The organism is Streptomyces sp. NPDC002580, from assembly GCF_042889485.1.
Lineage (GTDB): Bacteria > Actinomycetota > Actinomycetes > Streptomycetales > Streptomycetaceae > Streptomyces.
The window spans coordinates 465,347-523,017 of record NZ_JBIAQZ010000006.1 but is presented as its reverse complement, the minus strand read 5'-3'; the positions used below and the strand labels follow the sequence as shown (position 1 = coordinate 523,017).

The 57,671-nt window shown below is 72.3% G+C and carries 42 protein-coding genes (2 of these 42 running past the window's edge); 24 read left to right on the top strand and 18 right to left on the bottom strand.

The window, feature by feature from the left end:
- Positions 1-678, bottom strand: partial view of an MFS transporter gene (locus tag ACFYW7_RS21570; RefSeq protein WP_389504617.1) — the 5' portion only. Its footprint begins 531 nt before the window's first position; the window shows 678 of its 1,209 coding nt (coding positions 1-678); the start codon lies at positions 676-678; the stop codon falls past the left edge of the window.
- A 111-nt stretch (positions 679-789) separates the two neighbouring features.
- Here ACFYW7_RS21570 and ACFYW7_RS21565 point away from each other — a divergent pair, with 111 nt between their 5' ends.
- Positions 790-2,109, top strand: a complete 1,320-nt coding sequence (locus ACFYW7_RS21565; RefSeq protein WP_389504615.1) for an aminotransferase class I/II-fold pyridoxal phosphate-dependent enzyme — start codon at positions 790-792, stop codon at positions 2,107-2,109.
- Here the strand turns inward: ACFYW7_RS21565 and ACFYW7_RS21560 are convergent, their stop codons facing one another.
- A complete protein-coding gene (locus ACFYW7_RS21560) occupies positions 2,110-4,077 on the bottom strand; it encodes an acetoacetate--CoA ligase (protein WP_389504613.1) in 1,968 nt (655 codons plus the stop codon).
- A gap of 213 nt (positions 4,078-4,290) precedes the next feature.
- On the opposite strand from ACFYW7_RS21560, the gene ACFYW7_RS21555 reads away from it, so the two are divergent.
- Positions 4,291-6,660, top strand: a complete 2,370-nt coding sequence (locus ACFYW7_RS21555) for a TIM-barrel domain-containing protein (RefSeq protein ID WP_389504611.1) — start codon at positions 4,291-4,293, stop codon at positions 6,658-6,660.
- Positions 6,661-6,663: 3 nt separating this feature from the next.
- Here ACFYW7_RS21555 and ACFYW7_RS21550 read toward each other — a convergent pair whose 3' ends face one another.
- Positions 6,664-7,200, bottom strand: a complete 537-nt coding sequence (locus ACFYW7_RS21550; protein WP_389504609.1) for an NUDIX domain-containing protein — start codon at positions 7,198-7,200, stop codon at positions 6,664-6,666.
- 209 nt (positions 7,201-7,409) lie between these two features.
- On the opposite strand from ACFYW7_RS21550, the gene ACFYW7_RS21545 reads away from it, so the two are divergent.
- The 5 genes from ACFYW7_RS21545 to glpK all read left to right on the top strand — a co-directional run bounded on the left by ACFYW7_RS21545 (position 7,410) and on the right by glpK (position 13,719).
- A complete protein-coding gene (locus tag ACFYW7_RS21545; RefSeq protein ID WP_389504607.1) occupies positions 7,410-7,856 on the top strand; it encodes a Zn-ribbon domain-containing OB-fold protein in 447 nt (148 codons plus the stop codon).
- 28 nt (positions 7,857-7,884) lie between these two features.
- Positions 7,885-9,075, top strand: a complete 1,191-nt coding sequence (locus tag ACFYW7_RS21540) for a lipid-transfer protein (protein ID WP_389504605.1) — start codon at positions 7,885-7,887, stop codon at positions 9,073-9,075.
- A 298-nt stretch (positions 9,076-9,373) separates the two neighbouring features.
- Positions 9,374-11,017, top strand: a complete 1,644-nt coding sequence (locus tag ACFYW7_RS21535) for an EAL domain-containing protein (RefSeq protein WP_389504603.1) — start codon at positions 9,374-9,376, stop codon at positions 11,015-11,017.
- A 344-nt stretch (positions 11,018-11,361) separates the two neighbouring features.
- Positions 11,362-12,102, top strand: a complete 741-nt coding sequence (locus ACFYW7_RS21530; protein ID WP_389504600.1) for an MIP/aquaporin family protein — start codon at positions 11,362-11,364, stop codon at positions 12,100-12,102.
- Positions 12,103-12,198: 96 nt separating this feature from the next.
- Positions 12,199-13,719: a glycerol kinase GlpK gene (glpK, locus tag ACFYW7_RS21525; RefSeq protein WP_389504597.1), complete on the top strand. Its 1,521-nt coding sequence runs from the start codon at positions 12,199-12,201 to the stop codon at positions 13,717-13,719.
- Between the two features lie 180 nt (positions 13,720-13,899).
- Here the strand turns inward: glpK and ACFYW7_RS21520 are convergent, their stop codons facing one another.
- Genes ACFYW7_RS21520 through ACFYW7_RS21500 form a run of 5 tightly spaced genes read right to left on the bottom strand, consistent with a single transcriptional unit; the run spans position 13,900 to position 21,963 of the window.
- Positions 13,900-14,505, bottom strand: coding sequence for an ATP/GTP-binding protein (locus ACFYW7_RS21520; protein WP_389504595.1), 606 nt, complete (start codon positions 14,503-14,505; stop codon positions 13,900-13,902).
- Positions 14,486-18,124: a hydantoinase B/oxoprolinase family protein gene (locus ACFYW7_RS21515; RefSeq protein ID WP_389504593.1), complete on the bottom strand. Its 3,639-nt coding sequence runs from the start codon at positions 18,122-18,124 to the stop codon at positions 14,486-14,488. Before ACFYW7_RS21515 ends, ACFYW7_RS21520 begins: the two co-directional genes overlap by 20 nt.
- A gap of 24 nt (positions 18,125-18,148) precedes the next feature.
- A complete protein-coding gene (locus ACFYW7_RS21510) occupies positions 18,149-18,544 on the bottom strand; it encodes a DUF742 domain-containing protein (RefSeq protein ID WP_389504591.1) in 396 nt (131 codons plus the stop codon).
- Positions 18,545-18,553: 9 nt separating this feature from the next.
- On the bottom strand, positions 18,554-18,994 hold the full coding sequence (locus ACFYW7_RS21505; protein ID WP_389504589.1) for a roadblock/LC7 domain-containing protein: 441 nt from the start codon (positions 18,992-18,994) through the stop codon (positions 18,554-18,556).
- Positions 18,991-21,963: a nitrate- and nitrite sensing domain-containing protein gene (locus ACFYW7_RS21500; RefSeq protein WP_389504587.1), complete on the bottom strand. Its 2,973-nt coding sequence runs from the start codon at positions 21,961-21,963 to the stop codon at positions 18,991-18,993. Before ACFYW7_RS21500 ends, ACFYW7_RS21505 begins: the two co-directional genes overlap by 4 nt.
- A 424-nt stretch (positions 21,964-22,387) precedes the next feature.
- Between ACFYW7_RS21500 and ACFYW7_RS21495 the strand changes: the two genes are divergently transcribed.
- The 9 genes from ACFYW7_RS21495 (at position 22,388) to ACFYW7_RS21455 (ending at position 35,005) form a co-directional block, all read left to right on the top strand.
- The gene (locus tag ACFYW7_RS21495; protein WP_389504585.1) at positions 22,388-23,044 is read left to right on the top strand and encodes a hypothetical protein; all 657 of its coding nucleotides are present in this window, start codon (positions 22,388-22,390) and stop codon (positions 23,042-23,044) included.
- 647 nt (positions 23,045-23,691) lie between these two features.
- On the top strand, positions 23,692-24,513 hold the full coding sequence (locus tag ACFYW7_RS21490) for an IclR family transcriptional regulator (RefSeq protein WP_389504583.1): 822 nt from the start codon (positions 23,692-23,694) through the stop codon (positions 24,511-24,513).
- A gap of 551 nt (positions 24,514-25,064) precedes the next feature.
- Positions 25,065-25,187, top strand: coding sequence for a hypothetical protein (locus ACFYW7_RS21485; RefSeq protein ID WP_389504580.1), 123 nt, complete (start codon positions 25,065-25,067; stop codon positions 25,185-25,187).
- 238 nt (positions 25,188-25,425) lie between these two features.
- Positions 25,426-27,888 (top strand): FAD-dependent oxidoreductase, encoded by a 2,463-nt coding sequence (locus ACFYW7_RS21480; protein WP_389504577.1) that lies wholly within the window; start codon positions 25,426-25,428, stop codon positions 27,886-27,888.
- A gap of 47 nt (positions 27,889-27,935) precedes the next feature.
- Positions 27,936-29,105, top strand: coding sequence for an N-methyl-L-tryptophan oxidase (solA, locus tag ACFYW7_RS21475; RefSeq protein WP_389504575.1), 1,170 nt, complete (start codon positions 27,936-27,938; stop codon positions 29,103-29,105).
- The gene (locus ACFYW7_RS21470; protein ID WP_389504573.1) at positions 29,102-30,244 is read left to right on the top strand and encodes an aromatic ring-hydroxylating dioxygenase subunit alpha; all 1,143 of its coding nucleotides are present in this window, start codon (positions 29,102-29,104) and stop codon (positions 30,242-30,244) included. The genes solA and ACFYW7_RS21470 overlap by 4 nt, the downstream gene beginning before the upstream one ends.
- A complete protein-coding gene (locus ACFYW7_RS21465) occupies positions 30,237-31,703 on the top strand; it encodes an aldehyde dehydrogenase family protein (RefSeq protein WP_389504571.1) in 1,467 nt (488 codons plus the stop codon). Before ACFYW7_RS21470 ends, ACFYW7_RS21465 begins: the two co-directional genes overlap by 8 nt.
- A 172-nt stretch (positions 31,704-31,875) precedes the next feature.
- Positions 31,876-33,438 carry an APC family permease gene (locus tag ACFYW7_RS21460; RefSeq protein WP_389504569.1) on the top strand — a complete coding sequence of 521 codons (1,563 nt, stop codon included), beginning with the start codon at positions 31,876-31,878 and terminating at the stop codon, positions 33,436-33,438.
- A gap of 16 nt (positions 33,439-33,454) precedes the next feature.
- Positions 33,455-35,005, top strand: coding sequence for a GMC family oxidoreductase (locus ACFYW7_RS21455; RefSeq protein ID WP_389504567.1), 1,551 nt, complete (start codon positions 33,455-33,457; stop codon positions 35,003-35,005).
- 128 nt (positions 35,006-35,133) lie between these two features.
- On the opposite strand, the gene ACFYW7_RS21450 is transcribed toward ACFYW7_RS21455, so the two are convergent.
- The 4 genes from ACFYW7_RS21450 to ACFYW7_RS21435 form a co-directional block, all read right to left on the bottom strand.
- Positions 35,134-39,744, bottom strand: coding sequence for a hypothetical protein (locus ACFYW7_RS21450; protein ID WP_389504565.1), 4,611 nt, complete (start codon positions 39,742-39,744; stop codon positions 35,134-35,136).
- A 69-nt stretch (positions 39,745-39,813) separates the two neighbouring features.
- Complete coding sequence (locus tag ACFYW7_RS21445) at positions 39,814-40,692, bottom strand: hypothetical protein (protein WP_389504563.1); 879 nt, start codon at positions 40,690-40,692, stop codon at positions 39,814-39,816.
- Between the two features lie 232 nt (positions 40,693-40,924).
- The gene (locus ACFYW7_RS21440) at positions 40,925-42,442 is read right to left on the bottom strand and encodes a hypothetical protein (RefSeq protein ID WP_389504561.1); all 1,518 of its coding nucleotides are present in this window, start codon (positions 42,440-42,442) and stop codon (positions 40,925-40,927) included.
- Between the two features lie 336 nt (positions 42,443-42,778).
- Positions 42,779-43,483 (bottom strand): GntR family transcriptional regulator, encoded by a 705-nt coding sequence (locus ACFYW7_RS21435; protein WP_389504559.1) that lies wholly within the window; start codon positions 43,481-43,483, stop codon positions 42,779-42,781.
- Between the two features lie 245 nt (positions 43,484-43,728).
- Here ACFYW7_RS21435 and ACFYW7_RS21430 point away from each other — a divergent pair, with 245 nt between their 5' ends.
- From ACFYW7_RS21430 to ACFYW7_RS21410, 5 genes are read left to right on the top strand one after another with little or no spacing between them, the layout of a single operon-like run.
- On the top strand, positions 43,729-45,048 hold the full coding sequence (locus ACFYW7_RS21430; RefSeq protein WP_389504557.1) for an MFS transporter: 1,320 nt from the start codon (positions 43,729-43,731) through the stop codon (positions 45,046-45,048).
- Entirely contained in the window at positions 45,045-45,905 is an 861-nt protein-coding gene (locus ACFYW7_RS21425) for a putative hydro-lyase (RefSeq protein WP_389504555.1), read from the top strand. Before ACFYW7_RS21430 ends, ACFYW7_RS21425 begins: the two co-directional genes overlap by 4 nt.
- A 29-nt stretch (positions 45,906-45,934) precedes the next feature.
- Positions 45,935-46,699, top strand: a complete 765-nt coding sequence (locus ACFYW7_RS21420; RefSeq protein WP_389504553.1) for a LamB/YcsF family protein — start codon at positions 45,935-45,937, stop codon at positions 46,697-46,699.
- 50 nt (positions 46,700-46,749) lie between these two features.
- Positions 46,750-47,367, top strand: a complete 618-nt coding sequence (locus ACFYW7_RS21415) for an allophanate hydrolase subunit 1 (RefSeq protein WP_389504672.1) — start codon at positions 46,750-46,752, stop codon at positions 47,365-47,367.
- Complete coding sequence (locus ACFYW7_RS21410) at positions 47,364-48,233, top strand: biotin-dependent carboxyltransferase family protein (protein WP_389504551.1); 870 nt, start codon at positions 47,364-47,366, stop codon at positions 48,231-48,233. The genes ACFYW7_RS21415 and ACFYW7_RS21410 overlap by 4 nt, the downstream gene beginning before the upstream one ends.
- Positions 48,234-48,308: 75 nt before the next feature.
- On the opposite strand, the gene ACFYW7_RS21405 is transcribed toward ACFYW7_RS21410, so the two are convergent.
- From ACFYW7_RS21405 to ACFYW7_RS21385, 5 genes are all read right to left on the bottom strand, one after another.
- Positions 48,309-49,163 (bottom strand): SGNH/GDSL hydrolase family protein, encoded by an 855-nt coding sequence (locus ACFYW7_RS21405; protein ID WP_389504549.1) that lies wholly within the window; start codon positions 49,161-49,163, stop codon positions 48,309-48,311.
- Complete coding sequence (locus tag ACFYW7_RS21400) at positions 49,160-50,314, bottom strand: glycosyltransferase (protein WP_389504547.1); 1,155 nt, start codon at positions 50,312-50,314, stop codon at positions 49,160-49,162. The genes ACFYW7_RS21405 and ACFYW7_RS21400 overlap by 4 nt, the downstream gene beginning before the upstream one ends.
- The gene (locus ACFYW7_RS21395; protein WP_389504545.1) at positions 50,311-51,474 is read right to left on the bottom strand and encodes a glycosyltransferase family 4 protein; all 1,164 of its coding nucleotides are present in this window, start codon (positions 51,472-51,474) and stop codon (positions 50,311-50,313) included. The genes ACFYW7_RS21400 and ACFYW7_RS21395 overlap by 4 nt, the downstream gene beginning before the upstream one ends.
- Before the next feature lie 139 nt (positions 51,475-51,613).
- On the bottom strand, positions 51,614-53,032 hold the full coding sequence (locus ACFYW7_RS21390; RefSeq protein WP_389504543.1) for a HEAT repeat domain-containing protein: 1,419 nt from the start codon (positions 53,030-53,032) through the stop codon (positions 51,614-51,616).
- A 300-nt stretch (positions 53,033-53,332) separates the two neighbouring features.
- Positions 53,333-53,725: an ankyrin repeat domain-containing protein gene (locus tag ACFYW7_RS21385; RefSeq protein WP_389504541.1), complete on the bottom strand. Its 393-nt coding sequence runs from the start codon at positions 53,723-53,725 to the stop codon at positions 53,333-53,335.
- A 260-nt stretch (positions 53,726-53,985) separates the two neighbouring features.
- On the opposite strand from ACFYW7_RS21385, the gene ACFYW7_RS21380 reads away from it, so the two are divergent.
- Both ACFYW7_RS21380 and ACFYW7_RS21375 read left to right on the top strand, forming a co-directional pair.
- Positions 53,986-54,180: a hypothetical protein gene (locus ACFYW7_RS21380; protein ID WP_037621052.1), complete on the top strand. Its 195-nt coding sequence runs from the start codon at positions 53,986-53,988 to the stop codon at positions 54,178-54,180.
- Between the two features lie 40 nt (positions 54,181-54,220).
- Positions 54,221-55,804, top strand: a complete 1,584-nt coding sequence (locus ACFYW7_RS21375) for a hypothetical protein (RefSeq protein WP_389504539.1) — start codon at positions 54,221-54,223, stop codon at positions 55,802-55,804.
- A gap of 79 nt (positions 55,805-55,883) precedes the next feature.
- Here ACFYW7_RS21375 and ACFYW7_RS21370 read toward each other — a convergent pair whose 3' ends face one another.
- The gene (locus ACFYW7_RS21370; RefSeq protein WP_389504537.1) at positions 55,884-57,383 is read right to left on the bottom strand and encodes a PLP-dependent aminotransferase family protein; all 1,500 of its coding nucleotides are present in this window, start codon (positions 57,381-57,383) and stop codon (positions 55,884-55,886) included.
- Between the two features lie 100 nt (positions 57,384-57,483).
- On the opposite strand from ACFYW7_RS21370, the gene ACFYW7_RS21365 reads away from it, so the two are divergent.
- A protein-coding gene (locus ACFYW7_RS21365) for a YitT family protein (RefSeq protein ID WP_389504535.1) crosses the window boundary here: on the top strand, positions 57,484-57,671 show its 5' end (the start). It continues 499 nt past the right edge of the window; the window shows 188 of its 687 coding nt (coding positions 1-188); the start codon lies at positions 57,484-57,486; its stop codon lies beyond the right edge, outside the window.

Genomic DNA, 57,671 nt, shown 5'->3' with positions numbered 1-57,671 from the left:
CGGCAGCCCGATCTTGAACACCGCGTCGTCGAGGAAGAGGACGGTTTCCGTGGCGACGTAGGCGAGGTAGGTGCGGTCGCGCCAGGGGCTGACCGCTCGGACGGGGAGGGCGGAGTCCTTCGAGGTGGTGATCGTGCGGGAGGCCGAGGGCGGTTCACCGCAGCGGGCGGTCGCGAGCGCGACCGCCGCGAACGAGAGGGCGTCGCCCGCGAGCAGCCAGGGGTACACGGCGGTGCTGCCGATGGTGAGAGCGGCCGCCGAGACGAGGCCGCCCAGGGCCCAGCCGGCGTTGGCGACCGTTCGGTTGACCGCTTGGTAGCGGACGCGGTCGGGTCCCGCGACGCGGGTGGCGTAGAGCTTGGTGAGGACGTTCGCGGCGCGGTCGCCGAAGCTGCCCGCGGCCGAGAACGTCAGGAGGAGGGCGTAGTTGTCCGTGGTCAGCAGCGCGCAGGAGGCGAGGGCGCGCAGCAGTTGGAGCGCGATCAGGACGTGGGTGAGCGGCAGACAGTCGGCGATGCGGCCGCCGAGGGGCGCGCCCGCGATGCCCACGGCTCCGGCCGCGGCCACGAGGGTGCCGATCTGTGCGACCGAGAGCCCGGTGACGTAGGTGAAGTACAGGACGGAGACGGATGCCCAGAGGCCGCTGCCTATGCGGTCGACGAGGGCGATCCAGAGCATTCTGCGGCCGTCGCGGCCTCCTGGAATACGTGTCGACCATGCGGCCGCGCGGCGCATCGGACCCACTGTTCCCCCTTGACCCCGATTATGTATTGATACATAATGAGTAACGTGGCAACACAATATGCGATCACAGGGACGACGGCCAAGGAAATTACGGCGTCCGTCGAACGGGGTGTGGCCGAAGGCGCTCTGGAGCCGGGCACGGCACTGCCTCCGGTACGTGGCCTCGCCGAGCGGCTCGGCGTGAGCCCGGGGACCGTCGCCACGGCGTACAAGGAACTACGGGGGCGCGCGATCGTGGTGACGCGCGGGCGTGGCGGGACCGTGGTCTCCGCGGCGCCCGCGGTGGCCTCACGGCGCCCGCCGCGCGTGCCCGCCGGGTTGCGCGACCTGGCGGGCGGGCATCCCGACCCCGAACTGCTTCCCCATCTGGTGCCGCCGTCGCTGCTCTCGCCCGGCGCCCGCTCGCATCGCGGTACACCGCGTCTGGCACGGCTGGAGAAGGTGGCGCGCGATTGGCTGGCGCCCGACGGCGTGCCTACGGAGCACCTGACGTTCGCCCACGGCGCGCTGGATCTGATCGGCCGACTACTGTCGGTGGAGCTTCGCCCCGGAGACGCGGTCGCGATGGAGGACCCCGGCTATCACCATCTGCTGGACCTGGTCACGGCACTGGGCCTGCGCACCGTCCCGGTAGCGGTGGACGACCGGGGCATCCGCCCGGAGGCCCTGCGCGTGGCCCTGCGTGCGGGCGTACGCGCGGTGGTGTGCAGTCCGCGGGCCCAGAACCCCTACGGCGGCAGCTTCTCGGAGGCGCGGAGGGACGCGCTCGTGGAGGAATTCCGGAAGGAGCCCGACGTGCTGGTCGTGGAGAACGATCACGCGTCGTCCGTGGCTGACGCGCCGTTGCACACCCTGACCACGGGGGGTCTGGCCCGTTGGGTTCATGTGCGGACGGTGAGCAAGTTCCTGGGCACCGATCTGCGATGGGCGGCCGCGGCGTGCGATCCGACGACGCTGGCCCGGCACGACGGTCGGCTGCTGCTGACGTCGGGCTGGGTCAGTCACCTGCTGCAGGAGACGGTGCACGGGCTGATGACGGACGCGGACACGCGCGCGTTGCTGGCGCGCGCCCAGGAGACATACGCGCTGCGCAGGAACACGCTCGTCCGTGAGCTGGCCGGACACGGCATGGAGGCCCACGGGGTGAGCGGGATGAACGTCTGGGTACCGGTGCGGGACGAGTCGGCCGTGGTGAACGGGCTGCGTTCGCATGGATGGTGGGTCGCGGCCGGCGCGCGCTTCCGTACCTCGGCCGCCCCGGGGGTACGCATCTCGGCCGCGGAGCTCACTCCCCCGGACGCCGTACGCCTGGCCTCGGACTTCGCCGCCGTGCTCGGCGAGTCCGAGGCGACCTACGGAGGCTGATCAGCCGCGCTCGCGGGCCAGGTGCTCGTAGAAGCGCAGGAGTTCGATGTCGTCCACGGATCCGATGTTGACGGCCTTCTCCAGGGGAGCGCCTTGGAGGAGGCGTTTGACGGGTACCTCGAGGCGCTTGCCGGTGAGGGTGTGGGGCACGCCCTGGACCTCGATGACCTCGTCGGGGACGTGGCGAGGGGACAGCTGTTCACGGATGGTCCGTTTGATGCGGTTCAGGAGATCCTCGTCCAGGACGGCTCCGGGGGCGAGGTGGACGAACAGGGGCATCCAGTAGCCGCCGTCGGGCTGTTCGACGCCGATGACGAGCGACTCCTTGATCTCGGGGAGCCGCTCGACGGCTTCGTAGATGTCGGCCGAGCCCATGCGCACGCCCTGCCGGTTGAGCGTCGAGTCGGAGCGGCCGTGGATGACGACCGAGCCTCGTGAGGTGACGGTGATCCAGTCGCCGTGTCGCCACACTCCGGGGTAGGTGTCGAAGTAGCTGTCGTGGTAGCGGCTGCCGTCGGGGTCGTTCCAGAAGCGGACGGGCATCGACGGCATCGGGTTGGTGACGACCAGCTCGCCGACCTCGTCGGTGAGGGGCTTCCCGCCGGCGTCCCAGGACTGGAGGTCGGTGCCGAGGCCGGCGGCCTGGAGTTCTCCGATGTATACCGGGAGCGTCGGTACCGCTCCCGCGAAACAGGAGCACACGTCGGTGCCGCCGCTGACGGAGGCGATCCACAGGTCGTCGCGGACCTCGTCGTGCAGCCAGCGGAATCCGTCCGGCGGCAGGGGCGAGCCGGTGGTGGCGACGCACCGCACGCGCGAGAGGTCGAAGTCCCGTGAGGGGTGGACACCCGCCTTGCGGCAGGCCATCACGTACGCGGCGGACGTCCCGAAGAGGGTGGCTCCCGTACGTTCGGCGATGCCCCACTGGGCGCCGGTGTCCGGATACCCGGGGCTGCCGTCGTACAGGACGATCGTGGTGCCCGTGAGCAGGCCGGAGACGAGGAAGTTCCACATCATCCAGCCGGTCGAGGTGTACCAGAAGAAGCGGTCCTCGGGTCCCAGGTCGCAGTGCAGGCCGAGCTGCTTGAGGTGCTCGACGAGGATGCCGCCCTGGGACTGGACGATGGCCTTGGGAAGGCCGGTCGTGCCGGAGGAGTAGAGCACCCACAGAGGGTGGTCGAAGGGGACCTGTTCGAAGACCGGCTCCACGTCGGAGGAGGTGAGGGCCGGCCACTCCAGGGCGCCTTCGGGCGTCTCGGTGCCCAGCAGCGGGATGTGCACGACGGCGCGCAGGGTGGGCAGTTCACGGCGCAGTTCGGCGACCTCGTCGCGCCGGTCGTGCTCCTTGCCGCCGTAGCGGTAGCCGTCGACGGCGAACAGGACCACGGGCTCGACCTGCTGGAAGCGGTCGAGGACGCTGCGGGCCCCGAAGTCGGGGGCGCAGGAGGTCCAGACGCCGCCCACGGCGGCTGTCGCGAGCAGGGCGATCACGGCCTGGGGGATGTTCGGGAGGTAGCCGCTGACGCGGTCGCCTGGGCGTACGCCGAGGACGCGCAGTTCGGCGGCGAGGGAGCCGACCTGGCGGCGCAGGTCGGACCACGTCACGGGGACGGACTCGTGGGTCTCGTCGACATACAGCAGGGCCGGTTCGTCCGCCCGGGTCCCCGCTGCGCGCAGGGCGTGCTCCGCGTAGTTGAGGGACCCTCCGGGGAACCACGAGGCGCCCGGCATCGAGCGGTCGCCCAGCACGCGCGCGTAGGGCGTCGAGAACCGCACGTCGAACCACTCGGTGACGGCTTTCCAGAAGGTCTCCAGCTCGTCGACCGACCAGCGGTGCAGCGCCGGATAGCCACCGTCGGACGGTGCTCCGTGCCGTTCGGCCGCCCAGGCCTGGAACTTCGTGATCTGCGCCTGGGCGATCACCTCGTCGGTGGGCTGCCAGAGCGGTGAGGGGTTCGGAGTGGACATGGAGCGGCTCCCGGGCTGTGCGCGTCGTGTGCGTCGGTCGCGCACGAGCGGGGGTGTGCGCGTCACGCGGCTGACACGGACGATGCCATGTGATCGACTTCTGCACCAGGGCACGCCACACATAGTCGGCGACATGAAGATGTGGCGTCGCTACAGGTGAACGGCAGTTGAACGACGCACTCATCGGGCGCGGGTAGTGGCAGGGTGAGCAGCATGAACGGTCGTGACCTGGTGCGTTCGGTGAAAGCGATCGGCTCGGGGGGTGGCACTCAAGGGTTGCTGACGGTGCGTGCCGCGTGGCGCAGGAGGCGCGCCGACGCCAGCGCCTTGCCCCAGCGCGGGGCCGAACGGGCACGGGTTCCCGGACCGGTGCTCGGTGTGGAACCGAGCCCGGGCGGCGGAGTCGTCCGGTTCACCCGGTCGGAACTGCGGATCACGGTCGCGGTGAGCGGAGCGGTGTTCTGGGGCTGGGACGCGGTCGCCCCGGAGCCCTCGTACGCCCTCGCGGGCCGGTGCCCGGAGCCGGACCCGCGGGCCGTCCTAGAACCGGACAAGGACGGCGGCTGGCGGGTCGTGGCGGAACGGGCGACGGTCGTGGTCTCGCGGCACGGCGCGGTCCAGGTGCTCACACCCGGCGGAGTGACCCTGCGCCGTGATCTGCCGCCCCGCTGGTGGGAGCCCGTCGCCGGTGGCGCGGCCCGCTGGATGCAGCGTTCCGAAGTCGCGGCCGACGCACGTTTCTTCGGTCTGGGCGGGCGGGCGTCGGGGGTGCGACTGCGCGACGGGACGTACCGACTGTGGAACGCGGACCCCGGACAGCCCTTCGGGCCCGGCGACGATCCGCTGTATCTCACGATGCCTGTGCAGATGGTGGTCGCCGACGCGGGCACACACCTGGTGTTCCACGACACGACGTGGGACGGCACCGTGAGGTTGCGCGAGGGCGAGGAGGGCGCGGGCTCCGCGCACGACCGCTCCGGATCGTGCGAGCTGCGCATGGACGGCGGCCCGCTGCGCTGCTGGGTGATGGTGGGGACTCCCGCGCGCGTGCTGCACGCCTGGGCCTCGCTGACCGGTGCGGCCGCCCTGCCGCCCGCCTGGGCACTGGGGCACCAGCACGCGCGGTGGGGCTTCGGAAGCGAACAGGAGGTGCGGCGGATCGTGGCGGGCTATCAGGAACACGCCCTGCCCCTCGACGCCGTGCACCTGGACATCGACCACTACGACGCCCATCAGGTGTTCACGGTCGATCAGGAGAACTTCCCCGAGCTTCCCGTGCTCGCCGAGGAGTTGCGCCGGGACGGGATCCGGCTCGTGTCGATCGTCGATCCCGCGGTCAAGGCCGAGCCGGGCAACGCCGTGTACGACAGCGGCCTCGCGGAAGACGCCTTCGTGCGGGACACCTCGGGGCAGCTCGTACGGGGAGTCGTGTGGCCCGGGGAGTCCGTCTACCCGGACTTCACGCACGCACGGGCGCGCGCGTGGTGGGGCGGCCTCTACAGGGAGCGGCTCGCGCAGGGATTCGCGGGGTTCTGGCACGACATGAACGAGCCGACGTCGTTCACCGCCTTCGGGGAGTCGACGCTGCCGCGCTCGGCCCGGCACTCCCTGGAGGGCCGGGGCGGCGATCATCGCGAGGCGCACAACGTGTACGCGCTGGGCATGGCCCGGGCCGCCTACGAGGGGTTGCGCGCGCTCGCGCCCCAGGAGCGGCCGTTCCTCTTCTCCCGCTCCGGATGGGCCGGACTGCAGCGCTACGGGGGGACCTGGTCCGGGGACGTGGCCACGGGCTGGCCGGGGTTGCGGGCGTCGTTGTCCCTGGTGTTGGGGTTGGGGCTGTGCGGGGTGCCCTACTCGGGACCCGACGTGGGCGGCTTCGACGGCAGCCCGTCGCCCGAGCTCTATCTGCGCTGGTTCCAGCTCGGGGCGTACCTCCCGTTGTTCCGCACCCACGCGAGCCTGCGGGCCGGACGCAGGGAGCCCTGGGAGTTCGGTGACGAGGTTCTGGAACACGCGCGCGCGGCGCTCGTGGAACGGCGGCGGCTGCTCCCGTACTTCATGACGTTGGCGCACCTGGCACGCCGCACGGGCGCCCCGTACGCCCGGCCGCTGTGGTGGGGTGCGCCGGAGGACCGGGCGCTGCGCGACTGCGAGGACGCCTTCCTTCTCGGCGAGAGCCTCCTCGTGGCGCCCGTACTGGACCACGGGAGGGACCGGAGGACGGTGCAACTGCCGGGCGGGCGCTGGTACGACACGGTCACCGAGAAGGCGTACGAGGGGCCGGCACAGGTTCTGGTCGACGCCCCGTTGTCGCGGATCCCGGTGCTCGCGCGGGCCGGTGCGGTCATACCCGTAAAAGGTGCCGACGGTGGTCCGGAGCTGGAGGTGTGGGCTCCCGCGCGTGGACGCGGTGGCGGCGGGCTCGTCGTGCCGGACGCGGGTGACGGGTGGGAGGAACCGGAGACCGAGCGTTACGTGACCCGCTGGGACGGCGACGAGGTCGTGGTGCGACATGTCGGCGGCGAGGGACGCTTCGAGGAGCCGTCGCGTCCTGTTCGGGTGCGGGGCCTCGGGGTCGGCTGACCGTCAGACGAACCGGCCCTCGAACCAGGCCCGGGCCGCCAGGGTGTGCAGCGGGAAGGCGAGTTCGGCCGGCCGGCGCAGCAGATGCCAGCCTTCCGTCTCGTCCGTGGCCACGGACGGCGGCAGTTCGGAGGCGGGACGTTCGGGGAGGAGCCCGAAGAGCAGCAGATGGCCCGCGGGAGAGCTCGCCGCGTCGACGAGCCGCACGTCCCTGCTCGCCACGTCGATGCCGGTCTCCTCCCTGAGTTCGCGCACGACGGCGTGCCGCCAGTCCTCCCGGTGGTCGATGAATCCGCCCGGCAGGGCCACGCCTCCGCGCGCCGGGGAGATGGTCCGGGTGATGACGACCAGGGAGGCGCCCCGGTCGTCGTAGACGGGCTGCAGGGCCACCGCGACCGGCAGCGGATTGCGGTAGGCCACCGTGCCACAGGCGGCGCAGGTGCGGGGCCAGCCGGAGACGCCCTCTCCGTAGGGGGCGCCACAACTCGAACAGTGCGAGTCGGCGGCGAAGTCGGCGGGCGGGTGCGGGGTTGCGGACACGCCGCGGACTGTAGCCGATCACCGGGCGGACGTCTCCCGGGTTGCGCGGACGGGCCGGCCGGGACCACCCCCGTGGGTCCCGGCCGGCCCCGCGGACACTCCGACGCCGGAGCGGTGTCGGTGGTTCACCCGGTGCCCTGCCCAATTCCCGTTGCCCGTGGCACACTTCTGACGTTCCGTCAGATCCGGCGCTCGCGCATGGAGGGATCTTGTCGCGCTCACGCACACCTGTCGTCGCGGGGTGGTTCACCGGGGAAGGCGACGACTTCCGTCTGCTCGGCACTCGTTGCTCGGCCTGCGCCTCGGTCTTCTTCCCCCGCGAGGACGCCTTCTGCCGCAATCCGGGGTGCGCGGGCGGCGAGCTGGCCGAGACGACGCTGTCGCCCCGTGGCCGCGTCTGGTCGTACACGGACAGCCGGTACCGGCCTCCGTCACCGTATGTAAGCGATCCGGAACTCTCGTGGAAGCCCTACGCGTTGATCGCTGTGGAGCTGAAATCCGAGCGCCTCGTGGTTCTCGGCCAGGCGGTTCCCGGGGTCACCGTCGCCGATCTGGCGGTGGGCATGGAGGTGGAGGTCGTCCCCGGTGTGCTGCACGAGGACGCGGAGACGGTCTGGACGACATGGCACTGGCGGCCGACACGAGTGACGGCATGAGGGGCGCGCGACGGACGGGGGTGACGGGATGACCGGTGATGTGGCGGTGCTCGGCGTGGGGATGCACCCCTGGGGCAAGTGGGGGCGGGGTTTCGTCGAGTACGGGGTCGTGGCCGCGCGCGCGGCGCTGGCCGACGCGGGGATCGACTGGCGGGACGTCGGCTCGATCGTGGGCGCGGACACCGTGCGCGGAGGCTATCCGGGGTACGTGGCGGGGGCGACGTTCGCAAAGGCGCTGGGGTGGCAGGGGGCGCGGGTGGCGAGCGTCTACGCGGCATGCGCGTCCGGCGCCCAGGCCCTCGCCACGGCACGCGCGCAGATCCTCGCGGGTCTCTCGGACGTCGTCCTCGTGGTGGGCGCGGACGCGGCGCCCAAGGGCTTCTTCCGCCCTGCCGGCGGGGACCGGCCGGACGATCCGGACTGGCTCCGCTTCCGTGCGCTCGGGGCGACGAATCCGACGTACTTCGGGCTGTACGCGCGACGCCGGATGGCCCTCCACGGCGACACTCCGGAGGATTTCGCCCAGGTCAAGGTGAAGAACGCGGCCATGGGCGCGCTCAACCCGAACGCCCGCTACCGCAAGCGGGTCACGGTCGAGGAGGTCGCCGGGTCGGCCGTGGTCGCCGATCCGCTGCGGCTGCTCGACATCTGCGCGACCTCCGACGGAGGCGCGGCCGTGGTGCTGGCCGGCATGGAGTTCGCACGTCGGCACGGGGTGCCGGAGCCGGTGCGGATCCGCGCGGTGTCGACCGTGACGCCGCGCTATCCCAACACCGTCCTGGATCTGCCGGACATCGCCACCGACTCCGCGGTGGCGGTGGAGCCCACGGCCGGAACCTTCCGGGAGTCGATCGCCCGGGCGGCGTACGAGGAGGCGGCTGTCGGGCCCGAGGACCTCTCGTTCGCCGAGGTGTACGACCTGTCGACCGCCCTCGAGCTGCAGTGGTACGAGGACCTCGGGCTCTGCGGCGAGGGCGAGGCGGCGAAGCTGTTGCGGGAGGGTGGCACGGCCCTCGGCGGCCGCATACCGGTGAACGTCAGCGGCGGGCTCGCTTCCTTCGGGGAGGCCGTTCCCGCGCAGGCCATCGCCCAGGTGTGCGAGCTGACGTGGCAGTTGCGGGGGCGCGCGGGTGACCGCCAGGTCGCAGGGGCCCGGGTGGGGATCACCGCGAACCAGGGACTGTTCGGACATGGCTCTTCGGTGGTGGCGGTGCGGTAGTCCCGTGGCGTGGTGGGGGCCACGGTGCTCCGCGCCGGGGACGGGTCCGGCGGAGCCGGATGCCAGGCCCGGGATCCAGCGGGCGGAGCCACAGTCCGCCCCTGCCGGGACCAGCCCCGCGCGCCCCCGCCACCGCGTCGCCCTTCCCCCAGCGGATCCGCGCTCGCGCCCCTCGGGGCCGGCGCCGTACGCGGCGCGCCCGGACGCTTGTCCGCATCTGTTGCGACGACCTCAAAAACCTGCGTGAACACCGTATGAATCGCGCACCGGAGTCCGTCGGCGGCGGCACCATGCAGGTGTGCCCTCCTGGACGGATACTGTCCGATTCGCCTTCCAGCCGGTCGTCAATCTGACGACCGGAGGGGTGGCGGCGCTGGAGATACTCGCCCGTCCGGAGTCCGGCGACATCCTGGCGCAGGCCCGGCGCGATCCCGGACTCGACGGCCGGCTCGCCGCGTTGGCGATCCGGTCCGCCGCCCGCAAGGAGACGCTGCTGCCCCTGCACGTCAACGTGTTCGCCGGGACCCTGGCCGACCTGGGGAGGCTCACGGCACTGCGGAACGAGGTGCGAGAGGCCGGTCGGCTGCCCTGGGAGGTCACCGTCGACATCGGCCCGCCGTACACCCATGTACCGCAGCACGCCCTGCTGGAGGCGGTGTCCGTGCTGCGCGGCGAGGGGTTCCGGATCTGCGCGGACGGGATCGGCGACGGCGACGTCCCGCTGCGGCTGCTGACAGACCTCGCACCCGAGTTGATGAAGCTCGACGTTTCCCTGCTGTCGCGGCCCGCCGCGGTACGCGCCATGCGGACCCTGTGCGAGCAGTTGGGCGCGCTGCTGTCCGTCGAAGGGGTCGAGACGGAACTGCAGTGCGCCGCCGCGGTGTCGGCGGGCGCGCAACTCGCCCAGGGGGAACTGTTCGCGCCGCCCGCCCGGCTGCCTTCGGCGGACGTATACGTTCCGGCGCTGCCGACCGGCGGGGGTACCGCGCCCCGATCCGGGCCGTCCGTACGACAGTTCGTACGCCCGGCCGCCTTGCTGCCGACCACCGCGTCGGCCGGTCAGGTCAGGGCGCTGCTCACCGGATCCCCCGACGTCTCCGGGGTGCTGCTCGTGAACCCCTCAGGAGTTCCGGTCCGGTCGGTGCACCGGTCGCGGTTCCTCCTGTCGATGTCCGGGCGCTACGGGCACGCCCTGTACGCCGACAGACCGGCCGCCAGACTCGGCGATCCACCGCGGACGGTCGGCGTCGACGCCACGGCCTGGGAAGTGCTCGACGTCGTCGCGGACGGGGACCGGGACCGTACGTCCGACGACGTCGCGGTCGTCGACCGGTCCGGGCGGTGCGTGGGCGTCGTACGCCTCGCGGATCTTGTGCGGGCGCTGTCGGAGAACCGGGTCGAGGAGGCGGCGGGACTCAACCCGCTGACCCGGCTGCCCGGTTCGGACGCGATCACCGAGGAGGTGGACCGGCGGATCGCGGTCGGCCGGATGTTCGCGTTGAGCTGGCTGGACGTCGACCACTTCAAACAGGTCAACGACGGAGCGGGGTTCGCGGCCGGCGACGAGCTGATCAGGGCGGTGGGGCGGGCGTTGCAGCTCACGGCGTCCGAGGCGACCCGCGTCGGACACATCGGCGGGGACGACTTCCTGGTGCTCGCGGATCCGGACACCCTCGATCCGTTGGCCTCCTCGGTGCTCGACACTCCCTGGACGGCGGGTGGCCACGACATCACGCTGTCCCTGGCGACGGTGCTGTGCGCGCCCGGGAGTGTGAACGACCACCGGCAGGCGTCCGCCTGTCTGGCGCCCCTCAAACAGGCCGCGAAGTCGCTGAGCGGAGCGAGCTGGGTGCTGGGGCGCGCCGGGCTGCCGGGTCATGAGATCCGCCGCGGCACGAGGACCGCGCCGCGGGAGCCTCACGGGCACACGCTGATCGGCTGACCGGAGATCGGCCGGGCCGTCGGCAGCGTTCCGCGCCCCGCCCCCGTTCCGGGCCCTTGCAAGCGTTGCGGTCCGCGACCTTGACGCCCTCTGGGCGCCGGTGAACACTTCCGGGTGTCAGTCGGCATCGCCGCATTCGGGCGTCTTCAGGCACCACACCGCTCGGGTCTCCGACCTGTACCCAGGGCCGTCCCCCACAGGCGATTCCGCTGCGACGGCACGCTCGTCACGGACGCCGAGCGGGGCGCGGGACCTCCCTGCCTTCGGCTGAAGTAGCCATGGGAAACGCACTCTGCAACGGTGGCCCGGAGCGGATCGCCCCGGGCGAGGGCCTAGGAGCCGCCATGAGCAACGGAGACATCTTTGTCGGCGAGTTGATCGGCACCGCGATCCTGATCCTTTTCGGCGCGGGTGTGTGCGCCGCTGTCACCCTCGACAAGTCCAAGGCCCAGGGGGCGGGCTGGGTCGTCATCGCCTTCGGGTGGGGCTTCGGCGTCCTCGCCGGCGCGTACACCTCGGCGCCTCTGTCGGGTGGGCAGATCAACCCGGCCGTCACGATCGGATTCGCGATCGAGGGCTCCACGAAGTGGGAGGACGTGCCCTTCTACATCCTCGGGCAGTTCGCCGGAGCGGTCATCGGAGCGGTGCTGTGCTGGCTGCTCTACCTCGGCCAGTTCAACCTGAACGCCGAGGACGACAAGGCCATCGAGACGCTGGGGATCTTCTCGACGCGCCCCGAGATCGACAACCCGGTGCAGAACCTGATCACGGAGATCATCGCCACCGCCGCCCTGATGCTGCCCATCCTCGGGCTGGTCGGCGGCGACAAGCACGTGGCGGGGATCGGCGACGCGGGCCTGCCGGTCCTGCTCATCTCCTTCCTGGTCGTGGGCATCGGCCTCTCGCTGGGCGGCCCCACGGGGTACGCCATCAACCCCGCCCGCGACCTCGGGCCGCGGCTCACCCACGCGCTGCTGCCCATTCCCAACAAGGGCACCTCGGAGTGGCGGTACTCCTGGATCCCGGTCGTCGGCCCGATCGCGGGCGCCGCCATCGGCGCCGCCATCTACAACGTGGCCTTCTGACCCGGCACCGCTCCCCCGAAACCGCGGCCTCCCGGCGAGGACACACGCTCCCGCCGGGGCCCCGGCCTCCTGACGATGAACACGTAAGGGGACGTCATGACGGACAACGCCGAGAAATACGTCGCCGCAATCGACCAGGGCACCACGTCCAGCCGGTGCATCATCTTCAACCGGGACGGCGCGATGGTCGCCGTCGACCAGCGCGAACACCGCCAGATCTTCCCCAAGCCGGGCTGGGTGGAGCACGACGCCACCGAGATCTGGTCCAAGGTTCAGGCCGTGGTCGCGGGAGCGATCGCCAAGGCCGGGCTGCGCGCCGACCAGCTGAGCGCGCTCGGGATCACCAACCAGCGCGAGACGACCGTTCTGTGGGACCGTGCCACCGGCAAGCCGGTCCACAACGCGATCGTCTGGCAGGACACCCGTACGTCGGCACTCTGCAACGAACTGGGGGGTGCGGACGGCCAGGACCGCTTCCGCGAGCAGACCGGGCTGCCTCTGGCGAGCTACTTCTCCGGGCCCAAGGCCGCCTGGCTGCTCGACAACGTCCCCGGCCTGCGCAGCCGCGCCGAACGCGGTGAGATCGCCTTCGGCACCATCGACTCGTGGCTGATCTGGAACCTGACCGGCGGCACGGACGGCGGCCGGCACGTCACCGATGTGACGAACGCCGGGCGCACCATGCTGATGAACCTGGAGACCCTCCAGTGGGACCCGTCCATCCTCTCCGCGATGAACATCCCCGAGGCGGTGCTCCCGGAGATCAGGTCCTCCGCCGAGGTGTACGGCACGGCCGTGGGCCAACTCGGCGGTGTCCCGGTCGCGTCGGCGCTCGGGGACCAGCAGGCGGCGGTCTTCGGGCAGGCCTGCTACGACGTCGGCACGGCCAAGAACACCTACGGAACGGGCAGTTTCCTGCTGCTCAACACCGGTAACCGGCCCGTTCCCTCGAAGAACGGGCTCCTGACGACCATGGGCTACAAGATCGGCACCGAGGCGCCGGTCTACTGCCTCGAAGGGTCGATCGCGATCACCGGCGCCCTGGTGCAGTGGTTCCGCGACCAGCTCGGCATCATCCGTTCCGCCGACGAGATCGAGACGCTGGCGGCGAGCGTCGAGGACAACGGGGGCGCCTACGTCGTGCCCGCCTTCTCGGGCCTGTTCGCTCCCTACTGGCGTTCGGACGCACGAGGAGTGATCACCGGTCTCACGCGGTACGTCACGAAGGCGCACCTCGCGCGGGCGGTCCTGGAGGCCACGAGCTGGCAGACACGTGAGGTCGTGGACGCCATGCACCAGGACTCCGGGGTGCAGATCACCACCCTGAAGGTGGACGGTGGCATGACCAAGAACAATCTGCTGATGCAGCACCAGGCGGACGTCCTCGGCGTGCCGGTGATCCGTCCCCGGGTCTCCGAGACGACCTGCCTGGGCGCCGCGTACGCGGCCGGACTCGCGACCGGGGTGTGGAACGACCTGGACGAGCTGAAGTCCCACTGGCAGAAGGACGTCGAATGGACACCGTCCATGGACGCCTCCGTGCGCGACCGTGAGTACCACAACTGGCGCAAGGCGGTCGAGAAGAGCTTCGGCTGGCACGACGACGCCGTCGGCTGACCCCGGGCCCGCGCCGCCGGTACGTCGGCGCGGGACGGCGTTCCACGCGCGCGTGCGCCCGCGGGACAGCACGCGCGCGTGGACGATCGCGGCCCGTACCCCAGTCGGTGGGGGTACGGGCCGCATCCGGGCTTCGTGACGACCGCGGCGTACCCGTGTGTCGGGTCCGGCCACGTCAGGTCAGGTGGCGACGGCCTCCCGACGGGCGGCGGCATGGGCCATCGCGTGTTGCACGACCCGGATGAGGACCTCCTTGACGGACTCCCGGTCCCGCGCGTCGCAGAGGACGACAGGCACCCCCGGGTCGAGGTCGAGGGCCTGCCGCACGTCCTCCGCGGGATAACGCGCGGCTTCCTGGAAGCAGTTGACTCCGACCACGAAGGGTATGGAGCGCCGCTCGAAGTAGTCGACCGCGGCGAAGCAGTCCTCCAGGCGGCGGGTGTCGGCCAGCACGACAGCGCCCAGGGCACCGGTGGCGAGCTCGTCCCAGAGGAACCAGAAACGGTCCTGTCCGGGGGTTCCGAACAGGTAGAGCACCAGGTCCTCGCGGAGGGTGATCCGGCCGAAGTCCATGGCGACGGTCGTGGTTTTCTTGGCCTCCACGCCGCTGGTGTCGTCGATGGGCCGGCCCGCCTCCGTGAGGAGTTCCTCGGTGCGCAGCGGCTTGATCTCGCTGACCGCGCCGACAAGGGTCGTCTTGCCCACCCCGAAGCCGCCGGCCACAAGGATCTTGAGCGTGACGGGCTCGACCGGCGGCTTGCCTCGCTCAGAACGCCCGAAGATCATCGTTCTCTTCTCCTGCTTGATGGGGGTCGTGGGACGGTGGGCCGTAGCCCCCGCCACCAGGGGTTTCGATGACGAGTACGTCGCCGGGGCGGACGTCCGCCGCGTCGCTGCCGCCGAGTTCCGTGACGGTTCCGTCGGCGTGCTCGACCCGGTTGGCGCCGAGGGCCCCGGGCTCGCCGCCGGCCATGCCGTACGGCGGTACCCGGCGATGCTGGGAGAGCGTGGAGACGGTCATGGGCTCGAGGAACCGGATGCGGCGCACGGCACCGTCGCCGCCTCGCCATTGTCCGGGACCACCGCTGCCGCGCCTGATCGCGAACTCGTCGAGGCGGACGGGCAGTCGCCACTCCAGGACCTCGGGGTCGGTGAGGCGCGAGTTGGTCATGTGGGTCTGCACCACACAGGCGCCGGGGAAGCCGTCGCCAGCTCCCGATCCGGAGGCGACGGTCTCGTAGTACTGGTGGCGCTCATTGCCGAAGGTGACGTTGTTCATGGTGCCGGAGCCCTCGGCCTGCACGCCCAGGGCCGCGTAGAGGGCCCCGGTGATCGCCTGGGACGTCTCCACGTTGCCGGCGACGACGGCGGCCGGGGGTTCGGGAGCGAGCATCGAGCGCGGTGGCACCACGATGCGCAGGGGGCGCAGACAGCCGTCGTTGAGCGGGATGTCGTCGTCCACGAGGGTGCGGAAGACGTACAGGACCGCTGCGTTGACCACGGCGAACGGCGCGTTGAAGTTGGTGGTGAGCTGGTCGGAGGTGCCGGTGAAGTCGACCGTGGCCTCGCGCGCCGCACGGTCCACGGAGACTCGGACGCGGATGACCGCCCCGGAGTCGGTCTCGTAGGCGCACTCACCGTCCTCGAGCGTGTCGATGACGCGGCGTACCGCTTCCTCGGCGTTGTCCTGGACGTGCTTCATGTACGCCTGGACGACGTCGAGCCCGAAGTCCTCGATCATGCGGCCGACTTCGTCGACGCCCTTCCGGTTGGCGGCGATCTGGGCGCGCAGGTCGGCGAGGTTCGTCTTCGGGTTGCGCGAGGGGTGGGGTGGTCCGGTGAGCAGGGCTCGCGTCTCCGCCTCGCGGAAGCGGCCGTCCTCGGCGAGCAGCCAGTTGTCGAAGAGGACGCCCTCCTCGTCGATGGTCCGGCTGTTCGCGGGCATGGAGCCCGGGGCGATGCCGCCGATCTCGGCGTGGTGGCCGCGCGAGGCGACGTAGAACAGGATCCGGTCACCCTCCGTGTCGAAGACCGGGGTGATCACGGTGACATCGGGGAGATGGGTGCCGCCGTGGTACGGGTCGTTGACGGCGTACGTGTCACCCGGCCGCATGCCGTCCCCGCGCCGCCGGACGACCTCCTGCACGCTCGTCCCCATGGAGCCCAAGTGGACCGGGATGTGCGGGGCGTTGGCCACCAGGGCCCCGTCGGGGTCGAAGAGCGCGCAGGAGAAGTCCAGGCGCTCCTTGATATTGACGGACTGGGCGGTCGATTCCAGGCGGGCGCCCATCTGTTCCGCGATGGACATGAAGAGGTTGTTGAAGACCTCGAGGAGAACGGGGTCCGCGGCTGTGCCGAGATCGGAACTCTCCGTGACTGCGGCCCGTTCCATGAGCAGATGCCCGTCGTCGGTGGTCGCGGCCCGCCAACCGTCGTCGACGACGGTCGTCGCGCCGGATTCGGCGACGATCGCCGGTCCGGTGACGGTCTCGCCGGGCGGGAGTTCCTCGCGGCGGCGCAGGGGCACGTCGTGCCAGCTGCCGCCGGTCCTGAGACGCACCGTCTCCGGACCGGCCGGGTGGGACGCGGGTGCCTCGTACGGGGCGAGTGCGGACAGATCGGGGGTTTCGGTGAGACCGGTGGCTTCCACGGAGAGGGCTTCGACGACGAGCGGGCGGTCGAGGGTGAAGGAGTAGGTGGCGCGATGACGTTCTTCGAAGGCGTGGGTCATGGTGTCGGGTTCGCCGAGCTCGACGGTCAGTGCCGTGTCCGTGCCGTCATAGCGGAGCTGGGCCCGGCGGGTGATCCGGATGCGGTGCTCGGGGACGTCCTCGGCCAGGAGTTCGGCCCGGGCGGCGGCCTCCAGGGCCTCGGCCGTCTTCAGGATGCCCGGCATCGAGGACGGTTCCAGGGGCGCCTCGACGGACTGTTCGCGCATGGCTGTCGTGTCGGCGAGTCCGATGCCGAGGGCGGACAGGACGCCTGCCATGGGTGGGACGAGGACGGTGCGGATGCCGAGGGAATCGGCGACCATGCACGCGTGCTGGCCTCCGGCGCCGCCGAAGGTGGTCAGCGTGTAGCGGGTGACGTCATGGCCCTTCTGGACGGAGATCCGCTTGACCGCGTTGGCGATGTTGGCCACGGCGACCTGGAGGTAGCCCTCGGCGACCTGCTCCGGGGTGCGGTCGTCGCCGGTCCTCTCACGGATCTCGCGCGCGAGGGCGGCGAACCGGTCGCGGACCAGGGCACCGTCGAGGGGTTGGTCCCCGTCGGGGCCGAAGACCTTCGGGAAGTGGTCGGGCTGGATGCGCCCGAGGGCGACGTTGGCGTCGGTGACCGTCAACGGGCCGCCTCGCCGGTAGGAGGCGGGGCCGGGGTCGGCCCCGGCCGAGTCGGGGCCCACCCGGTAGCGGGAGCCGTCGAAGTGGAGCACCGAACCGCCGCCCGCGGCGACGGTGTGGATGTCCAGCATGGGGGCGCGCAGCCGTACGCCGGCGATCCGGGTGGTGAAGACCCGCTCGTACTCTCCGGCGAAGTGCGAGACGTCCGTGGACGTGCCGCCCATGTCGAAGCCGATGACCCGGTGGAAGCCGGCGAGTCGCGACATGCGGGCCATGCCGACGATGCCGCCGGCCGGTCCGGACAGGACTGCGTCCTTGCCGCGGAACTGGCCGGCCTCGGCGAGGCCTCCGTTCGACTGCATGAACATCAGCCGTACGCCCTGGAGTTCATCGGCGACGTGCCGGACGTAGCGGCGCAGCACGGGCGACAGGTAGGCGTCGACGACGGCGGTGTCCCCGCGGGGGACCAGCTTCATCAGCGGGCTGACCTCGCTGGAGAGGGAGATCTGCGGGAAGCCGACGCGGGCCGCCAGTTCACCCACCGCCTGTTCGTGGGCGGGGTGGAGGTGGCTGTGCATGCAGACCACGGCGACCGCTCGGATCCCGTCGTCGTAGGCCTCTTGAAGGGGCGCGGCCAGTGCGTCCAGGTCGGGGGCGCGCAGGACGGTGCCGTCGGCGGCGATCCGTTCGTCGACCTCGACGACCCGTTCATGGAGCAGATCGGGGAGTTCGATCGCGCGGGCGAAGATGGCGGGGCGGTTCTGGTAGGCGATGCGCAGGGCGTCTCGGAAGCCCCGGGTGGTGACCAGGAGCGTGCGCTCGCCCGCGCGTTCCAGGAGGGCGTTGGTCGCGACGGTGGTGCCCATGCGGACCACGTCGACCGGGGCGCCCGCGGCCTCCCCGTCGCGGGCGAGGAGTTCACGGACGCCCGCGACGGCCGCGTCGGCGTAGCGGGCCGGATCGTCGGACAGGAGTTTGTGCGTGAGCAGGCGGCCGTCGGGTCGCCGCGCGACGATGTCCGTGAACGTACCGCCCCGATCGACCCAGAACTGCCAGCCTGTCACGTCTGTTCCCCGTTTCCGCCCAGCTCAGAGCACCCGGAGGCCGCTGATCACGTCGCGCAGAATACTCTCGTCCGGCAGTTCGGCAGGGGGTACGGGACGTGTCACATGGACCATTTCGTCGTCCACGAGGTCCCCGATGAGGACGCGTACCACTCCGACGGGCAGATCGAGTTCGGCTGCGAGTTCGGCGACCGACTGGGGAGCGTCACGGCAGAGTTCGACGATGTCCACATGTTCCGGGGACAGCGTGTGGTCCGCCTCGGGGTCGTCGGCGTGCTGTTCGGTGACCACCACCGCGATCAGATCCAGGCGGTGCTGGGCCGCGCTGGTGGTGCGGCCGCGTGTCATCGCGTACGGACGGACCACGGGTCCGGCCTCGTCGTCGAACCAGTGGCGTTTTCCCTGACCGTCTCCGCTCATGTCATCCCACTATCCGCCCGTCGGCACATCGGCGCGTGGACTGGCGGCCAGATGTACGCCGACCCGCTTGACGAGAAGCGTCATCTCGTAAGCGACCTGGCCCACGTCCGAGTCCGCGTCCGACAGGACCGCGAGGCAGCTGCCGTCGCCGGCCGCCGTGACGAACAGGAAGGCCTCGTCGAGTTCGACGACGGTCTGCCGGACACTGCCGGCCTCGAAGTGGCGACCGACACCCTTCGCGAGGCTGTGGAAGCCGGAGGCGACGGCGGCCAGGTGCTCGCTGTCCTCCCGGGTGAGGTCCTTCGAGGCCCCGGTGGGAAGTCCGTCGCCGGAGAGCACGATCGCCTTGTGGATGCTGGCGACGCGATCCACCAGTTCGTCGAGCAGCCAGTTGAGCTCGCCGGTCACGTTGCTGGTCGCTGTGGGCCGTGCGGCCTTCGGTGCGGTCATCGACCGTCCCCCTCTGTCGTTCGTCGTGCTGAGCCGTCCTGGGTCTGGTCGCCCACGGCGTTCTCGTCGCGGCCGCGTTGCCAGCCTCGCTGGAGCGAGGCCATCCGGCTGCGTACTTCGTCGGCGTCCCGCTCGGCGGGGTCCGCCCCTGTGCGGTCGCGGGTCTTGTCGCGCTCGGCGCGCCGGTCCGGTCCGTCCTTCAACTGCGGGGCCAGACTGGCCTGCCGGACGCGCCGGGGCAGTGGTGCCGTGCCCGATTCTGCCTGCTCCTCCGTGCCGTCGCGGCGCGGGGTGGTGTCGTCCGGACCCGCCGCCGCGGCGGTGCCGCGTGTGCGCCGGGGCAGAGCCGGGGCGTCGTCGGACTCGCCGCGCGGTTCGGGAGCCTCACGAAGGCCGGGTCTGTCCGGGGCGCCGGAAGGCCCGCGCGGACCGGGGACGGCGGGACGCTCACCGCCGTGCCGGGCCGACACCGTGGATCGTTCGCCGCGCCGCATGGGCAGCGGTTTCATGCCTTCGGCTTCCGCCGCACGACGTTCCTGGCGGTCCGCTCGTCGTATCGGTTCCGGGTCCGCCGGGATTCCCTGGCTCCGCACCGGTTCCAGGTTCTGGGCCTGTTCGAAGTCCTGCGCCGCGTCGTGGTCCGCCTCGTCGCGCAGCGACCTGGCCCGGGTGACGGGACGGCCGTGGGAGCTGACGAGTTTCGGTGTCCGGCGCCGCGGCAGCGGGACGGGCGCCGTGCCCGGATCGGCGTCGTGATCCGCGGAGCGGGCGGGCTCGTCGTCGTCCCCGCCGCCGACCTGTTGGTGCCGGCCCGCGGGGACCCCGGAGATGGAGCGACGAGGGCGGAACAGCCCGCCGCGTTCGCTGTCGTCGTCGCCGAGAGCGCCGGGGAACCCGGTCAGCGTGTCCAGGTCGACAGGCGTTTCCAGCTCGACGGGGCCGTCCAGGATCGAGGCGGGCAGCCCCGGCAGCCGCGCCGGCGACTGGGTCAGCGCCGCCTTGCGGCTCTCCTCGGTCCCGGACGCCTTGGTGGGCAGGGTCCGATCGAGGCGGAATCCGATGCCGTTGGTGTCCGGTACGTCGTTCGACAGCAGGGCGTCCGGCATGAAGACGACCGCGGTGGTACCGCCGTAGGGGGACGGCTGGAGCGAGACGCGGACGTTCTGCCGCTGCGCGAGCCGGCTGACCACGAAGAGGCCGAGCCGGTCCGTGTCGGAGAGTTCGAACTCGGGCGTCTCGGCGAGCCGCAGGTTGGCGTCCAGCAGCGCTTCGGCGGCCATGCCGAGTCCCCGGTCGTGGATCTCCAGGGTGAAGCCGTTGCCGACCCGCTCGCCGACGACGTGAACGGCCGTGTGCGGGGGCGAGAACACCGTGGCGTTCTCGAGGAGTTCGGCCACGAGATGGGTGAGGTCGGCGACGGCGGGCCCGGTGAGGGCGACGCGCGGCAGCCGGCGTACCTCGATGCGCTCGTAGTCCTCGACCTCGGCGACGGCGGCACGCACGATGTCCATGAGCTGGACCGGTTTGCGCCACTGCCGGGACGGCGCGGCTCCGGACAGGATGACCAGACCCTCGGCATGGCGTCGCATACGGGTGGTCAGGTGGTCCAGACGGAACAGGTCGGCCAGTTCGTCGGTGTCGTCGGTCCTGCGCTCCATGGTGTCCAGGAGGGTGAGCTGCTTGTGGAGCAGGACCTGGCTGCGGCGGGCGAGGTTGACGAAGACCTCGGAGACGCCCTCGCGCAGTTCGGACTGTTTGACGGCCGCCTCGACGGCGGCGCGCTGGAGGGTGTTGAGCGCCTGCCCGACCTCGCCTATCTCGTTCCTGTCGTACTCCAGGCGCGGCACCTCGGTCTCCACGTCGACCTGTTCACCGGCGGACAGACGGCGCATCACACTGGGCAACCGCACACCGGACGCCTCGTGGGCCTCCAGGCGCAGCCTCCGCAGGTCGCGAATGAGGCTCCGGCCGATGCGTACGGACATGACGAGCGAGATCAGCAGGGCGATCAGGCCGACGACACCCGCGACGACCGCCTTGAGGATGACGGCCATGGCCACGGGCCTGACGCGGTCCTGGTAGTGGTCGCCCGCCCGGTCCTCGAGCGTCCCGAGTTCGTCGAGCACCCGGTCGGCCGCGCCGTCCCAGCTCCTCGCGGTGACGCCGCGCGGTTCACCGGCCGTGGAACCGGCGACCGTCTGCTCCGCCATCCGCAGCGGCCCCGTGCCCGCGTTCCTCCAGTAGCGCTGGAAGCGTTCCCGTTCGGCGGCGGGAAGCAGCGGCAGGCTGACGTCGTACAGAAGGGTCCGCTGGGCCACGAGGTCGGAGATGTCGCGGAGTTCTTCGCGGGTGATGTGCCCGGCGACCAGGGCGGAGCCGAGCAGGGCGTCCTCGCGGGAGAGCAGTTCGCGGGCGCGGGACACATTGACGAGGGCGCGGCCCTGCTTGTCCAGTTCCACGTCGTCGACCACGTGCAGGTTGGCCAGCAGGACGTAACAGGGGTCGACGAGTTGGTTGTAGAGGTCGAGGGCGTGGGCCCGGTCGACGGTGCCGTCCTCGACGCCGCCGCGCAGCGGTTCGATGCCGTCGACCGCGTCGAGAAGGGAGGTGAGGCGCTCCGAGGTGCCCCCGCCCAACTCCTCGCGGACGTCCTTGTCCCTGGAGTTCCTGCGGAGCTGGGCGACGGTCCGGTCCGTGGCGCTCCGGCTGCGCCTGAGCGCGGCGATCCCGTCGGACGCTCGGGGATCCGCCAGGTAGACGAGCGTCTGGCGGCGTTCCTGCTGGAGGACCCTGACGGTGTCCTCGGTCGGATAGGCGATCTTCTCCACGATGTCGGACACGCTGAAGAGTTCGCCGGCCTCGCGTCCTGTGAGCACGGTCGCGAAAGCCCAGATCGCGGTCAAGGACACCAGGGGCACGAGGAGCAGCGCCACAATCTTCCGGCGGATGGACTTCCCGCGAAAGCGCATGGCCTCCCCCTGCTCGACCCCCTCCGGCCCGGGGGTACACATGTACGTCAACAAACGGCGTGAGCCTACTACTGACCCACAGGTAACTCGAAGGCCCGTCGTGTCGCCGTCCCGGCTCGACAGGGAACCAGGCATGGGGAGTTGTCCGTTCATTGGGGGAGATTGCCGCCCCGATTCAGGCACTTGCGGCCGGACCGCAGCGCATCGGGGAACTTCGCCACTTGGCCGAAATTCTTCCCTGGCCGGGAATCTTCGGGGCAGGTCGTTCGTCTTTCTGTACGGGAATTGGGGGCGGAATCGGCCGTAGGCGCCGTATGCCGCGCCCGGGCGGCGTAAAAGAACGCAAGCCGGGCAGCCACTGGGGGGCGGGAGTCGCGAGACACCCGTGCGAGAGGGCTGCTGGGCGGTGGGGAGTGACAAGTTGATGGGCACGGCGGAGCGGAGCGAGGCATCCGCGACAAGGGCGACGACTCGCGAGGCGGCACAACCGGCCACGCGGGCGCAGGATCACGACATTCCGGAGGATGGCCACGATCGGCCCGACAGCCGACGGACAGCGGTCACGGCAGCGGTGACGGCCGCGGCAGCGGTGACGGCGGAGGTCCGGGGCATCGTCGCGGACGGGCACAGCAGAGCGCCCGAGGTGGCCGCTGCCGTCTCCGGGCACGAGAGCCGCGAAGAGCGGGCGTACTACCGGCCGCTGTGGATCGAGGAGCCCGCGCGCAGGCGCCGGCTGCCCGATCCGGTGCGAACGTCGGCCGTGCGCGCGGTCCTCATCATCGCGGTGACGCTGACCCAGGCCGTCGTTGCCTTCCTGTGCACGATGGCGGGGTCATGGCTGGCCTTCCCGATGGTCCTGAGCAGCGTGGCCAGTACGGTCGTGGCCACTTGGGGGGTTCTGGACGTCTGGGTGACCCGACAGGTGTGGAACCAGCGGAACGGCGTGGTGTCGGTGCCGAGCAGCACCGCGCGGGCACTCCGTCGTGAGCGCCGCAGGGCCAGGCGGCAGGAGCGCGTCGCGGCGCGCGCCCAGGAGCGGATACGCAGGCGGGGCGGGGCCGGGCAGTTGTCGCACTCGTAGCGACGCGACAGCTTCTCGGTCTCGGCCCCGGGCGGCCGGAACGGCACGGCACGACGGTGTGTCAGGTGGTTCGCCTTCGGCGAGGGTTCCCTCGCCGAAGGCGGCCTCGACCGGATCCCGCCGCCGCCTCGCGAACTGGATCCGCGCGCCCTCCCGGTGTCATCAGAAGCAGGGTAGGAACCGCAGGGTCGCCATCGTGTACCGGGCGAGCAAGTCACCGACCGGGATGCGTGGTTGCCCGGCGGCGGAGGGCCGGTGCTCCGGCACACGCTGCGGGTGCCGTCTGCGCGGCCGGCGTCACCGACGGCCACCACCCGCGGATGACGGTCGCGCCGCCTTCGTCGGGCGGCCTCCATCGCACAGTCCCGGGTCGTTCAGGACGAATGCCGGAGCGGGGCCATGGCGTTCAGGCGGCTGTGCCCTCCTCCACGGTGAGGTGCACCCTTCCCGGTCCGGCCAGTCCGTCCGCGATCGCAGATGCTGGATCGCCTGGAAATCTCCGGGTTACGGACGCTTCGGTAACATGATGTTTCACATGGCGCACGAGGGAGTGCTATGCGCAACAGAGTCCGCGCGATGATCCCGTCACGTCAAAGGCTTCCCGTAGATGCGGCCCGAACAGGCCGTCAGGTGATGAGAGTCGAGCCATGACCCCCGTACAGGAGCAGCCTGAACACACCGCGGAAACGGTCGACAAGCAGGGCGGCCGGGGTGCGGGCAGCGCAGTCCAGTCGGTGGACCGCGCCGTGAGCGTGCTGGAGATCCTCGCCAGGCTCGGCGAGGCGGGTGTCACCGAGATCGCCGAGGAACTCGGCGTGCACAAGTCCACCGCGTTCCGTCTGCTCGGCGTCCTGGAGAACCGCGGTCTGGTCACGCAGGCCAAGGAACGCGGCAAGTACTACCTGGGAGCCGCGCTGCTGCGCCTCGCGGGGGCGGCGGCCGTACGCCTCGACATCTCGCAGGAGGGCGTCCCCGTCTGCCGTGAACTCGCCGACGAGCTGGGTGAGACCGTCAACATCGCGGTGCTGGACGACGACGCGGCGGTCAACATCATGCAGGCCCGCGGCACGGCGTCGGTCACGGCACAGAACTGGCTGGGCAGACGTACTCCACTGCACGCCACGTCCAGCGGAAAGGTGCTGCTCGCGCATCTGGCGCCCACCTTGCGGGAGGGACTGCTCGCCCGCCCCCTGCCGCGCTTCACGGAGCACACGATCACCGGGCCGTCCACGCTGCGCGGCGAGCTGGAGGCCGTGATCGAGCAGGGGTACGGCGTCACCCTCGACGAGCTGGAGCTGGGGCTCGCCGCCGTGGCCGCCCCGGTGCGGGCGCACGACGGCAGGGTGATCGCCGCGATCAGCGTGTCGGGACCCGTGTACCGGCTGAACGGCGACCGCATACCGGAGCTGGCCAAGCGGACGGTCGCGGCGGGGGCCGAGCTGTCGCGCCGAATGGGTTACGGCCTCTGAGGGGACGGCGGCGACACAGCCGCGGTGCACGGAGCCGGCGCCCCGGACCGGTGACCGCTCGGAAGCGGTAGCCCCAGACGCGCGTGTCGCGGCGAACCGTCGGCCACGGGCGGTGGCAGCGCCCGCGACCCGCGACTCGGGTGGGATACGAGCCACCTCAGGCGTACGGCCGTATGCCGCGGACGGTCCACGGGCAGTCGGCCGCAGACCCTCCGCCCCGCACTGTCTGCGGGCAGTTGGCCGCAGACCCCTGCCGCGGACCGTCCACAGGCCAGTTGACCCAGGCCCCGTCATAGGTCGGCCTCCGCGGTCGTGCCCGCGCGGCGGAACCTCCGCGAGCGCGGCCGGTGCCTCCTTGCAGGCACGCTCTTCACGGCGCCAGGCCTGGCCTCCCCCGGTTCCCGCGCCGTCGTGTGTCCGCCGCGTTTCGGGCCTCGGGTGCCATTTGCCAAGGGTTAACTCCCGGCCCTTGACGGCCACCTGACGGCGTTCTCAATATGTTCCTCATCACGCAACCCATCGTGCGAAGCGCAACAGCAGAGGAGTCTGCCGTGCCCCACGAGGTCCGTGCAGCCAGAGCGGGCGCCCGCCCGAAGGACACCGTGAAGGTCTTCGCCGTCGACTTCGACGACCGGAGCGAGGCGCCCCGGCACGGTTCGGTGGTGATCCCGTGAGCATCCCGGGGACTTCCAGGTCGAACACCTCACCGCCCCCGGTGTGTTCGGCGTGTTCGGCGCGGCCGGACCTTCGCACGCGAACCGGCCGGCCCTCGGGACCGGTCCCGTCCGCGACCCGCACCTCCCGCTCCCCGGCGGCGCCGTCGCCCCCACCGGACGCGGCGCGCACACGGCGTCGCCGCCCGGCGGCCCGGCAACCTGAGCCCGTCCACTCCCCCACCCGGCAAGGAGGGGCATGTCCGGCACACTCGCACCCCGTCCCGGTCCCCGTGTCGTCGTCATCGGTGCCGGCATCGTCGGCTGTTCACTCGCCGACGAGCTGACCGCCCGCGGCTGGACCGATGTCACCGTCCTCGAACAGGGTCCGCTGCCCGTCCCGGGAGGATCCACCTCGCACGCTCCGGGCCTGGTGTTCCAGACCAACCCCTCGAAGACACTGACCGCGTTCGCCCGTTACACCGTCGAGAAGTTCTCCTCCCTCCAGGTCGATGGGGTCTCCTGCTTCGACCGGGTGGGCGGACTGGAACTGGCGACCACCCCCGAGCGCCTCGCCGACCTGCACCGCAGGGCCGGATACGCGACCGCCTGGGGGATCCGCGGCGAGGTCGTCGGACCCGACCGGTGCAAGGAACTCTGGCCGCTCCTCGACGGGTCGGCCGTGCACGGCGGCTTCCACACCCCGGACGACGGCCTGGCCCGTGCCCTGCTCGCGGCCCGGGCCCAGGCGGAGCGCGCGACCGCGCGAGGCGCCCGTTTCCTCGACCGTCACACAGTCACCGGCATCGAGAAGGCGGACGGCAGGGTCACCGGGGTCATCACCGACCGGGGCTCGTTCCCCGCCGATCACGTGGTGTCCGCCGCCGGGTTCTGGGGCCCTGTCATCGGGCGCATGGCCGGAGTCGACGTACCGCTGCAACCGCTCGCGCACCAATACGCCAGAACGCGACCCCTGTCGGAACTCGCCGGAGCGACGTCCGAGGCGTCGAGGCCCATCCTGCGTTTCCAGGACCGCGACCTCTACTTCCGCGAGCACCACGACCGCCTCGGCATCGGCAGCTACGCCCACCGGCCGCTGCCGGTCGACCCGTTCGAGGTCCTCCCCTACGAAGCGGCGCGCGCGAACGGCGGGGAGATGCCGTCGTCGTACCCGTTCACCGAGGAGGACTGGGCTCCGAGTTGGGACGACTGCCGCCGACTGCTGCCCGCCCTGCGCGACACGGAGATCGAGGAAGGCTTCAACGGCGTCTTCTCGTTCACCCCGGACGGTATGCCGGTGCTCGGCGAGTCCCGGCGGCTCCGCGGCTTCTGGCTGGCCGAGGCCGTCTGGGTCACCCACTCCGCGGGCGTGGCGAAAGCCGTCGCCGAATGGATGATCGAGGGGCGCGCCTCCCTCGACCTGCACGAATGCGACCTCACGCGCTTCGAGGACGCGCAGCGGTCACCGTCGTACGTCCGTGAACGCGGCTCACAGCAGTTCGTCGAGGTGTACGACGTCCTGCACCCCCTCCAGCCGATGGAACAGCCGCGTCCCCTGCGCGTCAGCCCCTTCCACGCCCGACAGCAGGGGCTCGGCGCGCGCTTCCTGGAAGGCGGCGGCTGGGAGCGGCCGCACTGGTACGAGGCGAACGCCCCGCTCGTCGACGCGCTCGGGCCCCTCCCCGAACGCGACGCCTGGTCCGCCCGCTACTGGTCCCCCGTCGCCGCGGCCGAGGCGAGAGCGACCCGCGAGAAGGTCGCGCTCTACGACATGACCCCGCTGCGCCGTCTGGAGGTCACCGGTCCCGGTGGCCTCGCCTTCCTTCAGCGCATGACCACCAACAACGTCCGCAAGCGGCCCGGCACGGTCACCTACACCCTTCTCCTCGACGAGAGCGGCGGCATCCGCTCCGACCTCACCGTCGCGCGGCTCGCCCCCGACCGGTTCCAGATCGGCGCCAACTCCCCCGCCGACCTGGACCGGCTCCTGCGGCACGCGCCGCCGGACGTGCAGGTCAGGGACGTCACCTCCGGTACCTGCTGCATCGGTGTGTGGGGTCCGCTGGCCCGGGACCTCGTCCAGCCGCTGACACACGACGACTTCTCGCACGAGGGTTTCGGCTACTTCCGCGCGAAGGAGACCTACGTGGGGCATGTCCCCGTCACCGCCATGCGGTTGAGCTACGTCGGGGAACTCGGCTGGGAGCTGTATACGACCGCCGATCTGGGGCTCCGGCTCTGGGACACCCTCTGGGCGGCGGGCCTGGAGCACGGGGTGATCGCCGCCGGGCGCTCGGCCTTCAACTCCCTGCGCCTGGAGAAGGGGTACCGGGCCTGGGGCGTCGACATGACCGACGAGCACAACCCGTACGAGGCGGGGGTCGGTTTCGCCGTCCGCATGGGCAAGGACGGCTTCGTGGGACAGGAGGCCCTTCGGGGCCTCACGAGACGGGAACCCTCCCGCAGGCTCACCCCCCTCCTTCTCGACGACCCTTCCGCCGTCGTCCTCGGCAAGGAGCCCGTCCATGTCGCCGGCGCGCCCGCCGGGTACGTCACCAGCGCCGCGTACGGCTACACGCTCGGCCGGTGTGTCGCGTACGCCTGGCTGCCGCCCCTCCCCACCGGAACCGGCGTGCGCGTCGACTACTTCGGCGAGAGACTCCGCGCCACCGTCGCCGAGGAACCGCTCTTCGATCCGAAGATGAACCGAATCCGCCGCTGAATCCGATGAAGAGGCAAGAGCCGGACAAAAAGGCAGGAGGAGGCGCTGTGTCCACCGCGTACGACGTGATCGTGATCGGCCTCGGCGGCATGGGCAGCGCCGCCGCGCACCATCTCTCCGCCCGCGGCTCCCGTGTGCTCGGGCTGGAGAAGTTCGGCCCGGTGCACGACCGGGGCTCCAGCCACGGCGGTTCGCGCATCACCCGGCAGTCCTACTTCGAGGACCCGGCGTACGTTCCCCTGCTGCTGCGCGCCTACGAGCTGTACGACGAGCTGGAGCGGGCGACGGGTCGCGACATCGCCACCCTGTGCGGTGGCGTGATGGTGGGCCTCCCGGACTCCCGGACCGTCTCCGGTTCGCTGCTCTCGGCGCGGCGGTGGGACCTGCCGCACGAGATGCTGGACGCGGCCGAGATCCGGCGCCGTTTCCCCACCCTGAACCCGCACGACGACGAGGTCGCGCTGTTCGAGGCGCGGGCGGGACTGGTCCGCCCGGAGAACACCGTCGCCGCGCACCTCCAGCTCGCCACCCGGCAGGGCGCCGACCTGCGGTTCGACGAGCCGATGACCCACTGGGAGCCGTACCGGGACGGCGTGCGGGTGCACACGGCCGGGCACACGTACACCGCCGGTCAGCTGGTGATCTGCCCGGGAGCCTGGGCACCGCGGCTGCTCACCGATCTGGGGGTGCCGTTCCGGATCGAACGCCAGGTCATGTACTGGTTCCAGCCGACGGGCGGGGTAGGGCCGTTCGTGCCCGAGCGGCATCCGATCTACATCTGGGAGGACGCGGCCGGCGTCCAGGTCTACGGCTTCCCGTCCATCGACGGGCCCGCGCTGGGCGCGAAGGTCGCCTTCTTTCGCAAGGGCGTCGAGTGCACCCCGGAGGACATCGACCGGACCGTGCACGCGGACGAGGTCCGGGCCATGGCCGACCACATGTCCCGCTGCGTCCCCGACCTGCCGGGCGCCTTCCTCAAGGCGACCACCTGCATGTACTCGAACACCCCCGACGAGCACTTCGTCATCGCCCGCCATCCGGCGCACCCGGAGTCCGTCACCGTGGCCTGCGGGTTCTCCGGACACGGCTTCAAATTCGTACCGGTCGTCGGTGAGATCCTCGCCGATCTCGCCCTGGACGGCTCCACCGAGCACCCCATCGGCCTGTTCGACCCTCACCGCCTCGCCACCGCACCCGCCCGAGGAGTACGCACGTGACGACGACGCCCGTTCCCTCCCCGCGCTCCCCCAGCCTGATCGCCACGCTCCCCGGGCGCTACTACACCGACCCAGAGATCTTCCGGCTGGAGCAGGAGCGGCTCTTCGAGTCGATGTGGTTCTGCGCGGTGCGCTCCGCGGACCTCGCGGGGCCCGGAGCCTTCCGTACCGTCCAGGTCGGCCGGGAGAGCGTCCTGATCACCCGGTCCCGGACGGGTGGACTGCGGGCCTTCCTCAACGTCTGCCGCCACCGCGGCGCCCGGCTGTGCACCGAGGAGTCGGGCGCGGTCCGACGCAACCTCCAATGCCCGTACCACGCCTGGACGTACGACCTCGACGGCAGACTGGTCGCGGCACCGAACCTGGCGAGGATGCCGGACGTCGACCGTGTCGAGTACGGCCTGGTCACGGTCGCCCTGCGCGAATGGCTCGGCTACGCCTGGGTGTGCCTGGCCGACGAACCGCCCTCCTTCGAGGAGACGGTGACGGGCGCGGCCGTGGAGCGCCTCGGCAGCACGGCGGCCATCGAGCACTACGGCGCCGAGACCCTCGCCCTGGGCCGGCGCGTCACCTACGACGTGCGGGCGAACTGGAAGCTTCTCGTCGAGAACTTCATGGAGTGCTACCACTGCGCGACGATCCACCCCGAACTGACCTATGTGTTACCGGAGTTCACGAAGGGGTACGCCGCGCAGTACTACGTGGGGCACGGTGCCGCGTTCGGCAAGGGCGTCCGGGGCTTCACGATCGACGGCGGCGAGGGCTTCGCCCGACTGCCCGAGGTCACGGAGGAGCAGGACCGCCGCTACTACGCGATCACGGTGAAACCCACGGTCTTCGTCAATCTGGTCCCGGACCATGTCATCCTGCACCGCATGTTCCCGCTCGCCGAGGACCGCACGGTCGTCGAGTGCGACTGGCTCTACGCCCCGGAGGTCGTCGAGTCGGGCGCGGACGTGTCCAGGTCCGTGGAGCTCTTCCACCGGGTGAACCGGCAGGACTTTGAAGCCTGTGAGAGGACACAGCCCGCGATGGCGTCACGGGCCTACCGCAACGGTGGTGTTCTGGTTCCGACCGAGCATCACATCGAGGTCTTCCACACGTGGTTGATCGAGCGACTGGGAGGCCCCCGTGCCTGACCTGTACATCGACGGTTCGTGGCGGGGTGCGCTCGACGGACGTACCCGGGAGATCCGCTGCCCCGCAGACGGCTCGCTGGTCGGAGTGGTCGACGAGGCGGGCGGCAAGGACACGGTGGAGGCGATCGGCGCCGCGCGCCGCGCGTTCGACGAGGGTCCCTGGCCCGCGATCCCGTCGGCGGACCGCGGTGACCTGCTGTCGCGGGTCGCCGACCTCCTCGTCCGCGACAAGGACGTCCTCGCCCGCGCGGAGTCGCTCGACACGGGCAAGCGGCTCGTCGAGAGCGAGTACGACATCGACGACATCGCGAACTGCTTCCGCTACTTCGGCCGACTCGCCGCCACCGAGACCGGGCGGGTCGTCGAGACGGGCACGGCGAGCGTCGACAGCCGTGTCGTGTACGAACCGGTCGGGGTCTGCGCGCTGATCACCCCGTGGAACTATCCGCTGCTGCAGACGGCGTGGAAGGTGGCGCCGGCGCTCGCCGCGGGCAACACGTTCGTCCTCAAACCAAGCGAGCTGACCCCGCACACGGCGATCCATCTGATGCGGCTCCTGTCGGAGGCGGGCGTGCCCTCGGGCGTCGCCAATCTGGTGCTGGGCGCGGGACCCGAGGCGGGCGCCCCGCTCGCCGACCATCCGGACGTGGACCTGGTCTCTTTCACCGGGGGCCTGCGGACCGGGCGTCTGCTGATGGCCGCGGCGGCCGGGACGGTGAAGAAGGTCGCCCTCGAACTCGGCGGCAAGAACCCCAACATCGTCTTCGCCGACGCCGACTTCGAGACGGCCGTCGACATGGCGCTGACCGCGGTGTTCCTGCATTCCGGGCAGGTCTGCTCGGCGGGGGCGCGGCTGCTGGTCGAGGACGGGCTGCACGACCGGTTCGTCGACGAACTCGTCCACCGGGCGTCGGAGATCAGACTGGGCGGACCGTTCGACGAGCGGGCTCAGACCGGTCCGCTGATCTCCGCGGCGCATCGCGCCAAGGTCGAGGCGTACGTCGCCCAGGGCCTGGCGGAGGGCGCGGTGCTGCGGTGTGGCGGCGCGCGGCCGACGGGACCCGGCTTCGACGAGGGCTTCTACTATCCGCCCACCGTCCTCGACGAGTGCGGCGCCGACATGTCCGTGGTCCGGGACGAGTCGTTCGGGCCCGTGCTCACCGTGGAGCGCTTCAGCGGCGAGGCGGAGGCCGTGCGTCTGGCCAACGACACGATCTACGGACTGGCGGGCGCCGTCTTCAGCACCGACGAGGCCAAGGCCCAGCGCGTCGCGGCCCGCCTGCGGATCGGCACCGTGTGGATCAACGACTACCACCCCTATGTCCCGCAGGCCGAGTGGGGAGGCTTCAAGCAGTCCGGCTCCGGTCGCGAACTCGGGCCGTCGGGGCTGGCCGAGTACCGCGAGGCCAAACACATCTGGCGCAACACCGACCCGTCACCGCAAGGCTGGTTCGCCTGATCCGAATCGTCCGGGGCGGCTCACCGGGCCGCCCCGGCGCACCGGTGCGCGGACCTGGCGCCCGCGTACCGCTCCCCTCGCACCATCCAGCACCCGCGCTCGACACCCGACACTCAGCACCCGCACGAGCCGCTCACTCACCCCGCCCCCCAGGCCCACCTGGAGTCCGCTCATGAAGTCGACCGAGCAACCGTCCGGCCCACACCACCACGACGATGCCGAACTCGCCGAGTTCGGCTACAGACCCGAGCTCAAGCGCACCCTCGGCAACTTCCACACCTTCGCCGCGGGCATCAGCTACATCTCCATCCTCACCGGCACCTTCCAGCTCTTCTACTTCGGCTACGCCAGCGGCGGCGCCGCCTACTGGTGGTCCTGGCCGATGGTCTTCGCCGGGCAGTTCATGGTCGCGCTCTGTTTCGCGGAGCTGGCCGCGCGCTATCCCGTGGCGGGTTCCGTCTACAACTGGTCGAAGAAGATAGGCAATCCGCATCTCGGCTGGCTGGCCGGCTGGATGATGCTGACCGCCTCCATCGTGACCATCTCGGCGGTGGCACTCGCCTACCAGCTGACGCTCCCGCAGATCTCCTCCGTCTTCCAGTTCGTCGGGGACGGCACCGGAAAGTACGACGTCGCGACGAACGCGGTCGTCCTGGCCACGGTGCTCATCCTCTTCACGACCCTGGTCAACGCGTTCGGCGTGAAGCTGATGGCCACCATCAACAGCGCGGGTGTCTTCATCGAGCTGATCGCCACCGTCGTCCTCATCGTGCTGTTCGCCGTGCACATCACCCGGGGACCGCAGGTGGTCACGGAGACGGCGGGCACGGGGACCGGACACTCGACCGGCTATCTCGGCGCGTTCCTGGTGGCCTCGCTGGCGTCGGCGTACGTGATGTACGGCTTCGACACCGCGGCCTCGCTCGGCGAGGAGTCACTGGACCCCTCCCGCAACGCCCCGCGGGCCATCATCCGCGCGATCGTCGCCTCGTTCGTCCTGGGCGGTCTGGTGCTGCTGCTCGCGCTGATGAGCGTCTCCAGCCTGAAGGGGGACAAGCTGTCCACGGAGGGCCTGCAGTACATCGTGCTCGACGTGCTCGGCCCGACGGCGGGCAAGGCGATGCTGTGGTGCGTGCTGATCGCGGTCACGGTGTGCGCGCTCGCGGTGCACACGGCGGCGATCCGGCTGGCCTTCGCGATGTCCCGGGACAACAACCTGCCCGGGTCCTCGCTGATGGCCAAGGTCAGCCCGCGTTTCAAGACCCCGGTGCTGCCGGCGGTGATCATCGGAGTCCTGGCCGTCGCGATCCTCGTCGTGAACATCCGCCAGCCGCAGATCTTCACCGTGGTCACCAGCATCGGCATCGTCATGATCTACCTGGCCTACCTCGGCGTGACGGTACCGATGCTGGTGGCCCGGCTGCGCGGCACATGGCGGCCCGCGGGCGACGGCAGGTTCTCGCTCGGCCGCTGGGGCCTTCTCGTCAACATCGTCGCCGTGGTCTGGGGCGCGGCCATGACGGTCAACCTCATCTGGCCGCGCGCCGAGGTCTACAACGCCGCCGCGCCGTTCCACTGGTACCTGCGCTGGGGCGCGGTGCTCTTCGTCGCCGTCATCGCGGGCGGCGGCTTCGCCTATTACTGGTTCGTCCAGCGCCACCGCACCCGTGTGCTCGACGAGCACCGGCTGCTGCCCGCCGCCACGGCCCCGATCACCGCTCCGGCGGCCGACTGAAGGGAGTCGACGGACCATGAGCGACGATGAGTTCGACTATGTCGTGGTGGGCGGCGGTACCGCGGGCAATGTGGTCGCGGCCCGCCTCTCCGAGGACCCGTCCGTCACCGTGTGCGTCCTGGAGGCCGGACCCAGCGACGTCGGCGACGAGGACATCCTCCGGCTGGACCGCTGGATGGGCCTGCTGGAGTCCGGCTACGACTGGGACTACCCGGTCGAGCCGCAGGCCACCGGCAACAGCTTCATGCGGCACGCCCGCGCCAAAGTGCTCGGCGGCTGCTCCTCCCACAACTCCTGCATCGCCTTCTGGGCTCCCGCGGAGGACCTGGACGACTGGGCCGCGGCCGGCTGCACGGGCTGGAGTTCGGCCGAGCTCTTCCCGCTCTACCGCCGGCTGGAGTCGAACGACGCTCCGGGCGGCCATCACGGCCGCACCGGCCCGGTGAAGGTGCGCACACTGAAGGGCGAGGATCCGTGCGGGGCCGCCCTGCTGGAGGCGTGCGCGCAGGCGGGTATCCCGACGACGGCGTTCAACACCGGCAGGACGGTGGTCCGGGGCGCCAACTGGTTCCAGATCAACTCCGACGAGAACAACATCCGTCAGTCCTCGTCGGTCGCCTACCTCCACCCGGTCATGGGCAAGCGGCCCAACCTGGCGGTACGGACGGGGGTGAGGGCGAAGAAGCTGGTCCTGGAGGGACGCCGGTGTGTCGGCGCCGAGTACCTCGACCCGGATCTGGTGCACACCAGGACGGTCCGCGCGCGGCGCGAGGTGATCGTGTCCTGCGGCTCCATCGACACGCCGAAGCTGCTGATGCTGTCGGGCATCGGTCCCGCCGGACGGCTGCGCGAGGTCGGGGTCGACGTGGTCGTGGACGCGCCGGGCGTCGGCGAGAACCTTCAGGACCACCCCGAGGGCGTCATCATGTGGGAGGCCGAGCGCCCCATGCCCACCACGTCCAGCCAGTGGTGGGAGGCGGGCATCTTCTACGACACCGAACCGGGCCTGGACCGGCCGGACCTGATGTTCCACTACGGCTCGGTGCCGTTCGACATGAACACCGCGCGGCACGGATTCCCCACGTCGGAGAACGCGTTCTGCCTCACCCCGAACGTCACGCGCGCGAAGTCCCGCGGCACCGTGCGGCTGCGCACCCGCGACTACCGGGACAAGCCGATGGTCGACCCGCGCTATTTCACGCACGAGCACGACGTGCGGGTGATGACGTACGGGCTGAGGCTGGCCCGGCGGATCGTCGCGCAGCCCGCTCTGAGCGGCTGGGCGGGTGCGGAGCTGGCCCCCGGGCCGGACATCCGCACCGACGACGAACTCCTGGAGTACATCCACAAGACCCACAACACCGTCTACCACCCGTCCTGCACCGTGCGGATGGGTGCGGACGACGACGCCCTGGCGCCGCTCGACGCGCGGCTGCGGGTCAAGGGAATCGGAGGTCTGCGGGTCGCGGACGGCTCGGCGATGCCGGATCTGATCTCCGTGAACCCGTGCATCACCACCATGGTGATCGGCGAGAAGTGCTCCGACCTGCTGAAGGAGGACGCGTAGCCGAATGCCCTCGGAAGCCCGGACCACCACGCGGCTGGTCGAGCGGCCGGTCACACGGCTGACCGAGCGCCTGACCAGGTGGGGGAACCGCCCGCCGTGCGCGGCCCGCGGTTCCCCCTGCCGCACCGCTACGGGGCGATCGGCGCCGGCCGCTTGTACATCCGCGTCGCCGTGATCTCGGTGTGCACGGTCTCCCCGGCGGACGACTCGCGCGGAAGTCCGGGACGCAGGTGCTCCTCGACGCTGATGTACTTCAGCCCCGCGCGAAGGTCGGCGTCGTTGCGCAACCGGATGACGAGGGGGAACTCGGCGAGCGCGGTCGTGTCGAACAGACCGGTGGTGTAGAGGAGTTGGACGCCGAGTGCGTCCGAGACGGCCCGCTGGAGCTCCAGGAGATACGTCGCGTTGGCGCGCCCGATCGGGTTGTCGAGGAACAGGGTGCCGGCGTGCCGGTGCTTGTCCCGTCCGCGGTCGTTGCTGCGCAGCGCGGCCATCGTGCAGTACAACGCGATGGCCGCGGTGAGCAGCTGACCGCCGGAGAACACGTCGCCCATCTGCCCGACGGGGACCCGTTCGGCCCGCAGCACGGCGTCCGGCTTGAGGATCTCGACGGCGATGCCCTTGGGCTGGAGCGCCGCGCCGACCCCGCGCAGCAGCAGCGACATGCCGTCGCGGCGCATGTCCGAGTTCTTCTTGACCGCCGCGCGGGTGGCTTCGTCCACCACCTCGCCCAGCCGCTCGGTGAGGGTGGCCTGGTCGGGTTCCTCGAACCGGATGCGCAGGAACTCCTGCCCGGACCACTCTCCCAGTCCCTCGGGCAGCCTGGACAGGCGCTGCGCGGACCGCAGGGTGGCGAGGGAGGACTCGACGAGTCCGCGCAGCCGGTCCACGATCGAGTCCCGGTTGCGCTCCAGCTGTGCCAGTTCGTCGGTCAGCACCCGCAGCCGGGGCGCGAACGCGTCCGCCCACCTCTGTGCGTGCTCGGGCAGCGAGGAGGCGGGCAGCTCGCGGATCTGCTGCCGGGCGGGGGTCCGTACCTGCTCGTAGCGCGTGGAGTTGGCGTGCCGTACGAGGATGTCGCTCGCCTCGCGGACGGCGGCCTCGGCCGCGGAGAGGTCGGCGGCGCAGCCGCGCAGCGAACGGCGGCTCTCGGCGGCGGAGTTCCGCGCCTCCTCGAGCGTGCCGGGATAGGGCTCCTGCTCCTCCTGCTCCTCCTCGACGTGTTCACGGATCAGGTCCCTGAGCAGGGCGGACGTCTCGTCGAAGCCGCCGGCCGCGTCCTCGGCGGACCGGTGGGCGTCGAGGAACTCGGCGTGTGAGTCCCGGGCCTGGTTCAACGCCTCGGTGCGCGAGGCGAGTTCGGTCGTGGCGGTGCGCAGCAGTACCTGCGCGTGCTCGGCGTCGGCCGGGACCCTGTCCCGTGCCAGCTCGGTGTGCGCCTCGCCGTCCTCGGGGGCGTGCCGCTCGGCTTCGCCGCGCAGCCGCCCGAGCTGTTCGCTCGCGGTCGACATCCTGGTCTCCAGGAGCTGCACCAGTTCCTCGGCGCGCGCCGCGGCGGCCTGCCGGGAGGGGCCGTCGGAGCCGTCGGGCGACTCCAGGAGCTGCGCGGCGCGGGTGCGCACCTTGTTGCTGAGCCGGTCCAGCTCCGCGAGTGCCCCGCTCTCGTCGCTCTCGGCCCGTGCCTGCTCGGCTCGCAGGTCGGCGCCGACGCCCACCTTCTCGTAGAGCTGCGACGCGGCCCGGTACGCCTCGCGCAGGGCGGGCAGCGAGGCCTTCGCCGCCGTCTCGTCCTGCGACACGTCGTCGGGGGCGCCGGCGATCTCGGCGCGCTCGGCGCGCAGGGCGCGGGCCGTGCGGCGGGCATCGTCGGCGGCGCGCTGGGCGCCGCGGCGGTCCTCGTCGGCGGCGCGGGCGCGTTCCAGGCACACCTGGGCCCGGGCCTCCGACTCGGCCGCCTCGTCGGCGAGTTCGCGCACCTTGACCTGCCAGCCGGCGCGCTCGCGCAGCCGGTAGGCGAGCCCGGCGAGGGCGTCGGCGGCGCGCCGGGCCTTCTGCGCGGCCTCCTGCCGCTCGTCGCGTACATGGGCGGCGTCGGCGGCGGTCTCGTCGGCCTCGGACCGGACGGTACGGACCTCGGTCAGCTCCGCCTCCGCCTCCTGCGCGAAGCCGCGCGCGTCCCGGGCAGTCGTGGCCAGCTCGGCGAGCCGCCCGGCCGGGCAGCCGGTCCGCCAGGACGCGAGCCGTGCGGCCAGCTCGCGGTCCTTGCCGAGGCGGGCGGCAAGGGTGCGGATCTCCTCGTCCCGCAGTCCGGTGCGGGCCCGCAGCGTCTGGCGTTCCTCGTCGGCCGCGTGCTCGTCGTGCATGGCCGGGTTCGGCGGTACGAGGAAGACGTCGCCGTCTCCGGTGCCGGAGGCCGGGGTCGGTGCGAGCAGGGCGGCGGCCGTACCGACGGCCACCGCCGAGCGCGGCAGCAGCGCCGCCTCGCTGAGCGCCTCGCGCGCCCGCACGTGGGTGTCCGGGTCGGTGATGATCACGCCGTCGACCAGCTCGGGCCGGGCGGCCAGCACCCGCGCGTGGTCGACGGGGTCGACGGCCTGCGCGAGGTAACGCCACCCGGGCAGCGCGGGGATGCCGTGCTCACCCAGGTATTCGACGGTGGCGAGGACGTCCGGGCCGGGCGGCAGCAGTCCGCCGTCGCCGAGCGCCCCGAGGATGCGCGCGTCGTCGGCCGCGGCGGTCCGCAGTTCGAACAGCTGGCGCTCGGCGGAGGCGACCCCCTCGTCGAGGAGTGCGTGGAGTTCGTCCGCGTACCGGTCGAGCTCCTCGGGAGTGAGCGGGGAGCCGTCGGGCTCCTCTTCGGGGCGGGGCTGCGGAACGTCGCGGCGGGCGTCGGCGTCCGGCAGGCTGAGCAGGTCCGCGAGCCGCTGCTCCTGCGCCAGCGCCTCCGCCGTACGCCGTTCGGCTTCGTACGACCGCTCCGCGGCCGTGGCCGCGTCCGCCGCGCGGGCGGCTGTCAGCTCGGCACGGGACTCGGCGGACGCCGCCTCCCGTGCCTGGTCCGCGGCACGCCGCGAGGCCTCGCGGGCGGTGTCCCAGGCGGCGACGGCCGTCTTCTCCGCGTCGCTGGCCGCAAGGGCGGCGCGCGCCGGGTCGGCGTCGGGGGCGCTGTCGTCGAGCCAGCCTGCCCGGACCGCCTCGGCGGTCTCCTGCTCGACCTCGGTCAGGCGCTGCCGCAGGTGACCGACCTCGCTGCGGGCGCGCTGCGCGGCGGTGGCGGCGGCCGTCGCGTCGGCGTGCGCCGTCTCGCCGACCTCCTGGAGGGCCGCTGACCGCTCCTCCTCCTCGTTGGCGAGCGACTCCGCTCCTTCGGCGGCCCGGTGCAGGGCACGGACGAGGTCGGCGGCGGCCCTGGCCCGGGCGGCGAGCGCGGGAGCGGCGTCCCGTTCGGCCTCGCGGATCGCGTCGGCGACCCGGGTCGAGCGGTCGGCGGCGGCCCGGTGCCGCAGCACGAGTTCGGCCGCCTGCCAGGCGGCGTGCAGGGTGCGCGCGTCGGCGAGTTCGCGTTTCTGCGCCGCCGCCGACTTCTCCGCGCCCGCGAGGGCCAGCGAGGCGTGCCGGTAGGCGAGTTCGGCGGCGATCAGCGCGCCGCGTTCGCGGGCGCCCTCGGCATGGGTGACGGCGTACGCGGCGGCGGTGACGCGCTGGGCGAGTTCACCGGCGCGCACCCGCTCCCGTACGGCTCGCGCGGACAGCCGGCGGGCCAGTGTCCGGGTGCGCCGCTCGGCACCCGTGTGGATGTCCCGGGCGCGGGCCCGGCCCTCGGCGGCGTCGACGATCCGGCCGAGCAGGTCCGCCGAACCGGCGGTGAACTCGCGCTCGGCGATGAGTTCGGCGCGGCGGCCCAGTTTGTTGCCGAATCCGCTGACCAGGTCGGCCAGCCCGTCGGTGTCGCGGGTGTCGGTGACGGCGCGCAGCAGGAGGTCCGTGAAGTCGGAGTCCTTCTTGACCGCGAAGAGGCCGGCCGCCTCGCCCTCGTCGGCGTTCATCTCCCGCTGGTAGCGGAAGAGTTCGGGGTCGAGTCCCAGGTCGCCGAGGTGTTCGTTCCAGCGGTCGTGGATCTCCTCCCAGTGCACTTCGAGGTGGGGGTAGGTCTTGCCGGCCTCGGTGAGCGCGTCGCGGAAGCCCTTCATGGTGCGCCGCCGTCCCTGCGCGCCGGAGACGCCCTCGACGGGCGGCCGTACGGTGGTGGCCTCCGCGACGGGGAGGTTGTCCAGGCTGAGTCCCGGGCCGGGCCGGAACGAGTACCAGGCTTCCGCGAACTTCCGCGGGTCGTTGGAGACCTGCCGCCCGCGCCACTCGCTCGCCTTGCCGACCACCACGCACTCACCGGTCAGTGTGTGCTGCCACTCCAGCGCGACGTGCCCGCAGTCGTCGGCGAGCAGGAACTTGCGCAGCACGCCTGAGCTGGCGCCGCCCAGGGTGTTGCGGTGGCCCGGAAGCATCACGGAGAAGATCAGCTTGAGCAGGACCGACTTGCCGCCGCCGTTCTCCAGGAAGAGCACACCCGCGGGCGCGGGCCGGCGCGGCGGGCCGACCGGCTCCTCCTGGAAGAACTCCGCCTGGGTCGGCGCGGGGTGCGGAACGGGCTCGCCGACACCGCGCAGGTCCAGAACGGTGTCGGCGTAGCGCGCACCGGCGGGCCCGATGGAGTAGAGGCGGACCCGGGACAGCTCGTACATGGCGGCGGACTCTCGTAGTCGTGAGGGGAGGTGCGGTCGTGGGGGGGCGAGGCCGGCGGTCCGGCGGCGTCAGGAGTGGAAGGGAAGTCCGGCTCCGGCCGCCAGCTCCAGGTCCTCGCCGTCCTCGGCGGGCAGCAGCGTCGCCGTGCCGTCGGTGACCGGGACGACGCCCAGTTCCAGCAGTTCGGCCATGGCCGCGCTGCCCGCCATGTCGCGGACCTGGAGCTGATAGCGGGCGGTCGTGCGGTACGTGCCGCCGGCGTCGTCGCCGGTGCGCTGGAGGAACCCGGATTCGGTGAGGAAGGCGACGGCCTTGGCGATGATGCCGGTCGTCGAGCCGGCCAGTCTTCGCGCGTCCTTGGTGGCGCCGGTGGAGCTGCGCCGTGCCCAGATCCGCCAGGCCGCCTCCAGGCCGGGTGCGTCGGTCGCCGGGTCGGTGTTCTCGCCGGTCTCCTCGGCGCGCTCCTCCAGGCGTCGGCAGGCCTGCCGTACGAAGGCGTCGACGCCGTTGACCGAGACGCGCCCGATGTACCCGTCGTCCGCGAGGTCCTCGGGGCGGGGGAAGGCCAGGGCGGACACGGCGAGATGGGCGAGTCCGTGCAGGAAGCGGTCCCCGGAGTCCGCCGAGGCCCGACGCGCGTAGTCGCCCATGCGGACGGCGAAGACCGAGTCCTCGGCGGCGGTGACCGCCATCCCCGCGCGCGGGGACACCTCCAGGACGATCAGCCCGAGACCCGCGGCGACGGCGTCGGCGAGCCGGGCGAACGGCGGGTCCTCGCGATAGCGGCGCAGGAGCTCGGCGTACTCCTGGTCGCGTGCGGGCTGCAGCTTGGGCTGCAGCCCGAAGGCCACCAGCCGCGCCGCGTCGGCGGCGTCGGCAGGGGTGACGGGGGCGTTCACCGGTGCGGCGGCGGCCTCCGGTTCACTCCACTCGACGTGCTCGGTCACGACTGCGGCTCCTTGTTCGGAAGGACGGGGGTACGGACACGGGTGGGGGCCGATGCCCCGTGCGGGGCTCTCCGACCGGTGGGGCGGGGCTTCGTCGCACAGGCCCGGCAGTCGGCACCGGGCCGGGACGTCACGCCCGGCGGCGGGGGCGGGCGGAGCGGGGTCGGACGGCCTGGCCTCGCGGTCGGCGTCCCGCGGTCCCCGAAGTCCCCGAGGCTCCGTGGCGGACCGTTCATGCCCGGCCCGCCTTCATCCCGGCCGCGTCGAGGAGGGCCATGCCGACGATCAGGTCGGCCCCGCCGAATTCCGGATCGTCCAGCTCGGTCCCGTCGTCCACGGAGAACAGCAGGCGCTCCTCGCCCTGCCGGTAGGCGGTGCCGACCGGCGGACTCGCCGCGTGGACCGCGAGGAGAGCGACCAGATAGGGCAGCTCCGGATCCCGGCGGCGCGCCTCCGCGAGCAGCCCGGACAGGCGGCGCGGCGCGTCGGGGGCCAGGTTCAGCAGTTCCATGGCGGAGGCGAGCTGTTCGTCGCTGAACCGGCTGTCGTCCGGTGTGGCGATCAGGTCGGGCTCGGGCATCTCTGCCCCGAGGTGCTCCCGCTCCAGCGGGGGTGTCAGCAGAATGTCGACGAGGTCGGCGACCCGTACGGCGACGGGGGTGCGCAGGCCCGTCCCGCGTGCGAAGAAGGCGTCGGTGACACGCAGCGCCCGCTCCAGCGGGAGGGGCAGCACGGGGGCGACCAGGTGTCCGTAGAGATCGATCCCCGAGGTCGTCATGGGCGTTCCGAAGGCCTGCCGGTCCTGCTCGGCGCGGAACAGCGGGCCGGCCTCCAGGAGGCGGGACTGGAGCTGGGTGTGCCTGCGGATGCAGTCCTTGACGATGTCGACGAGCTCGGCCGCGCGCCGCTTCTGCTCGGGGTCCTCGGACTCGTCCCGGGCCTTGCGGATGTTGGTGAGGATCGCGTTCTCGTGGCGGTAGCGGTCGGCGACGTGGTCCAGGGCCTCGGCGATCATGTCGGGCACGGCCTGGAGCCAGTCCACGGCCCGCACGTTGCGCCGGGTCGCGTCGAGGGCCTTGCGCAGCGTCTCCGCGTACTGCACGGTCCGGTAGCGGGCCTGCTCGGCGGCGAGCTGGGCGTCGGCCAGCCTGCCGCGGCTGATCAGGACCTCCAGCTTCACCTCGGCGGCGATCTGCGCGCTGGTGACGTCGGTGTCCAGCGCGCCGACGAGGACGTTGACGGCTTCGTCGGTCGCCCGGAGGTAGACGGTCCCTCCGTAGCCCGGCACTTCCTCGATCAGCTTGAAGTCGTAGTCGCGGCGCACGTACGTGCCGTCGGGGGCGAAGGTGCCGTAGACGGCCCGGAAGCCCCGGTCGACGCTGCCGACGTTGATCAGGTTCTCGAGGACCCAGCGGCCCACGCGCTCGTGCTCGACGACGGGGCGGCGCGGGGCCTGGGCGGCGATCCGCGGGATGAGCCTGGCCACTATCTGGTCGTGATCGGCGCCCGTGTCGAAGTCCATGTTCAGTGTGACGAGATCGATGGCGGCGAGGGCGACCTCGGCCATGCCGTACACCGTGTACTCACCCGCGAGGTTGGCCTTGCGCACGTCCAGGTCGTGCAGCGGCGCGGTGCAGGCGAGGGCGCGCAGCCGCCGCGCCAGGCCCTCGTCGGCGGCCGGACCCGGGGCCGGGCGCGCAGCCGCGCTGAGCTGGGGCGGAGCGCTGTCCGTCGATACACGCGATGTCACGGTGCCCAGACTAGGTCCTCGGTCTGACAACGGTCGAAACGGCGCAGAAGCGACCGGCCGTCCCGGCGCCGCCACGACCCCGCCCGGCAGGCGCCCCGCGCACCCGCCTCACCGCCGGCGCGCGGGTCCCGTTCCGGCGGGACCGCGTGCCCCGGGCCGGTCCCCTGCCCGCCGCCGTCGGGCGTGAGCCGGCGCGGCCGGGCGCGGCACGCATCCCGGGCGGAGGTGCAGGCGTCTCCGGCGCCCCACGCCCGCCTCCGCCACGTCCCACCCCGGGCGACCGCGCATCGCTCACCCCGGGAGCACGCCCGCGCCGCCCGCCGCACGCGCTCCCGGTCAGCCGGCGCCCGGTCCCGCGTCCGCCACGCGGCGCGCGTACACCTCGACGAGTCCCTTCAGGGAGTCGCCGAGATAACCCGCGAGAAGGCGCTCCGCGCCGTCCCGGTCGCCCGCGCGGAGGGTCCGGAGGATCTCGTCGTTGCGCGCGAGGTAGGGCTCGTGGAGCCGCTGGGGGTCGTCCACCACGTGGAAGGCCAGGCGCAGCTCCGCGAAGACGCTGCGCATCACCTCGTCGGTGCGGGCGCTGCCGGCGAGCGCGACCAGTTCGCGGTGGAAGTGGATGTTGGCGGTGGACACTCCTTTCCAGTCACTCTCGCGGGCCGCGCGCTGCCCTGCCGAGACGGCTCCGCCGAGTCCCTCCACGGCGTACGGCGGCTCACCGAGCCCGCGGACGACGGCGCACTCGACGAGGGCGCGGGTGCGGTAGATGTCCTCGACGTCCTCGACGGTGAGCACCCGCACGAAGACCCCTCGGTTGAGTTCGTGCACCAGCAGTCGTTCGTGCGTGAGCAGCCTGAACGCCTCCCGCAGCGTGTTCCGTGAGACGCCGAGAGCGCCGCCGATGCTGTCCTCGGACAGCCGGGTCCCCGGTGGGAAGAAGCCCTCGGCGATCCGGCTCCGCAGGATGTCCGAGACCCGCTCGGCGGTGCTGGTGCGCCCCAACAGGGCTCGGTCGTAGGCCAGTTCCGTCAGCTCTGCCATGCCCGGAATTCAACCGCAGGCGCCAGAACGGAACAACATGAGTATTGAGGGATCGTTCAACGATCCTCTACCTTGTCGGTCAGGCGCCCACCGCACCACCGCCCGCGCACACCGTTGTGCACCGGTGCACAACGGCCGCACACGCCATGCGCACCGCCCTTCGCACCGCCGGGCGCCCACCGCTCCAGCACGGCACGGCACGGCTCAGTCCTCAAGCACTCTCCGTCCCTCACTGCGAGGTGCCCATGAGCACGACCCCTCCGTCCCAGGTCCGGACAACCGGCACTCCACCCGTCGAAGGTGGATCCCCCTCCCAGGAAGGCGCGTTCGGCTGGCTGCGCGCGCTCGGCCCGCGCGGCCGCCGCGCCTTCGGCGGCGCGTTCGGCGGCTACGGCCTCGACTCGTACGACTACTTCACCCTGCCGCTGAGCATGGTCGCCCTGGCGGCGTACTTCGGTCTGGACAGCGGCCAGACCGGCCTGTTCACCACGGTGACGCTGGTGGTCTCCGCGATCGGCGGCGCGGTCGCCGGTGTGGTCGCGGACCGCGTCGGACGCGTGAAGGCACTGATGATCACCGTGATCACCTACGCGGTCTTCACCGTGGCCTGCGGTTTCGCGCCCGACTACGAGACGCTGCTGGTGTTCCGCGCCCTCCAGGGGCTCGGTTTCGGCGGCGAGTGGGCGGTCGGCGCGATCCTGGTCGCCGAGTACGCGAGCCCTCGGCACCGGGGGCGCACGCTCGGCGCGGTCCAGAGCGCCTGGGCGGTGGGCTGGGGTCTGGCGGTGGTCGTCTACACCCTGGTCTTCCAGTACCTCGACGACGACATCGCCTGGCGCGTGATGTTCTGGACCGGCGCGCTGCCCGCGCTGCTCGTGGTGTGGGTCCGCCGCCGGGTGCAGGACGCCCCCGAGGCGGCCGCGGTCCGAGAGAGGAGCGCGGACAAGGGGTCCTTCGCCGCGATCTTCAAGCCGGGTACGCCCGAGGCGCCGGGCCTGCTGCGCACCACGTTCTTCGCGGTCCTGCTCTCCACCGGTGTCCAGGGCGGCTACTACACGCTGGCCACCTGGGTGCCGACGTATCTGAAGACCGAACGCGGACTGACCGTCGTCGGCACCGGGGGCTATCTGACGCTCCTGATCTCCGGAGCCTTCCTCGGTTACCTCACCGGCGGTCTGCTCACCGACAGACTGGGCCGCAAGCGCAACATCCTGCTCTTCGCGGTCCTCTCCGCGGTGTGCATCCTGGCGTACGCGAACATCCCCGTCGGCGCCGACACCCTTCTCCTGGTGCTCGGTTTCCCGCTCGGCTTCTGCATGTCGGCGATCTTCAGCGGCTTCGGTTCGTTCCTCAGCGAGCTGTACCCGGCGGCGGTGCGGGGCACCGGTCAGGGCTTCACGTACAACACCGGACGCGCGGTCGGCGCGGCCTTCCCCACCACGGTGGGCTTCCTGGCCGACAGCTGGGGGGTGGGCGGCGCGCTGGTGTTCGGCGCGATCGGATACGCGCTGGCCGCGGTCGCCCTGCTCGGGCTTCCCGAGACGCGTGGCCGGGAGCTGTCGTGAAGGACACCACCCCGGTGCGGCCGGCGGTCCTCACCGAGGAGCGCCCCCCGGGCCTCCTGGAGACCGATGGCGCCCTCCACGCGCGCGCGTGGACCCCCGTCCAGGCGCGTGGGCGGTTCCGTTCCGGACTGTCGGTCCCCACCGCCGGGATCGCCGCGGGCCACACCCAGGCCAACCTCGTCTCGGTGCCCGCCGACTGGGCGTACGAGATGCTGCTGTTCTGCCAGCGCAACCCGAAGCCGTGTCCCGTCCTCGACGTCACCGACGCCGGTTCCTGGACGACTCCGCTCGCCGCGGGCGCGGACCTGCGCACCGACCTGCCGCGCTACCGCGTGTGGGAGCACGGCGCGCTGGTGGCCGAGCCCACGGACGTCGTCGCGTACTGGCGGTCCGACCTGGTGTCCTTCCTGATCGGCTGCAGCTTCACGTTCGAGTGGGCGCTGAGCTCGGCCGGCGTCCCGATGCGCCACATCGAGCAGGGCCGCAACGTCTCCATGTACGTGACGGCACGTCAGTGCCGCCCGGCGGGCCGGCTGCGCGGCCCGATGGTGGTGTCGATGCGTCCCGTGCCGCCCGAACACCTGGCCGCGGCGATCCGGGAGAGCAGTCTGCTGCCGGCCGTGCACGGCAGCCCGGTGCACTGCGGCGAGCCGTCGGTCCTGGGCATCGAGGACCTCTCGCGCCCGGACTTCGGCGATCCGGTGACGGCGGACCGGGACGACATCCCGGTGTTCTGGGCGTGCGGAGTGACGCCCCAGGCGGCCGTGATGGCGTCCCGCCCGCCGTTCGCGATCACCCACGCGCCGGGGCGGATGTTCCTCACGGACACCCGCGACGAGCAGTACCGAGTGGCCTGAGAGGGCCGGAACAGGAGGGACGGCGGCTCATGACCCGCATCGATCTCAACGCCGATCTCGGCGAGGGCTTCGGCCGCTGGCGGCTGACCGACGACGAGCAGCTGCTGTCCGTCGTCACCAGCGCCAACGTGGCCTGCGGCTTCCACGCCGGGGACGCGGCCACCATGCGGCGGGTGTGCGAGCTCGCGGCCGAGCGGGGCGTTCGGATCGGCGCCCAGGTCTCCTACCGTGACCTGGCGGGGTTCGGGCGGCGCGCGATGGACGTGCCGCCCGACGAGCTGGCGGCCGAAGTGGCCTACCAGATCGGCGCCCTGGAGGTCTTCGCCCGTGCGGCGGGCTCACGCGTGGCCTACGTGAAACCGCACGGCGCGCTCTACAACCGGGTCGTGCGCGACGAGGAGCAGGCGGCGGCGGTCGTCGACGGCGTCGTGCTCGCCGGCGCGGGCGTCGCCCTGCCCGTCCTCGGTCTGCCGTCCTCGCGCTTCCTGAAGGTGGCCGAGCGGGCCGGACTGCCCGTCGTCACCGAGGCGTTCGCGGACCGCGCGTACACCGACGAGGGCACTCTGGTGCCGCGTACCCGGGACGGCGCGGTGATCACGGACGTCGACGCGGTCGTGGAACGCTCGCTGGGCCTGGCCCGCCTCGGGGTGGTCACGTCCCACTCCGGGGGACGCGTCCCGGTCCGCGCGCGGTCGCTGTGCCTGCACGGGGACACCGCGGGCGCGGTCGACCTGGCCCGCCGCGTGCGGGCCGGGCTCGAGTCGTCGGGCGTGCGCGTGGAGGCGTTCGCATGACGGTTCGGCCGGTCGGCGACGGCACCGGCGCGGTGCCCGTCGGCGACAGTGTGAAGGTCCTGCCCGTGGGCGAGGGGGCGCTGCTCGTCGAGGTCTCCTCGGGGGAGGCCGCCCAGGCCCTGCACGCCGAGTTGCTGCGGCGCCGCGCGGAGGGGTCGCTGTCCGTACGGGAGATCGTCCCTGCGGCCCGCACGGTGCTCCTGGACGGACTGGACGACCCGGCGGGTCTGGCGGAGCGGCTGCCCGCCTGGAGGATTGCCCCACTGCCCGCGCGGGCGGAGGACGCCGTGGAGATCCCCGTGCGGTACGACGGGCCCGATCTGGCCGACGTGGCGGCCCTGTGGGGGGTGCCGGTGGACGAGGTGCCGCGGATCCACGCGGCGGCCGGATTCCGGGTCGCCTTCTGCGGGTTCGCGCCCGGCTTCGGCTACCTCACGGGGCTGCCGGCACGGTACGGCGTGCCGCGCCGGGCGACCCCGCGGACGGCGGTGCCCGCGGGCTCCGTGGCGCTCGCGGGCCCGTACACGGGGGTGTATCCGCGCAGTTCGCCCGGCGGCTGGCAGCTGATCGGCACGACGGACGCGGTGCTGTGGGACCACGCGCGCGAGCCGGCCGCGCTGCTGGCCCCCGGCGCGCGCGTCCGCTTCGTACCGGTGGAGTGCTCATGAGCGACCGGGCCCTCGTGGTGGTACGGGCGGGGATCCTGACCACGGTCCAGGACCAGGGGCGCCCCGGCCACGCGCACCTCGGCGTACCGCGCTCCGGAGCGCTCGACGGCCCCGCGGCGGCGCTGGCCGACCGGCTCGTCGCCAACCCCGTCGGGGCGGCCGTGCTGGAGACGACGGTCGACGGCTGCGCGCTGCGCCCCCGTTCGGCGGTCACCGTCGCGGTGACCGGGGCACCGTGCGCGGTCACGGTGGACGGTCGCCCGCGCGCGTGGGGGGCTCCCGTCCTGGTGCCCGCGGGGGCGCTCCTGGACGTCGGTCCCGCGCGCGCCGGGCTGCGGAGCTATGTGGCCGTGTCCGGGGGCGTGGCGGTCGAACCGGTACTCGGCAGCCGCTCCACGGACCTCCTCTCGGGGCTGGGCCCGCCGCCCCTCACGGACGGCGCGGTGCTTCCCCTGGGGAGTCCCGGCGCTCCTCACGCGCGCGTGGACGTCGCCGCGCTCGGGGCGCCGCCCGCCGAACTGGTCCTGCGGGTGACCCTCGGTCCGCGCGAGGACTGGTTCACGGCGTCGGCCCTGCGGGCGCTCACGACCCGCGTCTACCGGGTGTCGTCGGCGAGCAACCGCATCGGCCTGCGCACGGAAGGACCCCCGCTGGAGAGGGCCGTCTTCGGCGAACTCCCCAGCGAGGGCATGGTGCTGGGTGCCGTCCAGGTGCCTCCCGACGGCGGTCCGGTCGTCTTCCTCGCCGACCATCCGACCACCGGGGGATACCCGGTGGTCGCGGTCGTCCGGGCCACCGACCTCCCCGCGGCCGCGCAGGCGGTCCCGGGGATCCCGGTGCGCTTCGTGGCCGTACGCCGCCGCTGAGCCCGCCCGGGGTCCGTACGGGGTCCGTAAGGGCCGCCACGGGCCCGGCACGGCCCCCGCGTCGGCGCCCGTCCGTCAGGCCACGTCGGGCTGTTCGGCCGCGGACAGGGCGGACAGGGCGGCCGCGACGGCGTGCGAGGCGCTCAGGTCGAGGCGGGCGCTGGTGCCCCCGGCCCGGTGGCGCACCTCGGAGGCGGCGAGGGTGAGCAGTTGGGGCAGCAGGTCCGTGCAGCGCCGGGCCACCCACGCGGTTCCCGCGGTCGCCAGCCACAACAGGCTCGCCGAACGGGTCGGCGCGGGGAACTCGGGCTCGGCCGCGGGTGTGCTCCCCCCGGCGATTCCCGCCTCGGCGAGCACGGTGTGGAAACGCAGGGCGAGCCGGCGGTGCCCGAGCTCTCCCGGGTGCAAGCGGTCCGCGCTCCACACGGCGCGTTCCCTCAGCCACTCCTCCTCCGCGGCGTGCAGATGCACCGCCCCGTGCCGCTCGGAGAGCGCGTGCACGACCGCGTTGACCGCGCGCTGCCGGCGGGCCAGCGGGCGGGCCAGCGCTCCCGGCAGCCGGAGCATCGAGCCGGGGTCCGGGAGACAGGCCGTCATGACCACCGTGCCCCGCGCGCGGAACGCCGCGTACACCTGGTCGAGCCGTTCGGCCACCGAGTGGATGTCGAACGTGCACCGCAGGGTGTCGTTGACCCCGATCAGGACGGAGACGAGGTCGGGCTCCAGGGCGAGCGCCGCCGGGGTCTGCCGTTCGAGCACGTCCCGCGTCTGCGCCCCGCTGACCGCGAGGTTGGTGAACCGCACGGGGGTGTCCGCGGGGGCCAGTCCCGGGGCGAGCAGCTCGGCCCATCCCCGCCACCGGTCCCCCACGGGGTCGCCCACGCCTTCCGTGAGCGAGTCCCCGAGGGCGACGAACCGTACCCGTCTCATGCCACGCCCTCCTGGAGGCGCGAGGGGGCCGGGACCGCCGCGTCGTGGGCGGCGAGGAAGCCCGCCACGGCGGCGTCCCAGCCGAAGCACTCGGCACGCGCGCGTGCCGCACTCCTGCGCTCGCGCTCGGCGCGGCCGAGCAGCGCCAGCACCGCGTCCGCGAAGGAGTCCCCGCTGTCGGCGGCGGTGGCTCCGGCGGCGCCGACGATCTCCGGCAGGGCGGACAGCGAGCTGGCGACGACCGGGGTGCCGCAGGCCATCGCCTCCAGGGCGGCGAGCCCGAAGGTCTCCGCGGGCCCGGGGGCCAGGCACACGTCGGCCGAGGCCTGGAGCGAACCGAGCAGGGCGCGGTCGGCCATGTGCCCGAGGAACGTGACGGGCAGCCGCCGGTCCCGGGCGCGCTGTTCAAGACGGGCCCGCAGCGGCCCGTCCCCGGCGACGACGAGCACGGCGCTCCGGCCGCGCCGCAGCAGCGCCTCCAGAGCGTCGAGCGCCGTACCGGGGCGCTTCTCGACCGAGAGCCGGGAGCACATCACGAGCAGGGTCTGGTCCGCGCGCGCGTGGCGGTCCCGGAGCGCCGGGTCCCGCAGCGCGGGGTACCGGTTCACCAGATCGACGCCCAGGGGGGCCCGTACGACGTTGCGGGCGCCGATGCGCACGAACTCGCGCTCGGCGAACTCCGTGGTGCACACCACCCGCGAGTAGGTGTGCGCGGTACGGGCGTTGAGGGCGTCGGCGGTCCGCCGGGCCATGGCCTCGGACAGTCCCCAGGTGCGCAGCACCCCGTCGGCGGTCTCGTGGGAGACCATCACCGCGGGCACGCGGGCCCGCCGCGCCCAGACCCCGGTCCAGCGCAGGGTGGTGCGGTCGGACACCTCGAGACGATCGGGGGCGAGCGACTCCAGGAGCCGGGCCACCCGCCGTCGGTCCGTGAGGACTCGATAGCCGCCGGTGCCGGGCAGCAGGGGGCCGGGCAGCGTGATCACCCGCCCCTGCTCGGTGTCGCGGTCGCTCTCGCGGTCGCCGGGGACGACGAGCACCGGTTCGTGACCGGCCGCCAGATATCCGGTGCCCAGCTCCCGCAGCGCGGTGCGCAGGCCCCCGGAGGCGGGGGTGACGAAGTTGGCGAGCCGTACGATGCGCAGACTCATGCCGCCACCAGCTTCCGGGCGGAGAGCACGTCCTCGTAGTGGCCGATGAGCTGGTCGCCCACCGCGGCCCAGGTACGCCCCTCGACCATGGCGTGGCCAGCGGCGCCGTAGGCCGCCCGCAGGGCGGGATCGGCGGCCAGGGTGCGCACCGCGTCCCGTACGGCGGCGCTGTCGCGCGGCGGGACGAGCAGTCCGGTGCGTCCGTGGGCCACCAGGTCGAGCGGTCCGCCGACGGCGGGCGCGACGACGGGCACGCCGCTGGCCATGGCCTCCTGCACGGTCTGGCAGAAGGTCTCGAAGGGGCCGGTGTGCGCGAAGACGTCCAGGGACGCGAAGACCCGCGCCAGTTCGTCACCGGTGCGCCGGCCGAGGAAGACGGCTCCGGGGAGCGCGCCCTTGAGGGTGGCCTCGCTCGGACCGTCGCCGACGACCACCACGCGGACACCGTCCAGCGCGCACACCTCGGAGAGCAGTTCGACGTGCTTCTCCGGGGCCAGCCGGCCCACGTAGCCGACGATCAGCTCGCCGTTCGGCGCCAGTTCGCGGCGGAGCGCCTCGTCCCGGCGGTCGGGGCAAAAGCGGAGGGTGTCGACGCCGCGCGGCCACAGCCGTACCCGGGGCACGCCGTGTGCCTCCAGGTCCCGCAGGGCCGCGCTGGACGGGGCGAGCGTCCGGTCGGCCGCGGCGTGCACGGAGCGGATGCGCCGCCAGGCGGTGGCCTCACCCGCGCTGATGTACGTGCGGGCGTATCCGGCGAGGTCGGTCTGGTAGACGGCCACGGCGGGGACGCCGAGCCGGGAGGCGGCCGCCATGCCGCGGACGCCGAGGACGAAGGGGCCGGCCAGGTGGACGATGTCGGCGCGGTGCTCGGTGATGGCCGCGGCGACGCGACGGCTGGGGAGGGCGACGCGGACCTGGGGGTAGCCCGGGAGCGGCAGGGAGGGGACCCGGACGACCGGGCACGGGGCGAGGACGCCGGGCCCGCTCCCCGTGAGGTCACCTCCCTGTTCCGGGGAGGCCGAGAACTTGGAGGAGGTGGCCGGGGCGACGACGAGGGGAGCGTGACCGCGGTCGACGAGGTGCCGGGCGGTCTGGAGCGCGCAGTGGGCCACGCCGTTCACATCGGGGGGAAAGGATTCGGTCACGATGACGACACGCATACGGGTGTTCTCGCCGCACTGGACGTGGCCGCGTCAACGTGGATCTTTGCGAACGATGAACGTCCCGTGAGCGTTGCACACCGCACCCGTCCAGGTCAGCCCCCGTCCACGCGCTCCTGACTCCCGAGTCGCCGGACGTTCATACGGCCGGCATGTCGGGCCCGATCCGGCTCCGTACCGCTGTCTGGACCTCGGCCTCCTCGGCCGGATCCGCCGCCAGCCGGCGGAGCTGGTCCACCACGCGCGCGTCACCGGTCTCGGCGTGCCGTGCGGCGATCTCACGGGTGGTCTCCTCGCAGTCCCACAGGCACTCGACGGCGAAGCCGACGGGGAAGGAGGGATCGGTGGCGGCCAGGGCGCGGGCGGCGCGCTGGCGCAGATGCGACGACGCGGTCTCCCGGTAGATGTGCCGCAGCACGGGCGCGGCACAGGCGATGCCGAGCCGTCCGGTGCCGTCCACGAGGGTCCACAGGGTCGGCGCGTCGGGCCCCTCGCCCCGCACGGCCTCGCGCAGGGCGGCCAGCACGAGGTCCCGGTCCGGTGCCCCGCCCCGGCAGGCGAGCACGCGGCCGGCGGCGGCGCCGAGGACGTCGGGCCGGTGTGCCCAACCGCGCGCCCGGTCGACGGCGGCGACGCTCCGCATCCGTTCGAAGGCGTCGACGGCGGCCTCGGCGACGGCCGTCGAGCCGGTCGCGACCGCTGACTCGATCAGGTCGAGGGCGTCCGGATCGTTGCCGTCGGCGAGATAGCGCAGGGCCGTGCAACGGGCGCCCTCGTCGCCGTGGCGGGCCGCCTCGACGATCTCGGGACGGTCCTCCGGCCCGGCGACCGCGGTCAGGCAGCGGGCGGCCGGGACGTGCAGCGCGGCTCCGCGGTCGATGCCCTGCTGGGCCCATTCGAAGACGGCGCGGACGCTCCACCCCGGGCGCGGTCCCGACGGCCTCATCTGGCGCTGCCACCGGTCGAAGGACCCGGCCTCCTGCGCGGCACGCACGCGTGTCGCCACGGAGGCGCGCGGATCGTCCGCCCACAACCGCCAGGGCCGTGGCTCGAAGGAGTCGCGTACGGCGACGACGAGGGCGGCCTCGCCCTCCGCGTCGGCCGGGAACCGGGCGAGCACGGGGGCGGCGAGGGCGCGCAGGCCCGCGTCGTCGTCGCGCAGGGCCAGCTCGTCGAGGGCCCAGGCCCAGTTGGTCCCGGAGGCGGCGTACCGGCGCAGGAGCGCGAGCGCGTCCCGCCTTCCGTAGGAGGCGAGGTGTCCGAGGACCGCGAGGGCGAGCCCCGTGCGTGACTCGCAGTCGTCGAGGACGTCCTCGGCGTCGAAGAGGTGCCGCTCGATCTCGTCGAGCTCACCGCTCAGGTCGAGGTAGAGACGGGCGTAGTACAGGGAGCGGTTCTCCACCTGCCAGTCGTGGCGGGGGTCGCTCAGCACACAGTGGTTCAGTGCCGCGAGCGCTTCGGCCCGCGGTGCGGTGAGCGCGTGCAGCGTGCCGTCGCCGCGGCCCCTCTGGAGCAGGCCGAGCAGTGTTCCGCTGGGCGCTATGACCGGATCGAACATGGGAAACAGCCTCACATCAAGCGTCGACGCAACCGGGATCCTGCATTACCTGGCCGCGTGACAACACGTCGGGGCGCCCGCCGTCTCTTGCTCGCTGTAGACCATCTTCCTCTGCCTCTCGTCGGTGGCCCATGCGGGCCGAGTCACGGCCCGCGCGGTGCGGCAACTTCTGCCCAGCCATCGCGTCCGTGAATCACGTCGTCATGATGACTCGGCACTTCTTCCTGCCGCGACCGTATTTCCGGCGGCCCCGCTCCGCCTCCCTTTTTTCCCGCGTTTCGCCTGCTCAGAGCGCTCGGGTCAGAGTGTCCCGAACAGTTCGAGCAGGTCCGTCTTGGCGAACATGCGGGCCGTGTCGAGTGCCGAGGGGGTACCTGCGGCGGGATCGGCGCCGGCGGCCAGGAGGACCCGGATGACGGCTTCCTCGCCCTTGAACACGGCTCCGGCGAGCGGGGTCTGGCCCCGGTCGTTGACGCGGTCGGCCTCGGCCCCTCGCTCCAGCAGAGCGCGGACCGCCTCCGCGTGGCCGTGATACGCGGCGAGCATCACGAGCGAGTCGCCGCGATCGTTGGTGAGGTCGGCCGGGACCCCCGCGTCGACGTACGCCACGAGCGTCTCCGTCTCGCCTCGGCGCGCCAGATCGAAGATCTTGGTCGCCAGCTCCACGACCTCGGGGTCGAGGGCTTCGCTCATCGGCCGGACCGCCTCTCACTGCAACCGTTCGGGTGAATCGACAGGGTACTGGCTCAGGCGGCGCATGACAGGCATCGCCCGCGGCAAAGACCACAAAGGGTACATCGGGAGCAACGGACCAGCTCAGGCGGCCCAAAAGCGCTCAATCGCGCGGGTGAAATCCGTAGAAATTCACCTACTTGCACCTTTTATCGTATGGATACATGCTGTGATCCTGGAACCACTCATGGTGACTGTCCCCACGAACCAGGAGAGCTCAAATGATTCTGTCCATGTCAGGCGTCGTCCTTCTCGGCATCATCGTCTTCCTCTTCTTCAAGAAGGACGGGCTGAAGGCGTCGCACGCCCTGGTGGCCGCACTCTTCGGCTTCTACCTCGCCAGCACGGCCATCGCGCCGAGCATCAAGGCCGGCGGGGAGAGCCTGGCGGGCCTCCTCGGCGGGATCAAGTTCTGACGACGTCCCCTCACCCCGTACGCACCTTCAGGAGACAGCAGTGGCACGGCGCCCTCTCCCCCGCATCCTCAGCAACGGCACCGCACAGATCGCCAAGAGCCGGGAGCTGGCCCGGACGGCAGCCGACAGCGCCACCGATGTCCTCCATCCACTGATCACGGTCACCCGTGGACTGCGCCGGCTGGCAGCCGCCGGACGGCGCAAGTGGGCCGCCACTCCCAAGGACCGGCGCGGGCCGCTGCTGTTCCTGGTGGCCTCGGTGATCCTGGTCGTGGCTCTGGTGCCGTACGGACCGCTGCTCGCCGTCATCAGCCTGATGGCGGCGGCGGCCTGGACCGGTCGGGACCGCACCCCACCGCCCCCGACCGGTCCCGACGAGGCACAGACCGGCCGCCTCCAGTCCCTCTACGAGGCCCTCGTCCCGTACTTCTCCACGGCGGACGACCCCGCCCCCCTCTACTCCCACGGAGGCGACTGGGAGAAGGCCTTCGAGGGGTTCGACTTCGACGACGACGGACGGGTCTCCCGGCTGCTCGTCCACTACCCGGCGTACTTCACCGACGGCGAGGCCGACTCCCGCGCGCGGGTCGAGCAGCTCCTGCGCGCCAAGTCGGGCCGCGGCCGTGAGTACCACTTCGACTGGGAGCAGGAGTCCAACGAGCTGACCGTCACGGTGCTCGCGCCCCTGCCCACCGACATCGCCGCCCAGCGCTTCGTCACCGCGCCCGGCGAGACGGTCCTCGGCTTCACCGACCCGGCGGACGTCCAGCGCACGCTCCCCCTCACCCACGGAGAGGAACGGCGCGACGTCCCCCCGGTCGTCTGGCGCACGGGCGCCCGCTCCACCGAACCGCACCTGCTGATCACGGGCGAACCGGGCACCGGCGCGACCACCCTCCTGCGCTCCGTGGCCCTGCAGGCCCTCCAGTACGGCGATGTCGTCATCGTCGACGGCGGAGGCACCGGCGAGTACGCCTGCCTGACGGGGCGGGACGGGGTGCTGGCGGTCGAGTGCGCGGCGGCCGGGGCGCTCGCCAGCCTGGAGTGGGCGGCCCACGAGACGGAGCGGCGGCTCATCGCCGCGAACCGCGCCCGCCAGGCGGGGCATCCCGCACCCGACGACATCAAGAACCCGCTGTGGATCCTGCTGGACCGGCCCAGCGCGCTGGGTCACCTGGCCGCCGTCGACGGACGGGAGGACCCGCAGGCACTGCTCCGGATTCCGCTGCGGCACGGCCGCGCGGCGGGCGTCACGGTCGTGGTCGCCGAGCCCTTCGAGAACCTCGACCTCCTCGGCGAGGAGGTCCGACAGCACACCCGCGCGCGCGTGGTGCTCGGGCCGGCCTCGGCGGACCGGCTGGAATCGATCCTGGGAGCGCCCCCGCACACGACCCCGACCCAGGACGTGCCGCCCGGCCGCGGCTACGCCCGCCTGGGCGCGGGACCCGTCCTGCGCCTCCAGGTCCCCGCGACGCCGGACCCCTACGACGACGCGACGAGCGAGGCGCACCGGCGGGCGGTCCTCGACCTCCTCCCGGAGCGGACCACGCCGGGGGACGCCCAGGGAACTCTCTCCGAGATGGCCGAAGTCGCGGTGCCGGAGGGGCAGGTCACCTCCCCGTAGCACCTCGGAGATGCACGGAACGGACGCCGGACGGGCCGGGACCCCACCAGGGCTCCCGGCCCGTCCGGCGTCCGGGCGGCTACGCCACGAACGTGCGCGGCCCCTCGTCCCCTCCGCTCGCGCCGGTCTCCACCAGCCGGGCGGCCGCGGCCAACCGCGCCGCCGCCTCCTCCGCCACCGCGCCCCCGACGGTGAACGGCAGGCGCACATACCCCTCGAAAGCGCCGTCCACTCCGAACCGGGGACCCGAGGGCACCCGCACGCCGACGCGCTCGCCGACCTCGGCCAGCCTCGACCCGGACAGACCGCCCGTGCGCACCCACAGGGTGAGGCCGCCGTGCGGCACCGAGAACTCCCACCGGGGCAGTTCCCTGCGGACGGCCGCGACCAGCGCGTCACGGTTCTCCCGGGCCTGCTCGCGCCGGATGTCGACCGCCTGCTCCCATCCCCCGGTGCTGAGCAGCCAGTTCACCGCGAGCTGTTCCAGAACGGGCGTGCCGAGGTCGGCGTACGCGCGCGCGGCGACCAGGCTGCGGATGACGTCGGGAGCGGCCCTCACCCAGCCGATCCGCATGCCGGCCCAGAAGGCCTTGCTCGCCGAGCCCACGGTGATCACCGTCGAGCCCGCCGGGTCGAAGCCGCACACGGGGCGCGGCATCTCCAGGCCCTCGTCCAGATGCAGTTCGCTCATCGTCTCGTCGACGACGAGGACGGTGCCCGCCGAGCGGGCCGCGTCCACGAGCCCGCGCCGTTGGTCCTCGCTCGCCAGCGCCCCGGTGGGGTTGTGGAAGTCGGCGACGACGTACGCGAGCCGGGGCGCCGCGTCGCGCAGGACCTGACGCCAGCGGTCCATGTCCCAGCCGGTCAGCCCCTCGGCCATCGCGACGGGCACCAGCCGGGCACCGGCCTCGCGCATCAGCTGGAGGATATTGGCGTACGAGGGCGACTCGACGGCGATGCGCTCGCCGCGGCCCGCGAAGAGATGGCAGATCGCGTCGATCGCGCCCATCGCTCCGGTGGTCACCATGATCTGTTCGGGCATCGTCGGGATGCCGCGCGCCGTGTACCGCTCCGCGAGCATGGCGCGCAGCGCGGGCAGTCCGGCGGGGTAGTCGCCGTGCGTGTGGGCGTACGGCGGCAGCTCCTCCAGGGCGCCCTGCACGCTGCGGGTCAGCCACGGCTCGGGGGCGGGCAGCGCCGCGCAGCCGAGGTCGATCATCGAACCGAGGGTCTCGGGAGGCAGCGGTTCCAGACCGCGCGCGGGCAGTGGATTCCCCGCGGGTACCGCGGTCCAGCTGCCGGCTCCGCGGCGGGACTCCAGGAAGCCCTCCGCCCGCAGCGCCTCGTAGGCCGCGGCGACGGTCGTACGGCTGACGGACAGGGCCAGCGCCAGCTCCCGCTCCGCGGGCAGCCGCGCGGCGACCGGAACCCTTCCCTCGAGCACGAGCAGCCGGACGCCGTCCGCGAGCGCCCGGTAGGCGGGCGGCCGCCGGGTGCCCGGACCCGCGGGGCGCTCCTGCTGGGAGCTGAGGAGCCGGGCGAGCTGCGCGGCCCCCACCGCCGAAGTCCACTGCGCCATGATTCCAGTCCACCTTCCCCGAATTGGCCATGGATGAAGCCAGTTCTCCGGCCACAGAGTGTCATGCGTCAGGCCACTACCACCACTGGGGGGACATCCCTTGTCCACACGCTCCGAGTCCGCACCCTCCGAGGCTCCCGGGCCCGGGCGGCTCCCCCGCCGTCTCGTCCAGCTCTACGCCGGTCTGGCCCTGTACGGCGCGAGCTCGGCGCTCCTCGTGGAGTCGGGTCTCGGCCTGGAGCCGTGGAACGTGCTGCACCAGGGCCTGGCCGAACTGACCGGTCTGAC

Bases quoted from the DNA above. Each gene is read 5' to 3' on its own strand.
- ACFYW7_RS21560 (WP_389504613.1), bottom strand. From the start codon at position 4,077: ATGTCCACTCCGAACCCCTCACCGCTCTGGCAGCCCACCGACGAGGTG.
- ACFYW7_RS21555 (WP_389504611.1), top strand. From the start codon at position 4,291: ATGAACGGTCGTGACCTGGTGCGTTCGGTGAAAGCGATCGGCTCGGGG.
- ACFYW7_RS21540 (WP_389504605.1), top strand. From the start codon at position 7,885: ATGACCGGTGATGTGGCGGTGCTCGGCGTGGGGATGCACCCCTGGGGC.
- ACFYW7_RS21530 (WP_389504600.1), top strand. From the start codon at position 11,362: ATGAGCAACGGAGACATCTTTGTCGGCGAGTTGATCGGCACCGCGATC.
- glpK (WP_389504597.1), top strand. From the start codon at position 12,199: ATGACGGACAACGCCGAGAAATACGTCGCCGCAATCGACCAGGGCACC.
- ACFYW7_RS21520 (WP_389504595.1), bottom strand. From the start codon at position 14,505: ATGATCTTCGGGCGTTCTGAGCGAGGCAAGCCGCCGGTCGAGCCCGTC.
- ACFYW7_RS21510 (WP_389504591.1), bottom strand. From the start codon at position 18,544: ATGAGCGGAGACGGTCAGGGAAAACGCCACTGGTTCGACGACGAGGCC.
- ACFYW7_RS21505 (WP_389504589.1), bottom strand. From the start codon at position 18,994: ATGACCGCACCGAAGGCCGCACGGCCCACAGCGACCAGCAACGTGACC.
- ACFYW7_RS21500 (WP_389504587.1), bottom strand. From the start codon at position 21,963: ATGCGCTTTCGCGGGAAGTCCATCCGCCGGAAGATTGTGGCGCTGCTC.
- ACFYW7_RS21495 (WP_389504585.1), top strand. From the start codon at position 22,388: ATGGGCACGGCGGAGCGGAGCGAGGCATCCGCGACAAGGGCGACGACT.
- ACFYW7_RS21490 (WP_389504583.1), top strand. From the start codon at position 23,692: ATGACCCCCGTACAGGAGCAGCCTGAACACACCGCGGAAACGGTCGAC.
- ACFYW7_RS21480 (WP_389504577.1), top strand. From the start codon at position 25,426: ATGTCCGGCACACTCGCACCCCGTCCCGGTCCCCGTGTCGTCGTCATC.
- ACFYW7_RS21460 (WP_389504569.1), top strand. From the start codon at position 31,876: ATGAAGTCGACCGAGCAACCGTCCGGCCCACACCACCACGACGATGCC.
- ACFYW7_RS21455 (WP_389504567.1), top strand. From the start codon at position 33,455: ATGAGCGACGATGAGTTCGACTATGTCGTGGTGGGCGGCGGTACCGCG.
- ACFYW7_RS21450 (WP_389504565.1), bottom strand. From the start codon at position 39,744: ATGTACGAGCTGTCCCGGGTCCGCCTCTACTCCATCGGGCCCGCCGGT.
- ACFYW7_RS21435 (WP_389504559.1), bottom strand. From the start codon at position 43,483: ATGGCAGAGCTGACGGAACTGGCCTACGACCGAGCCCTGTTGGGGCGC.
- ACFYW7_RS21430 (WP_389504557.1), top strand. From the start codon at position 43,729: ATGAGCACGACCCCTCCGTCCCAGGTCCGGACAACCGGCACTCCACCC.
- ACFYW7_RS21420 (WP_389504553.1), top strand. From the start codon at position 45,935: ATGACCCGCATCGATCTCAACGCCGATCTCGGCGAGGGCTTCGGCCGC.
- ACFYW7_RS21410 (WP_389504551.1), top strand. From the start codon at position 47,364: ATGAGCGACCGGGCCCTCGTGGTGGTACGGGCGGGGATCCTGACCACG.
- ACFYW7_RS21405 (WP_389504549.1), bottom strand. From the start codon at position 49,163: ATGAGACGGGTACGGTTCGTCGCCCTCGGGGACTCGCTCACGGAAGGC.
- ACFYW7_RS21400 (WP_389504547.1), bottom strand. From the start codon at position 50,314: ATGAGTCTGCGCATCGTACGGCTCGCCAACTTCGTCACCCCCGCCTCC.
- ACFYW7_RS21395 (WP_389504545.1), bottom strand. From the start codon at position 51,474: ATGCGTGTCGTCATCGTGACCGAATCCTTTCCCCCCGATGTGAACGGC.
- ACFYW7_RS21390 (WP_389504543.1), bottom strand. From the start codon at position 53,032: ATGTTCGATCCGGTCATAGCGCCCAGCGGAACACTGCTCGGCCTGCTC.
- ACFYW7_RS21385 (WP_389504541.1), bottom strand. From the start codon at position 53,725: ATGAGCGAAGCCCTCGACCCCGAGGTCGTGGAGCTGGCGACCAAGATC.
- ACFYW7_RS21380 (WP_037621052.1), top strand. From the start codon at position 53,986: ATGATTCTGTCCATGTCAGGCGTCGTCCTTCTCGGCATCATCGTCTTC.
- ACFYW7_RS21370 (WP_389504537.1), bottom strand. From the start codon at position 57,383: ATGGCGCAGTGGACTTCGGCGGTGGGGGCCGCGCAGCTCGCCCGGCTC.